The following is a 55985-nucleotide window of genomic DNA, read 5'->3' as shown; positions in this document are numbered from 1 at the left end:
ATGCTCGCCAGCCTCGACTCGGTTGCCAGCATCGCCGGCATCGTGCTGCTGGCTCTGTGGGCCATCGCCGTGGCCACCGACTACGACACCGGGCTGATCCGGATCCTCGTCCAGGCCCAACCCTCACGAACCAAACTGCTGGGGGGCAAGATCATCGCCCTCACCCTCTTCACGCTGCTCGCGACCACCGTCACCACCCTCGTGACCGCCATGGCCGCTCGGCCCCTCGCTCGGCTCTACGACGTCGACACCGAGCCATGGCGAACCGACTTCGGCCTCGAACTGCTCACCGGCTGGTTCAACTTCACCGTCCCGGCCCTGGTCTGGGGCCTGATTGGCCTGACCATTGCCATGCTCACCCGCAGCTCTGGCATCGCCATAGCGGCGGGCATCGGCTATCTCCTCGTTGTCGAGAACCTGATCGCCATCGCAGCTCCCGACATCACCGACTACCTCCCCGGTGGGACACTCGCCGCCCTGGCCTCCGGCGGTACGACAGATCTCACCTGGGCCGCCGCCTTCGGACTTACGACCGCCTATGGCCTCGCCGCCGTAGCGCTCGCCACCTTGGCGTTCCGGAACAGAGACGTCACCAGTTGAACACTGAAGCCGATCGGGTCAGTTGTTGGGGGCGATGATTCCGTTCATGTCGATGGCGCCGCTTCTGATTGAGAATCGGGAGAGGCGGAATGTGGTGGACGAGAGGCGGGGTGTTGGCTGGAATGTGCCGCTGCGTAGGAACGCGCCGCGTTGGTTGCCGTTGTTGTCGACCACCCACGCGGCCCAGATTCCGTCGGCGGCGGCGTCTGGGTCGTCGATCTCGTAGAGACCGGCGTCACCGGTCGCTTCCTCGGTTTCGAAGGCGTGTGTGGATCCGGTTGCGTCGGTGAACTCGCCGGTGAAGGCCCCGTCGACTGTGGTGACAGTCACTGTCGCGCCGGTGTCGTTGGTCAACGCGAAGGTGGTGGGGTCATCCACCGGGCCGCGGAACCACTCTCGAAGTTCGGCGTCGCCGTCGCAGATGTACACGATGGCTTCGTCGGTTTCGGTGTCACTGTCGGCGACCATGATCGACACGAACGCGTTGGTGCCTTCGACTGTGCCCACGAACCCGAGTGATTCGTCGTCTGTTTGTGCTGTGTTGTCGTCGTCGCTGCTGCAGCCGGCCAGCAGCAGCAGTGTGGTGAGCCCGGCCAAAGCCAGGAACATCTTTCGGTTGCGAAACATCGGGGTGCCCTCTCCGGGACGCCCAAGCGAACCGTGTTGTCGGAACAGACCCCATCACGATCGACGTAGCCCGCGGGCGCATCCTCCCACACCCAACCCACCAAACCACCACCCACTCGATCCCGCAACGACCACCCGACCGTTCACCACCGACCGCAAGGCCGAAGGGTTGGGCCGACGGTCAGCTGGTCGCCGTGAGCCGAGCCTCCAGCTTGTCGAGCGCCATCGTCCAACCTTGGGCTCCTGGCGAGTCAGCCGGGACGCCGATGTGCGTCATCGTCATTTTCGTACGGGGTCCGAGGTCTTCGAGTTCGACCACGATCGATGTCATGACGGGTGTTCCAGCGGGCATGCCCATCTGCTCGGCGGTCAAGGCATTGCCATCGGCATCAGCCATGCTCTCGGTGTAGACGAGACGGGTCTTCGGGTCGACCTCGCTGTACTCGCCGATGAAGAACATCTGCATCGGACCGTTCGGCGTCTCCATTTCCATCGCGATATGTCGACGACCGCCGACTCGGACGTCCATCTCGGCGGTAGGGATCTTTGCTCCCATTGGGCCATACCAACTGGCGAAGTGTTCGGCTTCGGTCCACATCGCCCAGATCAGATCGATCGGAGCATCGAACGTGCGCTCGATCTGGATGTCTTGATTCGCGATCATCGGTGATCGTCCTCCCCTTCGGAGTCGCGGTTGTGTTCTTCGAGCTGGATGCTGCGGACGTATTCGTCCATGCGGTCGAATCGGTCGTCCCAGATGTGGCGGTACTGCTCGGCCCATCCTGCGATCTCGGCCAACGGGGCAGCATCGATTGCACATGGGCGGAACTGGGCCCGCCTGGTCCGCTTGATGAGTCCTGCCTGCTCGAGCACCTTTATGTGCTTTGACACCGCCGGGAGCGTCAGGTCAAACGGTTCTGCGAGCTCGTTGACGTTCGCTTCGCCCTCGGCCAGGCGCGCGAGAATCGCTCGCCTTGTGGAGTTAGCGAGCGCTGCGAATGTCTCATCGAGCCGGTTGTCGTCGAGAGTTGCACTTGGTGGTGCCACCATCGCCTGTACTTTCCATTGAGGTTAAATAACTAGATTGGAAAGTAGTCGGGAGGATGCCTGCGGTCAAGGAGGCCAGCCGATAAGGCGTCGTCCTCTGTGAACTTGTCGTGGCTGGTGTTGACGGAGACGGCGAGGCGACGCACGCCGCAGCAATCGAGGCAACATGGGGAATGGCTCTTCCGGATGACATTCGTCTCTCGTTCAACGAGGCCGCCGAGACATACGACCGTGTGCGGCCCTCGTATCCGCCCGAGATGTTCGATGACTTGTTCGGTCTCCTCCCCGACGCTCCAGAGGTCATCGAGGTCGGGCCCGGAACCGGCCAGGCCACGAGGGATCTCCTCGGATGTGGGGCGTCCGTGCACGCCATCGAGATCGGTCCGGCGATGGCTGCCCGGCTGGCGGCGAACCTGGGGTCTGATCGGTTGCGAATCTCGGTCGGCGACTTCGAGACGATTCCGCTTGCACCTGCCAGCGCGGACGCCGTGTTTTCCGCCACGGCGTATCACTGGATCACATCGGCAGCACAGACCGATCGGCCGGCCGTCGCACTGCGGCCCAGTGGCGTGTTGGCCGTCGTGGACCTCATACAAGTTCGGTCTGGTGTTGATCGGGGATTCTTCGCCGCGTGTGATCCGATCTACAGGAGGTTCGGGCAGGGCCATGTCGGACCACCGGCCCCGACCCGAAATCAGGTCGATCCGCCGATCCGAGGTGTTCTGGAGGGCGACGAGCGGTATGGGTCGGTCACGGTTCGGACCTACGACTGGGACCAGACCTACACGGCCGCCGAGTACCGGGACCTGATGCTTTCCTATTCGGGCACCCAGATGATGGAGGTGTCAGCGAGGAGCGGTCTGTTGGATGCCATCGGAACTCTCATCGTCGACGAGTTCGATGGCGTCGTGACTCGCCCACTCGTGGCGACACTCGCCACGGCCGTGATGCGCTGACGCCAGTGCTGCGAAGTCGCCAAACGGCAGAGTTGATCGGCGATGCGGGCTACCTGAGTTCAACCGACAGGAGTTCGTGTCGGCCGGTGAGCACGAACGCGGTGGCCTCGTGTCCATCTACCCCGAGGTTCTTGAGGGTGATGTAGTCGCGATGGCGCTGGACCTGGAAGCGGTGGGCGCCGACGCAGAAGTATCGGATCATCAGTTTTTCGCCGCGAACGGTGATCACACGGATCTTTCCTTCGACGACGCCTACCACGTCGGCCTCGAGTGCCCGCCTCATCTTCATACGGACACGCCCGATCGTCGCCCTGACGACGGCGATGATCGCGACGTTTACTACCGCATATACGGCGAGCGCCTGACCGTCTGCGTCCCCGGAACGAATGACCTCCACCGACATCCCGAACAATCCGATGCCGAGCAGCAATGCCGTAGCGATCCAGGCGAAGCGCGAGTTTTTGTTGTTCTTGGCGATGATGCGGTCGCGCTGATCCGCTGAGAGGCCACCTGACCGATTGCTCTCGAGGTCTTCTTGGGAAAAGCCGAGCGTGTCAGCCAGCGTCGACTGCCTGCCCCTCCGAGGGTCGTCAACGCTCACCCGGCTTCCTTCGCTCCGCACGTGCCTGACCGATCCAGTCTGGCTCGTGCAACCGAGTGTCTGGATCAACCCCCGGCGGCTACTGCTTTGCCAGAGCCGAGGAGCGTGTAGGGATCGTTCCGTCCCACTCGCTGAGCGGGGCGCAATGCCAGGCCCAGTCGTCGAGGCGTTTCCGGTCACCCAGATCGATTCGCCCGTTCGCCCACCGCAACAGTTCCCACGGGTCGTCGTCGACGTCGTCCAGCCACGGGAACAGGCGTGCCAGCACCGCAATCGAGACATCGTCACCGGGCCGAAAGCTCAACCCCAACCCTCGCGCCGCATCGTCGGTGTGAATGAGCAGTTCGTCGCAGGTCATGGCAGCGAACCCCGACCGGTCTGCCGCACCCATTGGGTGGAAGCCCCGCGTCTCATCTGAGCTGGAGCCGATGACGGAGGCAACCACGGCCGCGTAGGCCTCCATCGTGTCGATCAACGCCTCGTTGGCAACGTCGTACTTGACGCGGTGCTCGACAGGTTCGAGGTCTTTGCCGCCCGCGGCGAGATCGATGGCGTACCAGAGACAACCCTCGGCGGCGTGCGCCACCACCCCCGCCACGGTCATCTCGAGATCCGGAACTGCGACGGTCCAGTCGGCATCGATCGCCGAGCGAAGAAACCGGCAGCACTCGATGACGGTCCGCTGTATGTGATCAGCGCTCACGATCATCGCCAGATACTAGGCACGTGCCGACGATTGAACCCTGCGCTGCTGGTCGGCCACTGAGTCAGACGAACAGCAAGTGCTAGTTTGAGGCGCACTATGCGTAGGGCCCGAGTTGTGGGCACTTGCGGGACGAGCCCAGAGAGAAGGGTCTCATGAGGCCAGTGACTTTGAAGGGGGCATTCAGCTCGCCCTACACCTTGAAGATGCGCGCGGTGCTGCGCTATCGCCGAATCCCGTATCGGTGGGTTCTGCGCGGTTCGGAGTGGGACGACTTGCCGGAAGCCAAGGTGCCCGTGATTCCCGTCATCGGCTTCCACAACGACGACGGCAGCGTCGAGGTGATGACCGATTCCAGCCCACAGATCACGCGGCTCGAAAGCGAATACGAAGGCCGCAGCCTCGTGCCGTCAGATGCGGCCCTGGCCTTCATCGACTTCCTCCTCGAGGACTACGCCGACGAGTGGGTGACGAAGGCGATGTACCACTACCGGTGGACGTACGAGCCCGATATCGAGAAGTCGGGCAGGCTGTTGCCGCTGGACCGTGATCTTCATGCGAGTGACGAAAACCTTCGACGGTCGCACGACTTCATCATCGATCGACAGGTCGGTCGCCGGGCGCTGGTCGGTTCGACCGAGGCGAACCTGCCGATCATCGAAGGCAGCTACGAGCGGCTCCTCGATCTGCTCCAGCGACTGCTGTCGGAAAGGCCGTTCCTCCTCGGCGCTCGGCCCGGTCGGGCCGATTTTGCCCTGTTCGGTCAGCTAGTACCGATGACCTGGTGGGATCCGACGCCCATGGCGATCGCAGTCGAACGTGCGCCGCGCGTTGTGAACTGGATCCAGCGGGTGGACGACCTGAGCTGGTGGCCCCTCGACGAACATGACGACGGCGATGGCGGGTGGGTCGACGTTGCGGCGCTGCCCGAGATAGTCCACGAGATCTTGTGCGAAGCGGGCTCGACGTATGCCCCGTTCATGATCGCGAACGCCGCCGCACTAGAGGCTGGCGCCGACGAGGTCGCCTGCGAGATCAGCGGTCTCGAGTACCGTCAGGCGCCCTTCAGGTATCAGCCCAAGTGCCTGCAGTGGTTGCGTCAGGAATACGGTGCGCTCGACGACGCCTCGCGGGCAGTCGTTGACAGCATCTTGTCGGGAACCGGCTGCGACCGGCTGGTGGCCTGAGCCGTCGGCCATGAGCGAGGCCGGTGCGGTGGAACCTGAGTATGACCGGTTCGGTGATGAGCGAGCCGACGGGCGCAGGCTGCGTCGCGAGCGCAACATAGCGGCGGTAATCGACGCCGTGCTCGAGATGTTCGAGGAGGAGACGTTGGCGCCGACGATCGAGCGAGCCGCCGAACGGTCGGGCCTGTCGCTGCGGTCGGTTTACCGCTACTTCCCTGATCCCGACTCCTTGACCCAGGCCGCGATGGACGAGATGTGGCGGCGCGGCCAGAAGGAGGCCCACCTCACCTCCATCGGCCAAGGGCCTTTCGAGGAGCGAGTGCTCGACTTCGCCCGGATGCGGGTACGCCTGTACGAGCGGGTTGGACCCAGCTACCGGGCGGGTCGGTTGCGCGCTCCGGGTTGTGTGCAGATCCGAGACAACATCGAACGGACCCGCCACACACTCACGGACCAGTTCGACCTCCAGTTTCGCCGTGAGCTCGCCGCTCTGCCGGCCGGGGTGCGAATCGTTCGTCGCACCACCGCCGACGTCATGAGTCAGCTCGAAGTGATCGACCAGCTGCGCAGGGCGCGCCGCTTGACGGTGGAGGAGTCGATCGAGGTCGTCGCCGACGCGATCCGCACGGCGCTGACGCCCTGAGCTGCGGGCCCATCCGCTGCGGTGTGGTCGAGCGCCCGAGTCCGCCGTTTGGGAAAAGTGCGCTTTGGCCTGGCAGAATCGTTGCAGCGGCGTCGTCTATGCGAGTGCGACGAAGCAGACTCACGAGGAGGAACCCGCATGAGCGGCGACGAAGCGATGCGCGAGCTCGGCCAGAAGATGCCGGTCCCCGAGTTCGAGACGACGGCCTTCACCGTCCCAGCCAAGCCGCTATCGGAGTCGACGGTCGCCATCGTCACCTCGGCCGCGCTGCACCGACAGGGCGACGAGGGTTTCAGCCCGGCCGACACCCGCTTCAAGACCATCGACCGCGCCGACCGCGACCTCGTGCTCGGGCACTGGAGCCCGAACTTCGACCGCAGCGGGTTTCAACTCGACCTCAACGTCGTATACCCGATCGACCGCCTCGAAGAGCTGGCTGTCGACGGCGTGATCGGCCAGGTTGCGCAGACCCACTACGCCTTCGCCGGAAATCAACCCGACACCGTGTCTGAGATTCGCCTCGACACCGGGCCCGCCTGCGCCCAGCGACTGCTGGCGGCTGGTGTCGACGTGGTCGTGTTGACCCCGGTCTGACCGCTCTGCACGCGTACCGTGAGTACGCTCGCCCACGTCCTCGAAGCCGCAGGCCTGTCGACGATCGTCCTCGGGTCGAACCTGTCGGTCGTCGAACGCATGAAGCCTCCCCGGGTGCTGCACTGCGAGTTCCCACTCGGGCGGCCCCTCGGCAAGCCCGGTGACGCCGGCTACCAGCGCGACGTTCTCGAGCGGGCGTTTGGCCTGCTCGATGCTTCCGAGCCCGTGCTCGAGATCCACCCGGACGTCATCGAGGCCGACGAGACCCCGATGGCGTGCGCGTTGCCACCACGCCATGACCCGAACCTGCCGGCTGCGGTCGACGAGGCGATGGGGATTCGGGCCGCCTATGACCGGGCGGTCGCCAAGCGTGGCGCCACCTCGGTGGGGCGCACGATCTCGGCCGACCGGATCGTCGAGGCGCTCGGCGTTCTGCATCAGTGGGCCCAGGGTGCGCCGTGGAAGGAGACTCCTCTGCCCGACCGCAACGTCATCGGGGTCTGCCTCGACATCCGCACGTACTACGAGGAGGCCGCGCTCGAACTGGCTGACGGTCCGCCGCCCGATGGTCGTGCCACCGAGGCGTGGTTCTACGAGAGCACCCAGGCCGGCAAGACATTGATGGCAGCCAGGGCCGCCATCAAGGAGCAAGAGGCACCTTTCCCGCTGTGGTTCTACATGGCGCCAGCGCACCGCTGATCGGTCGAGGTCGCCCGTGTCAACGATTGACTCGGCCACGTTGTACGGCCACTGGATCTGCCCGTTCTCGACCCGCGTCGAGTTTGCGCTGCATCAACGCTCGATAGCGCACGAGTTCGTCGAGGTGCCTCCCTCGGCGGTGCGCGGCCCAGACTTCGTCATGCCGGCAGAGTTCGTGGAGCACAGCCCTCGGCTCGAGATACCCATGGTGCGGCTGGGCGACGAGTACCTGGCCGACTCGATCCCAATCCTCGAGTTGGTCGAGGCTCGCCACCACGACAGGCCATTGTTGCCCGACTCCGATCTCGGGCGGACCGTGGTTCGCGAACGCATGGCCTGGATCGACCGCCACGCTTTCCGGCCGATGGTCGGCGTCTATTACGGGGTCGATGCTGACCGAATCGCGTCTGCGAGCGAGGCGCTCGGCGAGGCACTGGCAGTGATGGGTGCGTGGGCCTCAGATGAGGGGTGGTTGGGAGGAGATCGGGTGACCCTCGCAGACGCTGTGGCCATTCCTATCCATGTGCGGACCGCGGGCCTCCGGCAACTGGGCTTCGAGGCCGAGCTTCCGGCCGGCTGGGCCGAGCACGGTGAACGATGTCGAGCGCTGGCCGGATGGTCGGCGGTCGAGTGGAGCGACGCACAGACGGACGAGTTCGTGGCGCGGTTCCGGGCGTTCAGGCGCCGCCGCAGTCGAGGCTGATCCTCAACCCGGACGACCGTGATGAGCAACACACGAGAGGTCAGAGACGTCGCGGTCACCTACGTCTAGGGTTCAGGCGTGGAGCTGGCCGCCTTCCTCATGACCACCGCCGATGGCTATCACCAGGGCGCTGGTGGTAACTGGGTGTCGGCGAACTCTTCGAACTCGGGGTTGCTGACATCCCAGAAGTCGAATGCTGGCAGCATGCTCGTCGCGTCGTTCGAATCGGGCAACATCATGCTGACCTGTCGGCTTCCAGGGGTGCGACCCCACGCCGAAGATGCTCTTGGCGAGACGGGATGAAGCCCGCCACCGAGAAGCTGTGGGCCAAACAGAACCAAATCGACGGGGATCGGCTCCGCCTGTTCGGCGCGGTCGCCGGCTACCTCGAGGTGTCACGGGTGTTGTATCCGGGCTCGTATGTAGACGTGGCGGCCTCGTTCGTGTTCCCAACAGTCACCTACCTCGACATGGATCGTCGGGCGGCGAGGTTCTTCGCCGATGTCGAGGGGGTTGGCGAGATCATCGCGGCCAACCAGACCGACGCGGGGCTGAGGGCGTTCGAGTTCATCGCTGCGGACTACAGCGACCACCTCGGCCTCGCCGACGCGTCCTTTGATCTGCTCGTCTCGCTTTATGCCGGGTTCGTGTCAGAGCACTGCACCCGCTATTTGCGTGTCGGGGGTTTCCTGCTGGTCAACCCGAGCCACGGCGACGCAGCCATGGCCTCGATCGATGACCGGTACCGACTTGCGGCGGTCGTCCATCCCGACAGCACGCTCGGCTATCGGATCGACGACAGCGACCTGGACGCATATCTCGTCCCCAAGAAGCCCCTTCCGATCACGGTCAAGAGTCTCCACGACCTCGGCCGAGGTATCCCCTACACCCGCTCGTCGTTCGCGTACCTGTTCGAACGAATCGCCTGAGCGGCCGAACGTTGGCCTGCATCGATCGAGGATCGTGCGGAGCCGCAGTCCGCGAGTGCCGTCAGGGGAGGTATCTGCCGACGATGACGGCAAGGTCGGGAGCGACTTGGACTTCGGTGGCATGTAGATCGGGGTGGGTGAGCCAATGGATGCGGCTGGTGTCCGGCTGGTTGCCGAAGGTTGGTGGCCAACTCGTGGCCGGGGTGTAGTCGTCAACCGTGACGGTGCCACCAGGCCTCAGCACCTTGGACGGTTCGACAGGCGGGTCGTCGGGGGTCTTTCCACTGCCCGGCCCGCCGTCGAGGACGAGCAGGTCGAACGGCCCATCGGCGAACAGGCCGGCTGCGTCGCCGGTGACGATGGTGACGTTGTCGTGGTCGGCGAACAGTCGGCGGGCCGCGGCGGCGCGGTCGGGGTCGATCTCGTAGCTCAGGAACCTGCAGCCGCTCGGGGCGTGTGCGAAAAGCCAGGCGAGCCCGGCGCCGGTGCCGGTTCCGGTCTCACCGATGAGCGCACCCGAACCCAGCCCGGCGGCCAAGACGCCCAGAAGGCGACCGATCTCGGGTCGCACGCACAGGCCGAAATCGAGGCGCTCGGCTGCCGATACGGCATCGCGGACCAGCTGAGGCACGGTGAAGTTCGCAGGGAGGTCGCGATACGAGCTGGTGCCACCCATCGACATCACCCAATTGTCGCAGCCGCACTGTCCATGGATCGCCATGCCGGCCGTCGGCTCTGTCCTACCAGACCGATTCCAGAGGTTTCATGAACGACCAGAGCTCACCCTCGAGGTCGCGGGCGCTATCGAAGTCAGATTCCTGTCGGGGTCGTTCAGTGCGGCGCCAACCTCGTCGAGAGAAAGGCCGAGCTGGCGCAACAACTGGATGCGATAGAGGACCGCGATGTCGCCGTCGCTGTAGACCCGGTGCCCGGCGTATGTGCGTCCCGCGGCGGTCAGCAAGCCGATCTCGTCGTAGTAGTGGAGCGTGCGTACGGTGACTCCGGCCGCGGCAGCGACCTGCCCTATCCGGTGGCCGCGTGCGTCTTCGTCGGTTGCCATGAGGTCAAGGTACGACCTGACGTCGCGTCAGGATCAAGACCCCAATCAGGGATTGTTCGACCTGACCTGGGTGTCAGGTGAGGCTGCGGGCGATGCCGCGTAGGAACGCCACGTTCTCGGCGTCGCGGTTCGTTGCCTCGTCGGTCGTGGTGCCATAGGTGCGATTGGCCGAGAGCTTGACGATGACCGAGCCCGATTGTGGATGCACGTAGACGAGCTGGTTGTACACACCGATGGCACTGAACTCGCCAGGGTCGCCGTCTGGCAGCCACCACTGGTAGCCATAGCCCAGTTCGAACTCGTGACCTGACACCTGGACATTGCCGGGTTGGGTATGCGGGTGATGAGCCCTGATCGAGTCGGCGACGTAGCCGGCCGGAACCACCTGGTGTTCACCGCACCGACCGCCGTTGCGGTACAGCTCGCCGAGCCGAGCGAAGTCGCGTGCCGTCATCGCAAGCCCAAAGTAGGCGGCTTCTCTGCCTGTGGAGTCCACGAGCCAGTGGCTGGGGCTGGTCATGCCCAGCGGCTCGCAGAGGTGTTCGGTCATGAAGTCGGTTATCGAGCGCCCCGTGGCTGCCACCAGCAGGGCGCCCAACGCCTGGGTGTCGGTGGAGTTGTAGAGGCACACGGTTCCCGGCTCGGTAGCCCGGGTCGCGGCGGCCACGAACCCGTCGAGAGAACCGACGCCGGAGAACGCTGCGCTCAACGCGAAGATGTCGGACTGAGGGTTGCTGTAGTCCTCATCCCATCGCGCTCCTGACGACATCTGGAGAACGTCGCGGATGGCCACTCCGTCGTAGGCACTGCCTGGCCGTGTGGCGATGTAGTCGCTGATCGCATCATCGAGACTGCTGATCACGCCCTGGCCCACGGCGATGCCGACCAGGGCGGAGATGAAGCTCTTGGCGACCGACATCGACAGCCAGCGCACATGCGGCCCTCCGGTGTGCCAGTAGTTCTCGTAGCGGATCGCGCCGTCGTGGATGACCAGCAGCGCAGCGGTGTCGGTCTCGGTGACGAACCTTTCGACAGGCCGCTCGGTGCCGTGAAATTCATACGTTCGCGGCAGATCGATGGGCTCGGCGGTGGGCCACTCGATTGGGTGCGACGAAGCGGGCATGGTCGTCGAGGGGAGCAACTCGGCTGGCCGACAGAACACCTCGAACACCGGCTCTCCGCTGAAGAACCGAGGGCGTCCGGACGCCGGCCCGGGTGTTTCGTCGGTCATGCCATATCTCCTGGGTTTGCGGAACCACCATCAGGGCCCCGCATCGCGCCGAGCGTACGATTGGCCGATGAGGATTGCACGGCGAAGCCGAGTCGCAACCGCCCGGCTAGTGTCCGCACATGGGCTCGCATCTGCTGGCGGTGACGTTCGATGCCGGCGATGTCGGTCGGCTCGCAGGCTTCTGGGCCGGGTTGCTTGGCAGGGAAACCGGTCCGACACGGAGCCGGCCTGCTGCTGCCTGGCGACGAGTCGAAGCTCGGCCTTCGCTTCGTGCCTGACCCGGCGACAAAGACGAGACCCAACCTGGCACACCTTCATCTGACCAGTCGCACCGCAGCCGACCAGGAGGCGACGGTCGCAAGGGCGCTGGAGCTGGGCGCCAGCCACGTCGATTTCGGCCAGACCCCCGAAGATGGTCACATCGTGCTGGAAGACCCCGACGGCAACGAGTTCTGTGTAATAGAAGCCGGTAATCGCTTTCTTGCCGGATGTGGCTTTCTGGGCGAACTCGCGTGTGACGGACCCCGAGAGGTGGGTGTCTTCTGGAGTCAAGCTCTCGGTTGGCCCCTCGTGTGGGATCAAGATGAAGAGACAGCTGTGCAGTCTCCCGCAGGCGGCACAAAGGTCTCGTGGGGAGGCGAGCCGCCGGCGCCGCCAACGGTTCGCAGGCGACTTCGGCTCTTCGTTGTCGCAAGCGGCGATCTCGATGGCGAGATCGCTCGACTGGTGTCGTTGGGGGCCTCTCGAGCCGATCCGCACAGCGACGGCGTCCAGTGTCTGATCGACCCGGGCGGAAACCAGTTCGAGATAGCCCTCGGCTGAACCAGCAACGTCAAGCGTAAGCGTGAGACGTGTACATGTCCTTGGCTCGGTCGTAGTCAAAGCGCCTTACGAGCCCGAGCGACTCGATGGTGGCGATCTGGTGGTCGAGGCTCTCGTTGGTGACGAACACCGGCCGTTCCAGACTCCAATCACTGCCGAACCAGTCGAGCAGTGCCTCGAGAAGTGTGCGCTCGAATCCATCGGCCCAGGTCGATGGCCGGACCCAGAACACGACGGTGGCGTCGACCGAGGACAGGTCGGTCCCGTCGTGGGAGGTCACGGTTGCCGTCTGATACATCCGGTCGTCGTTGGCCAGCACGTAGACACATCCAAGCGTCTCAGTCTCGTCGGCGTTCATCACCGTGTAGGTGTAGCGAGAACCGGCGCTGTGCTCGGACGCCATCTGCTCGAGGTCGGCCAGATTGTCTTCGAGCGAGAAGTCCTCGGCCGGATACGGCGGATCTTGTTCCCAGTGGTAGAGAAACTCGCGGCTGGCCATCACGGCCTCATAGTCGAGTTCGACGTCAGACGGCAGCAGCGGCCTCACCACAAAGCCGTCGCCTGCGAATCCCCGCGGCGGGTCTATTCCGCGACCGGCAAAGCTCATGCTCAGCATGATCGCAGAAGCCCCCCACGACTTCGGATCAATTTCCGAACCCTCTGCCCGCTTACGGTTCGGACGATCGACCACTCATGCGGAGGTGATTCCCAGTTCGACGAGGTGTCGGCGGAAGGTCTCGACCCCGACGAAACGTCTGGCGGTCATGCCAAGCTCGACCGCTCCAGACAGCTTCGATTCGCTGTCGTCGGTGAAGAACACCGTGGTCGGGTCGACGTCGAGCATGGAGGCGACAAGCTGGAAAGCCCGCAGATCGGGCTTTGCAACACCGAGTTCGGCGCTGTTGAAGACCGCGTCGAGCCGGTCATCGAGACCCAGTTCACGCATCTCTTCGGCGATCGTGTCGGTGCCGTTCGTCAGCACGGCTACCACGTGGCCCCCAGACCGCAGCCGGTCGACCTCGCGCATCATCGCATCGTCAACCCAGCCTCGATCTGCCATCCACTGCTCGGCGGCCGCGAGGTTGCCGATCCTGCGCCCCACCTCCGTCACCCAGTCGCTGCGGCTGATTCGTCCTGTGATGACCCGATCGAGGAGCGCGGATTCGAACGCGGTCGCGGGCAGGCTTCCTGGCTGCAGCCCGTGACGTTGTTCGACGCCTGCAACGTGCGCAGGGTCGAAGTGCCTGATAACACCATCCAGGTCCAGGAGAACGGTTCGCAACCGCATCGCCCTAGTATCGCCGCGCGTCAAAGCGGCGGGGCGAGTTGCCCCAGATGGTTCTTTGGTGCCGCAGGTTTGGCTTTGATGCTTCTGGGTAGCGATGCGACGTGATTAGTGCGCGGTGTGAGGCCGATCGCTCATGCGTTCCAAGAGCGTTCTTGCGGAGAATCAACCCATCCAGGAGGGCGGCGGCTCCGAACCGGGGGCATGATTCTGATCGGCCGATGTGGCCTGAGGATGTGGCCGGGCGATGCGTGAGCCGTACCGTCGAGGGCGACTTCGCATGGTGAACGATCGCCCCTCCACCGACCCATTCAACGAACGCGATGCCGCTTCGGCAGCGCTGGCCGCAGCAGGGCGCGGTGACCAGCAGGCCTTCGTCCACTTCTACGACGCAACGTCGAGCATGGTCTATGGCCTGGTGCTGCGCGTCCTGCGTGACCCGTCACATGCCGAGGAGGTCACCCAAGAGGTGTTCGTCGAGGCTTGGCGTCTGGCGGCCCGGTACGACCCCGATCGTGGTGCCGCGTCGTCGTGGATCGCTACGATCGCCCATCGTCGAGCCGTGGACAGGGCTCGCTCCGAGCAATCCCATCGCAACCGCAACGACCTGATCGGCCGCCAGGCCGAAACCGATCACGACCAGGTCAGCGAGGTGGTGATCGACAGGTTCGAGCGCACCCGCGTGATGGCCGCGCTGGACCATCTGACCAAGGATCAAAGGGCAGCTGTCGAGCTCGCCTATTTCGACGGCCACACTTATAGAGAGGTGGCAGCGTTGCTCGGTGCCGCCGAAGGGACCGTCAAAGGCCGCATACGTGACGGCCTCATCAAGCTGAGAGATCACCTGGGGGTGAACCGATGACCGCCGACTTTCATCACCTCGCCGCGGCATACGCCCTCGATGCCCTGGACGAAGAAGAGGCTCGTGCATTCGAGGCGTTCCTGCCGACCTGCTCGATCTGCTCGGCCGATGTGGCCGAGTTCAGAGAGGCAGCAGCAAAGCTCGCCTCGTCTACGGCCACCGATGCGCCATCGGCTGTACGAGAACGAGTGTTTGCAGAGATCAGCCAGGTCAGACAGATCGCTCCCTCGCTTCCCGACAGCGTCGTCGATCTGGCCGAACGCAAGCGGCGAGACCTTCCCAGAAGGCGCGTTCTGGCCTTTGCCGCCGCGGCCGTAGTCGCAGTGGCCGGGTTCCTCGCTGGAATGCAGGTGGCAGCAACAACCAGGGACGAGTCGACCGAGCTTCTGTTTGCCTACGACGCCCGCTCCACCGAGCTGGTTGGCGATGCAGGCGAGGCCAGCGTCGTCTGGTCGGCGTCGCAGGACCGGGCTGTCTTGGTTGCCAACGGGTTGGCCGAACCCGGCGAAGGCAACGCCTACGAGCTGTGGCTGATAGATGCCGAGGGCCCGAACCCTACGGGCCTGTTCTCACCACAGGACGGGTCGATTCGTCTTGCGCTTGAACTCCAAGGGCGGGCCCCGGCGGCTTGGGGCATCACCATCGAACCCGACACCGGCTCAGATGTGCCGACCGGGGAGATCCTGCTGGTCGGCGAGACGAGCTAGCCCATCCACCAGGCCGAGGGCTCCGAACCTGGTTCATGAAGACCAGCGAGGAACCCGAAGCCAACTCTCGAGACGACACAGCCCGCCCTGGTATCGCAGGCGCGGCGGCTGCGGGGATCGCTTCGGCCGGCCTGGGCTTGGGCATCGCCGAGATGGTCGGCGCGGCAAGTCGCTCGCTGCGTTCGCCCGTTGTGTCGGTGGGCGATCGGGTGGTCGATCTGGCGCCGGCCCCCCTGAAGGAGCGGGCAATCGACTGGTTTGGCACCAACGACAAGCTTGCTCTGCTTGCCGGAATTGCCGTGGTGTTGGTCGCCTACTCCGCCGCCGTTGGAGTGGTCTCACTTCGGCACCGGCTTCGGGTTGGCCTGGCGGGCATAGCGCTGTTTGCATTGGTGGGTTCTGCTGCAGCCTGGACCAGTCGGTCGGGTGGTGCCTGGTGGCAGGCGCTTCCGACGATTGTGGGCTCGGTCGCCGCTGGGCTGGCTCTGGTGGGCTTCGCAAACCTGGCCGAGCCTCGGCACGTGGGGATGGAACACCCCAACGAGCGCCGCCGGTTCCTTGCCGCTGTGGGCGTGGTCGCTGCCGGGGCCGGGGTTGCCGGCATCGCGGGCCGCAAGCTGAACGGCCGCTTCGGAGTCGCCGATTCGAGGGCGGCGGTTCAGCTGCCACCTCCGGCCAACGATCTGAGCCCCATCCCTGCGGGTGCCCAAGCCCAGAACGCCGCCCCATTCGTAACCCCCAACGCCGACTTCTACCGCATAGACACTGCGCTGGTGGTTCCCCAGGTGCCCGTCGATACCTGGTCGCTGAGGGTCACAGGAATGGTCGACAACGAGCTGCGGCTCAGCTACGCGGAACTGCTCGACCGGCAACTGGTGGAGAAGGACATAACGCTGGCGTGCGTCTCCAACACCGTGGGCGGAAACCTCATCGGCAACGCCCGCTGGCTGGGCGCCCGTCTGGATGACCTGCTCGACGAGGCGGGCATAGACCCGTCCGCAAACCAGATCGTGGGGCGCTCGGTCGACGGCTACACCTGCGGGTTCCCGGTGGCGGCATTGGACGGCCGCGACGCCCTGATAGCCGTTGGTATGAACGGCGAGCCGCTGCCGCTGACCCACGGCTTCCCGGCGCGGCTCATCGTCCCCGGACTGTACGGCTATGTGTCGGCAACCAAGTGGCTCAGCGAGATCGAGCTGACGACATTCGACGCCTTCGATCACTACTGGGTACCGCGCGGCTATTCGGTCGAGGCACCCATCAAGCTCCAGAGCCGCATCGACACCCCAAGGGGCCTGGCCCGCATCGCTGCAGGACCGTTCGTGATCGGCGGGGTGGCGTGGGCCCAGACCGTGGGCATCGAGCGAGTTGAACTGTCGATAGACGACGGCCCGTGGATGCCGGCCGATCTGGCTGACGTCGTGAGCGACGACACGTGGCGCCAGTGGTCGATGCCTTGGGACGCCACGCCTGGCCGGCACTCCGTCACCGTTCGTGCAACAGATCGAAACGGATCCATCCAGACCGCCGACCGCTCCGAACCACTTCCAAACGGAGCGACCGGTCACCACACGGTCGTGGTCCTCGTAGACGAGGCCTGAGGCCGGTGACCAACGCTCCAGATGATCGCAACTGCAAGAAAGGCAAGATCATGAACAACAACAGACTCGACCACCACAAGCGCCCGGCCCGCTCGAGGTTGCGGCTCGCGGCAGTGGTGGCGGCAGGCGCCCTGGTTTTCGCTTCGTGTGCAAGTGACGACGGCGATGCCGCGGCAGATGCCGACCAGACCACCACGACTCAGGCTTCGACAACCACCGAAGCCATGGTCGATGACGGCGCAATGGGCGACATGATGGGAGCCTTCGGCCCTGCGTGTGGTGCTGTTCCTGCCGATGGTGAGGGTTCGTTTGCCGGCATGGCCGACGACACTGCGGCCACTGCTGCTTCGAACAATCCGCTGTTGAGCACGCTGGTCGATGCGGTTGTGGCGGCCGATCTGGTCGACACGTTGAACAGCGATGGGCCGTTCACGATCTTCGCCCCGACCAACGATGCGTTCGCAGCCATCGATCCCGAGATCCTCGACGCCGTGCTGGCCGACAAGGACTTGCTGACGGCGGTGCTGACCTATCACGTCGTGCCAGGTGACAACGACGCAGCCGCACTGAGCGGTGGAACGTTTGCCACCGTAGAGGGCGGCGAGGTCAGCCTGGGCGCCGACGGTACGACCGTCAACGATTCCCACGTCATCTGCTCTGATGTGCCGGTTGCCAACGGCACTGTGCACATCATCGATTCGGTTCTGCTGCCCCAGGTGGCTCTCGACGCCATTGCAGCGATGACCGATGACTCGATGGGTGGCGACTCGATGGGTGGCGACTCGATGGGCGAGTCGGCGATGATGCCCTCGGGCCCTGCGTGTGGTGCTGTTCCTGCCGATGGTGAGGGTTCGTTTGCCGGCATGGCAGACGACACTGCGGCCACTGCTGCTTCGAACAATCCGCTGTTGAGCACGCTTGTCGATGCGGTTGTGGCGGCCGATCTGGTCGACACATTGAACAGCGATGGACCGTTCACGATCTTCGCACCTGTCAACGATGCGTTCGCTGCGCTGCCCGAAGACCAGCTGGCTGCGGTGTTGGCCGATCAGGACCTGCTGACCAGCGTCTTGACCCTGCACGTGCTCGCCGGTGAGCGACTCAGCTCGGCCGAGCTCATCGAGGCCGGTTCGGCGCAGACCGTGAACGGCGAGACCATCACCTTCACGGCCGACGGCGACTCGGTTCTGGTCAACGGCACCGCCACCACGCTGTGCATGGACGTCCAGACCGCCAACGCAACCGTGCACATCATCGACTCGGTTCTGCTTCCCTCTAGCTGATCCTTAGACACCAGCGAATCCCAGTGGCGTGACCGCCGAAATCGCGGTCACGCCATTGGCGCGTCTGCAGTCGGTGTGACTTCGGTCTCGTGGTCTGCGCACGCGTAGGGTTCGCATATGGACGCACATTTTGGAGCCATCTGGGAAGCCGTGGCCGATGCCGTGCCCGACCAGGCCGCCGTCGTGCAGGGGAATCGCACCATCAGCTGGGGTGAGTACGAGAGACGGGCCGCTCGCTTGGCCCAAGCCCTCCTGGATGCAGGTCTCGGACCGCAGTCGAAGGTGGGGATGTACTTGTACAACTCTCCCGAGTATTGCGAGACGAACTTCGCCGCAATGAAGATCGGTGGCGTACCGATCAACGTCAACTATCGGTATCTCGATGACGAGCTGGTCTACCTGCTGGACAACGCCGACATCGAGGCCCTCGTCTACCACCGCTCGCTCGCCGATCGGGTACAGAGGTTGCAGGGTCGGCTCGGCAAGGTGAAGGTGCTGGTCGAGGTCGACGACGAGGGTGCCGGTCCTGGCACCGCAGTGGACGGTGCAAGCGCGTACGACAACATTCAGGCCAGCCTCCAACCCGCTGCCCGCCGACCTCCCGGTGTCGACGACATCTACATGCTGTACACCGGTGGCACCACCGGAATGCCCAAGGGCGTCATGTACGGGCTGGGCGACTTCACATCGTTCTTCCTGCAGTCGTACCCGCCGATGATCGGCCAACCACCCATCGAGCGGGTCGCCGATGTGATCGACTCCGCCCGCGCTGCCTATGAGTCGGGCCGGCCGCTGGTGGCGATGTCCGGGCCTCCGCTGATGCACGGCACCGGCTGCTGGCTGGGAATGATGACCCCGCACATGTTCGGTGGCACCGCCGTGCTGTTGGAAAGCAGGCACCTCGATGCAGTCGAGGTATGGGACACGGTCGAACGCAACGGCGTACAGCACCTGATCATCGTGGGTGACGCCTTCGCGAAACCGTTGTTGAGAGCCCTCGAAGATGCGCCCGGTCGCTGGGACCTGTCGTCACTGCAGCTGCTGATCTCGTCGGGCGCAATGTTCTCGACTCCGGTGAAGCTCGGGCTCATCAAGCACATCCCGCAAGTCGCCATCGCCGACGTTCTCGGCTCGACCGAGGGCGGAATGGGAACATCGATCACCACCAAGGACACACCTGCCGGGGAAACGGCCCAGTTCGCCCTGAATCCGACTTCGAAGGTGTTCCTCGACGACGGAACCGAGGTCGAGCCCGGCTCGGGTCAGGTGGGAATGGTTGCCAATGGTGGCCTGGTGCCGCTCGGCTACTACAAAGACCCCGAGAAGTCGGCCAGAACGTTCCGCGAGGTCAACGGCCAACGGTTCTCGTTCCCGGGTGACATGGCCACAATCGCCGCCGACGGCACCCTGGTTCTGTTCGGGCGCGGCTCGAACTGCATCAACACCGGGGGCGAGAAGGTCTATCCAGAAGAGGTCGAGGAGGCCGTCAAGGCCCATCCGGCCGTCGAGGACGCTCTGGTTTTCGGAGTTCCAGACGACCGGTTTGGTGAGCGGGTCGTCGGAGTCGTGTCGCTATCGCCTGGTGCCGCCGCCGAGCCCGACCAGATCATCGAGGACACCAAGACCCGCGTCGCCGGCTACAAGGTGCCGAAGCAACTGAGCGTCGTGGAACGGGTTCCGCGGGCTCCCAACGGCAAGGCCGACTATCCCGCCGCCAAGGCGCTGTTCGCCTGACGCTTCGTTTCGAGCTCGGCGGCGCTGCTCGTCAATCGAACATGTCGACGTCGTCGTCGAAATCCTCGATCGTGTGGTCGTCGAGTAGATCGTGCAAACGGTCGTCGTCGAAGTTCAGGCCAGAACCAGTGCCATCAGGTCCCACAGGGTCGTGGCCCGGGCCCCCGTAAGGGTCCATCTTGAAAATCGAGCTGGATTCCTGCTCCTCTGCCTGCTGTGGGTCCGACCCCTCACCATCCTCGCCCTTTTTCTCGGGCTCTTCGGAGGAGTGAGGCGTAGCCATGGACAACGCAGGGTCTTTGCCTTCGTATTTGACGTCGAAGGCGTAGGTCAGGAATTCCGATGGGCCCGCATTGGTCTGCGTGCCCACGCCCTTGTTGACACCCGCATCGTCGCCAGCGCTGCTAGACGATCCCGAGTCGAACTCGAGATCCACTTCCTTGGTGTCGCCGCCGCCGTCACCGCCAACGTCGGGATAGGGGACAGGGTCCGTGCCGCCGCTGCCCCCTCCGTCGTAGTGACCGTTGGGGTTAACGCCCCCATCGCCGTTTGGTGCGCCGAAGTTGCCGGCCATTGCAGTCCCCTGTGCTCGTCGGCAGGATGCGGCAACTGTAGCCATCAAGCCAGAACGATCTAGCGCCTGGCTGCCAGAGGCGGGCGGGACCCTGGGAGGAACACCCGCCCGCCTCGGCGAACGCGCTATGGAAGGCCGATCGAGGGATCGATGAACTCGTTGGTGGCGAGTTGTTCGGCCGTGAGGTCTGCCGGCATCTCGATGCCCACCTCGATCATCTGATCGATGCCCCGCTGAACTCGTTCGAGATCGAAGTTGCCCAGGGTGGCGTCGGGACCGTTCGAGATGAGCTCGAGTTCCAGGATTTGACCTGCGGCCCAGTCGGCCTCGTCGGCCGTGTAGATCACCTCATCGAGGGCATCGATCATCTCGATGATGATCGCGTTGGCCCGATTCGGCCCGGTTATGTAGTCGACGGTCGACTGCTGCACCATCGGAACGAACAGCTCAAGGCAGGGCCTGAGGGTCTCGAGGTCGTCGGTGCGGATGCCCAGTGGCTGCGAGTAGAACTGCACACCGGTGTCGTGAACCAGTTGGAAGGCGACCGGACGGCCCCACTGCTCGAGGGTCTCGTACTCGTAGGGTTCGGCCGAGGCAAAGCCCTGCTGGGCGATTTCGCCACCGGCAGCCACGAATCTGGCTGGTGTTCCGTCAAAAGACGGATCCCATGAGCCGGAGGGCACGACTCCCTCGCGGGTCAAGATCTCCTGCCAAGGTCCGCCGGGGAACACGTTGATGGTGACTCCCAACTCCCCCAGATCGGCGATGGTCTCGACTTCCGGATAAGTCTGGGGATCCCACATCACGATCTGAGGGTTCTTGTCGAATGGAGCCACGACCGACAATGTGGGTGCGTCGTCGTATGCCGCTGCTGCCTGATCGTGGCTAGTGAAGCCCATGGTTATCGACTGGTCCACGTACATGTGGCTGGTGACGGGCGAGAAGCCGATGGCGGGTCCGCCTGAACGGATCTCGAGACCGACTCCGGTGTCAAGACCGTTGTGGTCGATGAGAGATCCGGTGATGGTCTTGTTCTCGACGCTGATCTGGTAGTCGTCGCCGAGCATCTGGAAGAGCGGGCCGCGTTCCGCCGACGGATACCAGTCGGTTTGGATCACGATCGTGTCGGGGCAGACTCCGGAGAGTTGAACTCCGGAGGCCGAATCGCCGTCGCCCTCGGTGCCTGGGTCGGAGGTGGGCGCCTGAGTAGTCGCCGAGGTGTCGTTGTCGGCATCGCCGCAGGCCGTCACCACGGAACCGATCATGATCAGGAGCACTAGCGCACTCGCCATTCGACGACTCGAGTTCGAACGATGCACGGGGTCCCCCTTGAAGCATGAGATATTCCTGATAGGAATACACCCGTAGGATCAGGAGTTCAAGACCCAACGTGCCTAAATTGCCGAGTCGCCTCGGACTACTTCGGCATCCTCGCTAACCAGGATCAGCAGCAACCGGGCTGGTTGCTCCAGCGCCCGATAGCGCTGGCGGACTCCTCCGCTGGCCGAAATGCTGTCCCCCTCAGTGAGGATGACTCGGGTGTCGTCGAATTCGAACTCGTAGCTACCCGAGATCACAACGCAAACCGAGTCGTTTCGGTGGACATACGGCTCGTCAAGGAAGTTCACCGGGCCGCTGTCGAACTCGATCACACGAAGCTGGCCGGATCGCCTCGTGAGGGCTTCGCCGAAGCCGGCTTGTCCTTCGTACGCGGGCAGGCGATGTCGGTCGGATTTTCGGACGATGTCGATCGATGTCGGAGCCGTAGGCCCTCCCAGTAGGCCCACTGCGCTGGTGCCGAGGGCCCGCGCCACCCTGTCGAGTGAAGCCATACTCAGGGTCCCCAGCCCGCGCTCGACCTTGCTGAGGAACGGCTGCGAGAGTTCTGAGGCCTCAGCGAGTTGCGCCATCGTGAGCCCTCGTTCAAGCCGTCGCGTACGGATCTCGGCGCCAAGGCTCTGCGCTAGTTCAACATTCGGGTCTGAAGGCATCGAGCGGGCTCCGATATTCCTCTGTGGCATACTTGCCTATCGTTACGCAACGAGTCCGGTCGAAGGTATCGGATCGTCAGTTCTGACGGAGGATGTCATGCGCCTGGTTCTTGTTGGCGGCCGTCTCGGCGACGGGACGCTCGCGGACGTGTCACTAGATCCGGCGTCGGGAACGATTCTGGAGGTTGGCAGAGTCGATCTCGCCGAGAGCGACGTCGTTGAAGATGTGAGCGGAATGGTCATCTTGCCCGCCGGTGTCGAGGCTCACGCACATCTGGACAAGGCGTTCTTCTGGACAGGAACCATCGCCCCTGATCTCGACACCGGCGTCTCGGAGTGGAAGGGACGACTTGGCGAGATCTCACACCAGAGCTTCGTTGACCGGGCAACGGCGTGTGTCGAGCGGCTTGTCGCCCACGGCACTACAACAATTCGCAGTCATGTCGACGTGACGACGATCCACGGACTGCGCGGGGTGCACGCGCTGATAGAGGTTCGCGACCAGATGACGAGGCGCGGCATCGCAGACCTCGAGCTGGTTGCGCTTGCCGGGCCGTTGGGTGGAGCTGACAGCGGCGCTATCCGGCGGTTGCTCGACGAGGCGATCGAGGCGGGTGTGGACGTCGTCGGTGCCAGCCCCGACATCGACCCAGATCCGATCGGGGCGACGACCGCAGCTGTGGATGCGGCCGTCCGGGCAGGCCGGCCCCTCGACCTTCACACCGACCAGACTGTTGACCCCGGGCTGTTCTACCTACCGGAGCTGATTCGTCAGGTGCGCAGACACGATTTGCCCGGAGTCGTCGCAAGTCACTGCGTCAGCCTTGCCACCCAAGACATCGATACTCAGAAGCGGACAGCTGATGCTCTGGCCGAGGCCGGGATCGCCGTCTTCACCATGCCCCTTACGAGCCTGTACTTGTTTGGTTGGGAGCAGCAGGTTGGGCCGCCTCGTGGGGTTACCGCCATCAACGTCTTGCGTGACGCTGGAGTGGTCGTGGCGGCCGGATCGGACAACGTCCAGGACACCTTCTTCCCGTTTGGTCGCTGCGACCCTTTCGAGACTGCGAATGTCTTGGCGCTGGTTGCTCACCTCGACCCTGCTGATGCGTGGGACATGTGCTCGACAGCACCCCGCATTGCGATGGGGCGCCCGCCGGTCGAAGTGACTCCAGGCTCGCGGGCCGATCTTGTCGCCATCGAGGGTGCGAACATCATCTCGGCTTTGGCCGACGCCAGCCCCAACAGAATCGTGGTGCATCGAGGCTCTGTTGTTTCGCGCACCCGGGCGTCGGCCCACCTACTTGCGTAGGGCGCAGTCTTCTCGGCTGAGTTGCTGAAGCGGCTGGGTTGTACGTTGGCCAAATGAAGGCCTCGGAAGTTCTTGCTCGCAGCCTCGTCGATCAGGGGGTCGACACGGTGTTCGGCGTCCTCGGCGACGCCAACCTGTTCATGGGGCACCACCTGATCCGCGATCTGGGGGTCACCTATGTGGGAGCCACCCACGAGGCCATAGCGGTCAGCATGGCTTTGGGTTTCGCTCGAAGCTCGGGCCGCCTGGGCGTCGCAACTGTCACCCACGGACCTGGCATGACCAACACCATCACGGCGCTGGTCGATGGGGTCAGGTCTCGCACCCCCATGCTGCTGGTTGCCGGAGACACGCCCGCCGACGAGCTGGATCATCCCCAGCAGATCGACCAGGCCGCCCTGGTGGCCACCACTGGTGCCGGCTGGGCTCCTGTCTGGTCTGCGTCGACGCTGGCCGCCGACCTGGCCAAGGCCATCCGCAGGGCATGGGCCGAACACAGGCCAATTGTCCTGAACGTGCCCGTAGACATCTCTCGCCAGGAAGCCGACTACACGCCTGTTCCGGCAGCTGGTCGCTTCGACCTATCGGTCGGGGCCGACCCCGACGCCCTCGACAGGGCCGTGGGTCTGCTGGCTTCGGCCAACCGACCCCTGATTCTCGCCGGCAGAGGGGCTGTGTTGTCCGGGGCTCGTGACGACATAGTCGCCCTCGGCAACGAACTCGGAGCGCCGCTTTGCACCACCGTGTTGGGCTCGGGATACTTCGGTGGCGAAGAGTTCAACCTCGGTATCCACGGAACGCTGGCTCACGACGCGGCGCTCGACGCCATCGGGCAAGCCGACTGCGTGCTGGTGCTCGGTGCGGCCCTCAATCGCCACACCACAGATCGAGGTGCACTGCTTCGCGACAAGAGGGTGGTGCAGGTCGATATCGACCCGGCCCAGATCGGTGTGCGAGTAGACGTGGACGTGGCCGTGGTCGGCGATGTGCGCAGGGTTGTTAAGGACATGACCGAGATGCTGCGCTCCGTCGACCACCAGCCGTCGGCGTTTCGTTCGTCCGATCTGGAGCGCAAGCTCATGGATGAACCCGCTGCCGACGATCTCAGCACCGACACACACCTGGACCCCCGAACTGCGCTGCGGCATCTGGACCGGATCATCCCCAGCGACCGCACAGTTGCGGTGGACACGGGCCGGTTCATGCGTCAAGCCCTGACGATGCCGGTGCCAGAGCCGACAGCGTTGGTGACCAGCCACGCCTTCGGCTCGATCGGCCTCGGGATGGGTAATGCCGTGGGCGCTGCTGTGGCCAAACCCGACAGGCCCACGGTGCTGCTGACCGGCGACGGCGGCTTCATGATGGGCGGCATCGCCGAACTGCACACGGCGGTCGAACACCAGCTCGACCTGATCGTGGTGGTGTTCAACGACGGCAGCTACGGCGCCGAACACATCCAGCTCTTCCGATTGGGCATCGACCCGTCTGTGTCGCAGCATGAGTGGCCCGACTTCTGCACGGTGGCCGAGGCCATGGGCTACGACACGGTCAGGGTCGAGAACGTGGCGGGTTTCGACATCGCGGAAAAGCACATCGCCCAACGTCAGCCCGGAACACCCCTGCTGATCGATGTGGCCATAGACCCGATGGTGGCCTCACAGCTTCAGCTCTAGCACCAGCGGCGTCCAACGCCGTCGCTAGTTGTGACTCGATCTCCACAGGTGGGTAATGCCGACCACCTCTGATCGCTCGAAGCCCATCGATTCCCAGAACAAGGGGGCGGCCGCAGAAGCCGCTGCGTTGCAGGTGACGGTATCGGTGTGTTGGGCCGCCAGGGCGAGTAACCGTCGGGCGAGGGTTCTTGCCACACCGTGGCGTCTCCAGGCCGGCTCGACGTAGAACCGCCGCATGCGAAAGGCGCCATCGACATGGGGGCACAGCGTCAGGCCCCCCACTCCCACGGCCTCACCCGATTCGTCCCGGGCTATCAGCAGCGACTCGCCCGGGAGCTCAAAGCGCTGCGTGCCCTCGGTCCAGCCTCGAATTGTCGCGGAGACGTTGGCAACACCCTCAGCCTGAGCCGATCGGGCCAGGCCAACCAGCGCATCGGGCATCAGCGGCCCAGCACCGTGGATGGCGAACGACTGCATGAATGGCGACGCTAATCGGTGGTGAGCCGGCGCATGAGACAGAATCGGCCCATGGCTCCATACATCGTCCACGGGCTCACCAGGTCGTACTTCACTCGCAAGGTGACCGGATACCTCGACTACACCGACCGGCCCTGGCGGCTCGAGCCGTGTCCGCCCAGCCTTCACCCGGCGGCTACTGAGGCGGGTTGGACGGGCGGCATCCCTGTCGTAACCGCCCCCGACGGCGAGCTGATGTGGGACTCGACGGCCATCATCGAATATCTCGATCACTCCGTCGACGAGGACAAGCGCGTTTTGCCAGAAGACCCAGTGCTTCGGTTTGTCGCCTACTTGTTGGACGACTTCTCCGACGAGTGGTTCTATCGGCCCGCGGTCGGAAGCCGCTGGAGCTACCCGGCCAACACCGAGCCCGCCGGTTGGCAGATCGCGGAGGAGTTGTCGGCTGCCATCGGATTGCCCGGAGCGCTGGTCAGGACCAACGTCGTGGCGAACATGACGGCCAGCCTGCCCGACCTGGGGGTGATGGCTGACAACATCGACGTTTGGATGTCTGCGGTGCTGGTGCCGTGGTTCGAGGCGCTCGAAGTCCACCTCGGCGATGGTGGCTATCTGCTCGGCCGTAGGCCGTCGTTGGCCGACTTCGCCGTTTTCGGCGCCAACGTCGCCCACTTCGTGGGTGACCCGTACTGTCGCGAAATCGCCGATCAGCATGGCCCGGCCGTGGTCGGCCATACGCATCGGCTGATGATGCCCCAGCGTCAACAGTTCGGCGGTTGGTTCGACGCCGACGACATCGCTCAGTCGCTGGTCGACGTCATAGCGCAAGCGGGTCGCCACTATTTGCCCTGGGTTGCCCAAGCCACCGTTGCCGGTTCGGCATCTGTGGAGCTTGCCGACGGCGTATTCGCCGAGATTGCGACCACCCCGTTCCTGGACCAGGCCAGAGGTGTCATGTTGGCCCGCTACGTTGAGGCCAGGTCGCCTCGCTTGGACGATCTGCTGGAGCGAGCCGGCGTGTTGCGGTGGTTTGCCGATCACGTCGACCGGGCGACCGCGGTGCCCGACCCCAGCACAGGTGCGCGTCCCGTCCAGAACCGCCCTTACCCGGTCGGTCGAGCCTCGTAGTCGTCGAGACCCAGACTCTTGACCAGGACCTCGACGCGAGAGCGGATCTGGTCGCGGACCTGCCTGACGACCTCCAGGGGCTGGCCCGCAGGGTCGGTCAGGTCCCAGTCCTCGTAGCGCTTCCCGGGAAACACTGGGCATGCATCGCCACAACCCATGCTGACGATCACGTCCGCGGCCCGGGCGATTTCGTCGGTCCACGGTTTGGGGTACTCGTGCGAGATGTCGATGCCCACCTCTTGCATGGCCTCGATGGCGACATCGTTGACCGAGTGCTCGGGTTCGGAGCCGCCTGAGAACACATCGACTCGATCGCCCGCCATGTGGCGCAGCCAACCGGCAGCGATCTGTGAACGCCCGGCATTGTGAACACACAAGAACAGCACGGCCGGCCTGCCGAGGCTGCCGACCTCTAGCCGTGCCAGCGCCTTGAGACGATCGCGGGTGAAGCGTTCGACCAGCACCGGCAGCCAGTTGGCGATTCGAGCGGTTGAGCTCAGCTTCGTCTGCGAATCGATGATGAAGCGCTCGATGGTCTCGACGTTGAACACGCCTTCGAACTCTTCACTCAGACGCTGCGAGGACCTCCTTATCAGCAGGATCTCTTCGGCAGAGAGACGCAGCGGTCCTTCGTCGGGCTGATCATCTGGCATGTCGTGTGGCCTCCAGCGGTCGCGGCGGGAACTCCGGTATCACTCAGCCTATATTGACTCAAACATGATTGAGCAACTACAGGCCTGGTGTTTGGATCCGACCACTGGCGGGAATGACTCGGGTGGAGGCATCCGATGGCCGACACAGGCGAACACAGCACCCAGCACGCCCAGATGTTTCGTCGCCTCTTCTGGTGGAACCTGGCCTTGTCGGTTCCGGTTCTGATCTTCTCCGCACAGATCCAGGAGTGGTTCGGCTATTCGATCGATCTGCGCTGGGACAGTTGGGTCGCCCCGGTCTTCGGAACGCTGATCTACGTCTGGGGCGGTCGTCCATTCTTGACCGGTGGGTACGACGAAGCCAAGCAGCGTCAGCCTGCAATGATGCTGCTGATCGCCCTGGCTGTGTCGGTGGCCTACGGAGCATCCCTGGCCTCCTCGCTGGGCTGGGGTGACCTCGACTTCTGGTGGGAACTGGCCGGGTTGATCGTTGTGATGCTGCTGGGTCACTGGCAAGAGATGAAGGCAATTGGCGATGCCCGAGGCGCGCTGCATGCTCTGGCCGAGATGTTGCCAGACACGGCAGAACGTCTCGAAGGCGACGACGCCGTAGAGGTCGACATCGGATCGCTTGCAGTCGGTGACCTCGTACTTGTGCGCCCCGGAGGGCGAGTACCGGCTGACGGTTCGGTACAGCAGGGTTCTGCATCATTCGACGAATCGATGATCACGGGCGAGTCGAGGCCGGTTCAGCGTGCTGAGGGGGATCACGTCGTGGCCGGGACGGTCTCGACCGATTCGTCCGTGCAGGTTCGCATCGAAGCGGTCGGCGAAGACACGACGCTGGCGGGAATAGAAAGAATGGTTTCTGACGCTCAGTCGTCGAACTCGCGCGCTCAAGCCCTGGCCGACAAAGCCGCAGCGGCATTGTTTTACGTCGCCGTGAGCTCCGCGGCAGTGACGATGGTCATCTGGGCCATCGTTGGCAACGCCGGTGAGGGGGTTATCCGTACTGTGACGGTGCTGGTCATCGCATGCCCCCATGCGCTGGGATTGGCGATTCCGCTGGTGATCTCGATATCGACTGCGACCGCCGCGCAGGCCGGCGTACTGGTGAAGAACCGTCTTGCCCTCGAGCGCATGCGCACAGTCGACGCAGTCTTGTTCGACAAGACCGGAACCTTGACCAAGGGCAATCACGCAGTGGTCGAATGCGTGTCCGCAGACGGATGGGACGAAGACCGCGTGCTGGCTCTGGCCGCCGCCGCCGAACGCCAAAGCGAGCATCCGATAGCCCTAGCGATCAGCGACGCGGCCCACGATCTTGGCGATATCCCCGACGCTCGCCAGTTCGAAGCCATGGCTGGGCGGGGCGTCAGCGCAATGGTGGAGGGTGAACAGGTGTACGTCGGCGGGCCTGCGCTGATGGACGAACTCGACATCGAACAGCCCTCGGAGTTTGAGGACGCAACCCGGCGATGGTCAGATGGTGGCGCAGCCGTGTTGTGGGTGATAGTTGCCGGAGCAGCGGTCGGCGCGCTTTCGCTGGCAGACGAGATCAGGCCCGAATCGCATCAGGCAGTGCAGGCGCTCCACGACCTCGGTATCCAGGTGCTGCTGATCACCGGAGATGCCGAGCAGGTCGCCCGTAGCGTTGCAGACGATCTAGGCATCGACGAGGTCTTTGCTGGGGTACTTCCCGACCAAAAGGATGCCAAGGTCGACGAGCTGCAACAAAGAGGTCTTCGCGTCGCGATGGTGGGTGATGGCGTCAACGACGCCCCTGCGTTGGCCCGAGCCGAGTTGGGAATTGCCATCGGCGCCGGAACGGACGTGGCGATCGAGTCGGCCGGCGTGGTACTGGCATCCAATGATCCCAGAGGGGTCTTGAGCGTCATCATGCTGTCGAGAGCGACCTATCGAAAGATGGTTCAGAACCTGGTGTGGGCCAGCGCCTACAACACGATTGCCATTCCGGTCGCAGCTGGCGCCTTCGCGTTTGCGGGTCTCGCGATGCCGCCCGCTCTGGCCGCAGTGGTGATGAGCCTGTCGACCATCATCGTCGCCGCCAACGCCCAACTGTTGCGACGCATCGACCTTGGCGGCGACAGCGCTTGAGCCTGGGTGCGAGCGGTCTTGCTGCCGCCAGACTGTAGGAGCGGCCACGGGTCGCAGCAGATAGTCGGAGATCGAATGTCGGGGTTGTGGTTCCAGGTAGGGCTTGTCGCTGTGTTGGTGGTAGTCAACGCGGCGTTTGCGGGCACCGAGATGGCGCTGGTGTCTCTTCGCGAAGGCCAACTCCAGCGCCTCGAGAAGCACTCGACCACCGGCGAGCTATTGGTGCGATTGGCGCGCGAGCCCAACCAGTTTCTGGCGACCATTCAGGTAGGCATCACACTTGCCGGATTTCTTGCGTCGGCGACAGCTGCGGTGTCGCTAGCCGAGCCGCTGGAAGAACCGCTGGCGTTTCTGGGCCGCGGTGCCGGGCCGGCGGCGATCGTGTTGGTCACTCTGGCGCTGTCGTATTTGACGCTGGTGCTGGGCGAGCTGGCACCAAAGCGTCTCGCAATGCAGATGGCCGAGCGATGGGGCCTCATCATGGCCCGCCCTTTGGCGGCTATGTCGAAGGTGTCGCGGCCTTTGGTGTGGCTGCTTTCGCACTCGACCGATGTCGTGGTGCGCCTGGTGGGCGGCGACCCCGACAGAAGGCGCGAGGAGGTTACCGAAGAAGAGCTTCGTGACATGGTGGCTGTGCAGCCGACATTCACACCGGAACAACGCCAGATCATCGACGGAGCATTCGAGATCGCCGACCGGTCGCTAGTCGAGATCCTGGTTCCCCGAAGCCATGTCTTTGTGGTCGACATGGGGTGGTCCAGCACCGAGGCGCTGGACCGGTTGGCAGCGTCCGGGCACAGCCGGGCGCCGGTTGCCGATGGAGGTCGGTTGGATCAGGTTGTGGGGGTGGTCCACCTTCGACAGTTGCTCGACGCCGGCGACCGACCTATCTCGTCTGTGGTGATGGATCTGCCCATGTTTCCCGAGTCGGCCCGGGTGCTCGACACGCTGCGTGAGCTGCAGGCCCAGCGCGCCCAAATGGCGTTGGTGGTCGACGAACACGGCGGGGCCGAGGGCATCGTGACAGTCGAGGACCTGGTCGAGGAGTTGGTCGGCGAGATCTATGACGAGACCGATCGCGACCTGGCATCGGTTGTCCATCACGCCGACGGTTCCATCTCGCTGCCTGGCCGGTTTCCGATCCACGACCTGCCCGACATCGACGTCGATCTGCCCAGGGGCGACTACGCCACGGTGGCCGGGCTGGTGTTGTCGGCCTTGGGGCGCATTCCGGCCGCCGGCGATGGGGTCACGGTCGGGTCGTGGCAACTGATGGTGACATCGATGTGGGGCCGGGCAATCACAGAGGTGTCGCTGCGACCCGTCGAGCCTCTCGATGATGTCGAGGGGTCGCAGGCAGATGGTGTCTGACGCCGGGTCGGTACTGCGACCGACCCGATTCGGCAGCCTTACCTGAACAGCACCTCGCAGCCGGTGCCTTCCAGGAAGGCGTCTACCCGCTGGCGGTTCACGTCGCTGAGGGCGCGGTACTGCTCGCGCAGCCACTGAAGGCACTTGGCCTGGTAAGCGAACGGTGCCTGGCGATAGGTGTGCCCTGCTATGTCGCACGCAACCTCGTTGGCGCCCGCCATCAAGGCTTGGGCGTTGGCGATCATGAACGGGGCATACGTCTTGCCGATCTCGCGCAGCAGGTCGGTGGTGGCCTTAGGTAGGGCATCGAGTGTTCGCCACCCTTGGTCGCCCTCGACCGGCAGCCACGAAAGGTCGTCCATCATGTCGACCCAGCAGATGACCTTCGGAGCCCTGGTGGTGGTGAGCGCCATCGGCGTTGGATCGAACTTGGCCAGCTGGGTGAGCTGGCCGAAGATCCCGAAGTCGCCACGGCCCGGTCGGTCGCCGAGGAAGAACGTGTCTTTGGCGAAGAGGGCGTTGAAGATGTCGAGCAGGCGTTCGTACGAGCTCTCGATGATGGGCTGGTTCAGCTCGGTCGAGCCGACCAGTTCGCGTCGACCGATCTGACGGTTGGTGATGTAGTCGTACATCTTCTGGGCGCCGTCGCTGTCGAGCTGCATGTTGCGCATGACCGGCAGGAGGTGTCCGGCCTTGTCGATATCGGTCTGGTAGGTCCAGCGATAGTGGTACATGGCCTTGGTGACCCACTCGTCGCCGTAGTCCTCGATCAGCCAGTCGATGAACGCCAGTGCGGGGTCTGTGGGCACCACGCTGCGACCGGTGTACTCGCCCTCCAGACGCATGATCTGTGGCGACGAGTCGATGGTGGCCTCGCCGTGAGTGCCATCTGCGTTCGGATAGACGATGACTGGGATAAGCATCACCGGCGGGTCGGGAAGGTCGTCCCACTTCGAGTTGCGGGGAACCCACCGAAACGGGATGTGCCTGTAGCGAAGCACCGCTCGCATCTTCATCGAATATGGCGAGCCGTACTGGCCTGACAAAACCAACGGGTGATCTGACACCGGGCCTCCTCGTCGCGGATGATCTGACCGAACCCTACGCGCCGGCAAGCCGAGGTCTTCAGTCGAAGGCGCTCGCCGGGTGGTCGCCGATCGGTTGGTGCTAGCGTCCGCGGCCGACCGAAGACGCGACAGGGGGTCGTCATGTCGTCTCAGCTCTGGAACATGACCGCTATCGAGTTGGCTCGTGCCATCGCCTCGAGGGAGGTCAGCTCGGGCGAGGTCATCGACGCCCACCTCGCCCGCATCGAGGAGGTCAACCCCAAGCTCAATGCGGTCGTGCGCGTGCTGGGGGACGATGCGCGAAACGCAGCAGACCGCGCAGACCAGGCGGTGCGCAACGGAGACGTATTGGGACCACTGCACGGGGTCCCCATCACCATCAAGGAGAACATCGACCTGGCCGGAACCCCGACGACCAGCGCAGTTGCAGCGATGGCCGAAGCCGTGGCTCCGATGGACGCACCGGTGGTCGAGCGGATGAAGGCTGCCGGCGCTATCCCGATGGCCAGGACGAACCTGCCGGACATGGGTCTGCGGGTCACCACCGAGTCGTCGCTGTACGGAATCACCCGCAACCCGCATCATCCCGATCGCACGGTTGGGGGGTCCAGCGGAGGCGAGGCGTCGGCGATTGCGTCGGGGATGAGCCCCCTGGGTCTGGGCAACGATGTGGGCGGCTCGTTGCGCAATCCCGCTCACGCTTGTGGCATCTCGTCGATCCGCCCTACCGGTGGCGTTGTCCCGATGGCCAACGCCATTCCGCCTGAGGATCACCCGATCTCGTACCAGCTGATGCTGACGGAAGGTGTCATGGCCCGCGCTGTCGCCGATGTGGCGCTGGGCTTCGGAGTGGTTCGCGGGGCCCACCCGCGAGACCCCGTTTCGTTCGACGCGGTCTTGCCCGACCTAGATGACTCCGAGCGTGTCACCATCGCAGTGATGGCCGAACCGCCCGGGACGCCCACCCACCCCGAGGTCGCCGCAGGTGTTCGCAGGGTTGCCGACGTGCTGGCCGCACAGGGCCACGATGTGGTCGAGGCAACGCCGCCCGACTTCGAACTCGTGTGCGAACTGTGGTTGGCCGTCTTGAACTCGGACATCGAGGTGATGCTGCCCTTGCTCGAAGCGGTGATGGGCGATGATGCCGTTCGCTTCCTGACCCTGGCCAGGTCGCAGACACCACACCCCACGGTCGAGTCGATCGCGATGACCCACATAGAGCGCAACCGGGTCATGCGGGCTTGGAGCATGTGGCACCAAAGCCACGAGTTCTTGCTGGCCCCCGTGTGGACCCAACCTCCGTTCGAGCACTCGGCCGACATTGCCGACGAGGCGTCGGCCCTGGCAACCCTCGACATGTTGCGGCCCGTGATGCCGTCGAACCTGATGGGCACACCTGCTGTTGTGATTCCAGGTGGCGTCGCCGACGGCTCGCCGACCGGAGTTCAGATCATCGGGTGGCGCAACAGCGATGTCCGCTGCCTGGCGCTGGGCGCTCAAGCCCAGAGCGTCCTGGGCGTGCCGGCGGCCATCGACCCCAAGTGGTGACGTAGCAGGTCAGCCAAGCGGGCCGAGGTAGTAGCGATACTGGTGTGAGCGGCGCAGCCCGACACCTGTACACAAGGCCAGCGACGCATCGTTGTCGACCATGACCGCCGCGAACAGTCCTCGAGCACCCAACTCCGCGGCCTGGGCCACCAATTCGTTCAGCACCGCCCTGCCGGCACCTTGATGCCTGGCCGTGGTGGAGGTGGCCAAGCACTGGACGCAACCCCAACCGCCGACCACCACGACCTGACCCACCGCCACCGGCTGCCCCGATCTGGTGACCGTGACGAACCGGGCCGGGGCGTCGGGTTTCAACAGCTGGTTTCGGTAGACCTCGATCGCAGTGGGCTGGTGGCGTCCCGACTCGACCGCCCAATAGCAGTCGAACCAGCTATCGCTCGCCGCCTGGGCGACCTCTGCCACCCAGTTCGACGATGGCTGGGGCGAGGCCAGGTCGATCTCGTCGGCATCGGCGGCCAGTATCCAGGTCGGCGACTGCGCGACGTAGCCCGCTGATTCGAGACCAACAACCACCTCGGGCGGGCACGATGCATCGCTGGCCATGAAGGTTGAGGAGGCTCCGCGCCGTCGGTAGAAGTCTTCGGCCGCTGCGATGGCCTCGTCGATGTCTGGCACTTCGCCCGAGATCAGCACCGAGTTGGCGCGTCGCGTCACCCCGGCGGTGTGGCGAAAGGCCCATCCGCCGTGAGCCTCGACGGTGGCCGCAGGCCACGAGGCTGCCATCAACTGGTCCAGCAGGGCGCCCCGCGTGTTCAAGCCGACGGCCTCGTCGGCCACGCGATGTCGACCACCACGCCTCGGTGATCACTGGCAGCGATGCCGGTGCGCGGCTCGTGGAAGCCAAGCCGTGCCGACAGCACCCGCCCGGCGTTCCCCTCGCGCAGGAACGGATCGCCGACGAACACGTAGTCGATGCGCTTGCGGTGAACGTTGAGCCCCGCCGCTATGTAGTTGTCTCGCCAGTCCTGGGTGAGGCCGGGGCCCTCGCCCGCAACACGCCACGCATCCTGGTGAAACGTGGTGTCGCCCTCGAACGAGGTCAATCCGCAGAGCCAGCGGATCTCGTCGCTGTCGGGTTCGGCGTTGAAGTCACCGCACAAGATCGACGGCATCGTCGTGCGTGGCATGCCGAAGCCGCGCAGGTCGTCGGCCGAACCTCGGATGCGGCGGATGTGCGCGTCTATCGCCCGAACTTGGGCCACTCGATACACCCCGTGGCTGGGTGCCGGTGCCAGATGCGTCGAGAACACGTCGAGGCCGGCTGTGTGTGCGTGCAGCAGCTCCCAGCCGATGCTTCGTACTATCGGGTCGGCAGCGTCGGCCGGCCCCAGATCGAACAGGGTGTGCGATTCGATCTCGAACCGCGACAACACCGCAGAGCCGAACCTGAGCGTCGGATCTGACGAGAACCCCTTGGCCGGGTGGCCGCCGAACACCCACGCCATTGGCTCGGCGAGGCTATCGGCGATAGAGCCGGCGGTATTGGCTGAACCGTCCGACTGCCAGATCTCCTGAAGGCACACGACGTCGGGACGGAGGTGGTCGATCCAGCTGACTATCTCGTGGCGCCGTTCTTCCCAATCGGGCTCGAGGAACGATCCGGCGTTGAGCTGGGCCACACGCAGCACACCATCTGGCATCGGGCGAGTCTGGCACAGCCGCCCGACGCCGCGCTGGGTGCCTATGCCTGGCAGGATGCAAGCTGCGGCCACCCGTGAAAGGACCAGGAGCCATGAGCGACTTCACCGAGATCCGGTATGAGGAGCTGGGACGAGTGGGGGTGATCACGATCGACAGGCCACACGCGCGAAACGCGTTGACCTTCACCACCTACGACGAGATCCAGCGTGCCGTTGAACAAACCGAGGCGTGGTGTTTGGTCATCACGGGCACCGATCCGGCGTTCTGTTCTGGCGACGACGTGAAACAGGTGATGACCAAGGTTGCCGATAGGCCCGTGCCCGCCGACAGCAGCCCGCGAATCACCCCGCTCGCCGGGGCTCTACTGAAGACCGATGTGCCGATCATCGCAGCGGTCAACGGCGCAGCCGTCGGCTGGGGAATGGAGCTGGCCTTGTTCGCAGACATCCGCATAGCGTCGGCCAAGGCCAGGTTCGGTGAGCTGTTCGTCAAGCGCGGTCTGTGCTGTGACGTCGCCGGTATTGGTCTGCTGGCCGACATCGTCGGCCGCGAGGCGGCCGCCGAGTTGCTTTTCACCGGCCGCCTCATCGACGCATCGATGGCCAGCGAGGTGGGTCTGGTGTCGAAGGTCGTTCCTCACGTCGATCTCATGGCGACCGCCTTGCACTTGGCCGCCGAAATCGCGGCCAACCCACCCCTGGCCGTTCAGCGCATAAAGGCCGGCCTGCGCAAGGCCAACGGAATCGACTGGGAAGAATTGGGTGCCTGGGTCACCGCAAGCCTCTGCGAGCTGTTCCAGACCGAAGATCACAAAGAGGGCGTCACCTCTTTCCTCGAGAAGCGCCCGGCCACCTTCGTCGGCCGCTGACCATGGGGCCAGCTCAAGCACCAGAGGGTCATATACGGATCGGCCGCTGCGAGTGCTGTTTCGCTCAGTCCGACAGTGCGCCGTAGACCAAGGCCCTGAGCTGACCGGGGAAGTTGAACGTGCCCGAGGGCATCAGCTGGGTCATGAACACCACCGACAGCTCTTCGGCGGGGTCGACCCAGAAGGTCGTCGAAGCGGCGCCACCCCAGCTGAAGTCGCCGACCGACCCCGCCACGCCCGTCGCCCGTGGGCCTTTCGAAACCGCGACCGTCAGCCCAAAACCCGAGCCGGCCGAGGCGACCTCGCCATAGGCCATCGGCAGTGCCATGTCGGTCATCGAGCGATCACCTTCCAGATGGTTGCAGGTCATCAGTTCAACCGTCTTACGCGACAGGATCCGCCGGCCTCCCAGCTGGCCTCCGTTGGCCAACATCGTGCAGAACTGCACATAGTCGGCGGTCGTCGAAACCAGACCGCCACCGCCGTTGAACAGCTTGGGTTTGGTCAGGTATGCGCTCTGCGAGGGGTCGTCGATCAGCACCAGTTCCTTGCGCGAGTTGCGCCCGTAGGAGGCGGCGAACCTGTCGGCCTGCTCTGGCTTGACCCAGAATCCGGTGTCGGTCATTCCCAACGGATCGAAGATCGCACCCTGCAAGTACTGGTCGTAGGGCAGGCCAGACATGATCTCGACCAACCGGGCGGCGATGTCCATGCCGTGTGAATACAGCCACCTGGTACCGGGCTGGAAGCGAAGCGGCCACCGGCCGAACTCCTTTGACATCGATTCGAGATCGTGTCCGTCGAGCCAGTTGCGGTCGCCGACCACGATGTCGCGATTGTCGGGTCCGTATCCAATGCCCGACGTGTGGCTCAGAATGTGGCGGATGGTGGGTGGCCGCTCGGCTGGAACGAGCTGGGTGCCGCCGTGGCCGTCGGGTTGAGCGACCTGGAGGTCGCGCCACTCGGGTATCCATCGATCGACCGGATCGTCGAGCTGGAAGTGCCCCTGCTCGTACAAGGTCATCATCGCCACACCGGTGATCGGCTTGGTCATCGAGTAAATACGCCAGATGGTGTCGTCGACGACAGGCAGATCGCGTTCGCGGTCGCGGCGCCCGAAGCTGGCGAAATAGCCGACCACGCCGTTGCGCACGATCGCCATCTGGGCTCCTGCGATCTTGCCCGGCTCGAGATATCTCGAGTTGAGGTGGCTGGCGATGTTCTCGAGGCGCTGTGGGTCGAGGCCGGCTTCCTTCGGGTTGGCGATCATGGGTTGTTCTCCAAATCGGGTTGGGCAGATGCTCCGGACGAGATGAGGTCGTCGATCTCGGCGGGTTCGAAGCCGAAATCGGCAAGGATCTGGCGGCTGTGCTGTCCCGCCACAGGGCTGGCGCTACGAATCGCGTCGTCGACACCTTCGATGTTGGTGGCGTTCTTGATGATGTCGATATCGCCAACCGACGGGTGCTGTGTTCGTGCTGCTACGCCCAGGTGCGCCACCTGCTGGTCGGCGAAGGCCTGTTGCATGTCGTTCACCGGGCCTGCCGGCACCCCGGCGTCGTTCAGCGCGTCTACCCACTCCGAGGTCGACCGGTGGCTGAGCGCCTCGGTGATGATCGCCGTGAGTTCGTCATGGTTGGCCAGGCGCTCGGACGGACCCTTGAAGCGGGGAACATCTGGCAGGTCCGGCCGACCGATCACCTCACAGAACGAGATCCACATCTGGCCCCATGCTGCGGCGACGTTCATGTGGCCGTCGGCGGTGGCATAGAGGCCCATCGGTCGCATGGTCGGGTGGTCGTTGCCTGCCTGGGGCGGGACCTCGTGGTCGACCGTCCAGCGGGCCGCCTGGAAGTCGAGCACACCCAGCATCGATTCGAGCAGCGATGTGTGAACCCAGCGGCCTACGCCGGTTCGTTGGCGCTCGTGAAGTGCCACCATCAACCCGACGGCCAGCTGTAGACCTGCCGCGATGTCGGACACCGCAGCGCCGGCCCGCACGGGCCCCTGGCCCTCGATGCCCGTAACGCTCATCATCCCGGCCAGACCTTGGGCTATCTGGTCGACACCGCCACGCTCGGCATATGGTCCGGTTTGGCCAAAGCCCGAGATCGACCCCATGACCAGGCGCGGGTTGATGGCCGACACCGTGTTCCAGTCGAAGCCCAACGCGTACTTGACCCGAGGCCGCATGTTCTCGACCAAGACGTCGGCCTTGGCGACCAATCGGTGCAGCACCGCCCGCCCCGCGTCGGACTTCAGGTCGAGCGCCAGGCTTCGCTTGTTGCGATGGAGGTTGAGATAGTCGGGGCTCAGTTGGCCCCTCACCGATGTGTTCGGGGGTTCGAGGCGAATGACGTCTGCCCCCCAATCCGCCAACTGGCGCACGGCGGTGGGCCCAGCACGAGCAACGGTCAGATCGATCACCACCAGGTCGGATAGGGGCAAGTCCGTCGGCACGTGTCATTGGCTATCAGTTCTATGCCCGTCGGTTCAAAGACCGGATCCACCGGGCGCTAGTCGACAGCATCGGTGTTCAGCCGGGCGGACAGCTGGGCCCCCACCAGCGAAGCCGTCAGCGCGCTCGCAACCACTACGTAGCCCCAGACGTCCAGCGTCTCCAGCCCCAGCAGGGAGCGAAGGCCAGGAATCGACACGGTGGCCGCCTGCAGCAGGACGCTGGCCGCCACTATCCAGTTGAGCGTGCGGTTGCGCGGCGGGGTCCCAGAGACGGCGCGTGCCGGGTAGACGAAGGCCAGTTGGGCCAGAGACTCATAAAGGAACACAGCGGTGCGGGTCTGCTCGCCCGTGTAGCCGAACTCGGGAAGAGCGAAGAACAGCCCGAGGCCCAGCGCTGCCTTCAACACGCCGGTGGTGAAGATGAACGACAGGCCAGACGATGTCAGCAACGGTGAGTCTGGGGCCCGTGGACGGCGCCGCAAGACACCCGGATTGCGGTCGAGGCCCAGCGCAAGCGCTGGCGGTCCATCGGCGATGACGTTTATCCACAAGAGCTGCGCCGCCGTAAGCGGAACCAGCAGGTCGCCCAGGCTGTCGCGCATGTCGAGCACCGCAGCGCCGACCACCCCGATGGCGACCAGCAGCACCAGCGCCACGTTGGTCGAGAACAAGAAGCGCAGGAACTTCTGGATGTTGTCGTAGATACCCCGACCCTCTTCGACGGCGGCCGTAATCGTTGCGAAGTTGTCGTCGAGCAACACCAGGTCGGCGACCTCACGAGTGACGTCGCTACCCCGATCACCCATGGCGATGCCGATGTCCGCGCGCTTCAGTGCCGGAGCGTCGTTGACACCGTCGCCCGTCATCGCGACCACCTGGCCGTCCTCGCGAAGCGCCTCGACCAGCGCCAGCTTGTGTTCGGGACTCACGCGGGCGAACACACTGGTCCGGCCGACCTCGAACCGCAGCTCTTCTGGTGTCAGCTGGTCTAGCTCCTGGCCAGTCAGCACCCGATCGCCGGTGATCCCGATTGCCCTGGCGATCGAGGCGGCGGTGGCCGGGTGATCGCCGGTGATCATCACCACCCGGATTCCTGCAGCCTCGGTATCGGCGATGGCCCGCTCGACCTCTGGCCTTGGAGGATCCCACAGCCATGCGATGCCCAGCCAGGTGAGGCCCCGGTCGTGCTCGGCCTGAGAGTAAGCGAAGCCGATTACTCGGTATCCCTGACCCGCCGCAGCATCGACTTGGGCTTGCCAACCCGCTCGCGCGTCCGGGTCGAGATCACACATTTCGAGCAGGACTTCGGCCGCTCCCTTCAGGTAGGTGACAGGGCGCTGATCCTCGACCACGGTCACTTGCATGAAACGCCAGGCCGAATCGAAGGGCCTGACCGCCTGGCGCACACTCGAACGCCGGGTAGCGGCTGGGTCGCAACCGTGTTTGGCAGCGAATGCGTACAACCCGAGTTCCAGCGGATCACCGCTGGACCCGTCGGGTTCCGCATCGGCGGCTAGAACCATGGCCCTGAGGGCCCGCTGGGTGTCGGGCGAGTCGAGCCGTTGAACGGTCATCGTATTTTCGGTCAAGGTCCCTGTCTTGTCGGTGGCGATCACCGTGACCGACCCCAGGGCCTCTACAGCCGACAGCCGCCTTACGACCGCCTTGCGGTTGCTCATGCGCTCGGTTCCGAGTGCAAGGGTCAGGGTCAGCACGGCGGGCAGACCCTCGGGCACCGCAGCTACCGCTACGGCGACAGCGAACAGCAACGCCTCGTCGAACTGGTCGATTCCTTCGACACCCACTCCCGCAACCGTCAGCACAACTGCCAAGGCCGCGATCCATCGTGCAATCCGATGGCCGAAGCTCTCCATCCTTCGTTCCAGCGGGGTTCGCTCGGCTGCAACCGAGCCGATCAACTCGGCAATGCGGCCCATGGCCGAGTTCGGACCGGTGCGGGTCAGTTCGGCCCACCCGAGACCGCGTACGGCCAGGGTTCCCGAGAAGACCTCCTCTTGTGTCTCGCGTTCGACCGGCACGGACTCGCCGGTGAGGATCGACTCGTCTACCAGGAAGGCCTGTGCTTCGACCATGACCCCATCGGCGGGGATGCGGTCGCCGGCTTCTATCCGCACCAGGTCACCAGGCACCAGGAGCGACGTGTCCAGGTGAGACAACGAACCGTCTCTCATGACCCACACGTGCGGTGCGGACAGTGCCTTGAGTCGCTCGAGTGCGTCTTCGGCCCGGTATTCCTGCCACACACCCATCGCCGTGTTGAAGACGAGGATCGCGGCGATGGCGATCGACTCGAACGGCCACTCGTGGGCTCCTTCGAAGACCCACACGGTCAGGTCGAACGCCAGTGCGAACAACAAGATGTAGATGATCGAGCTGCGCAGTTGGCCGGTGATGCGTCTCCAAAGTGCAACTGGTTGTGACGCGGGCAGTTCGTTGCGCCCGTGCTCGATCAGGAGCTCCTGGGCGCGGGCCGACGACAGCCCCTGAGACGGCTTGGATGTGGTCATCGTCTACCCGTCGTTGGGATGGGCGATGGGCGACACGAAGCCGTCGGGTTTCAGCGCCAGCACCGAGCAGGTCACCTTGTCCAGAATGGTCTCAGCGGTGTTGCCCATGACCAGGCCCGGGATCCCACCCCTGGCCACACTGCCAAGCACCAGGAGGTTGATCTTCTGGTCGGCAACAGCGTCTACCACCGCTACGGCCGGCCTTCCCTTGCGAAGGTGTTTGCGCCAGGGCCAGCGGGCGATCGATGGGCTCGCGACCAATTCGTCCAGCGCCTGCGTGCGACCTTCGAGCTCTTGGGCGAGCATCTTCTCGACGTCGTCTTCCGGCAGGTGCATGAAGGCCGAATAGCGCAATGAGTCTTCGCCGTACAGCTCCCATGCGTGAACCACGTGCAGCTCGCCGCCGGCCAGTTCGTGCATTGTCGCTGCGGTTGCCATGATGTCGAGGTTCAGGTCGAGTTCGGCGGGCTCGGGGTTGACCGCAGCCATGACCCTCGGCTTGCGGGCCCTGCTTGGGCGGATCACCCACACAGGTGCAGGGCATTTGCGCAACAGACGCTTGATGGTGGCCTTGTGCGGGGTTTCCACGCCTGCGCCGACTACGACGAGGTCGTGTTCAGCGCGAAGAACCTGGTGGATGATGGCGATGGCAGCGGTGCCCGAGTCGACCCTGACGTCGGCGTCGTCCAGATGGACCCGCTTTGCGAATCGCTCGAGCCGCTCGCGCTCGGCCCCGCGGGCTGCCTCGACGATCTGGTCGACCTGACCCGAGCGCTTGAACATGCGCTGAAGCCCCGAAGGTTCCTCGACGCACCCCATTATGGTCAGCTCGGCGCCGGTGGCCTCCAGGATCGGCCTCAGCTGTCTGAGCGCCGCGGCGTCCTGCTCGGGTTCCAACGAGCAATAGAGGGCGCTGCTGAACGCAGACATCTGAGTTCCCTTCGTGCGGGTCTTTCGATGTCTTGATCCTTGTTGCTCAATAGAGGTTCCGGACAGGGTCTTTTGGCTCAACCGGTGTCGGTTTCGGAGGCCTTTCGCGAGCGACGGCTCAGGGCGATCCTTCGAGCGGCTTGATCGGACACCCGCGCCAGAAGAGGCCCCAGAACCGCCAGCAACAGCACATAGGCCGCTGCAAGTGGGCCCAGGTCGTCCTCGATTCCTTCGGCGACAGCGATGCCGGCGATGACGATCGAGAACTCGCCACGCGCTATCAGTGTGGTGCCGGCGCGCAGCCTGCCCGGAAGGTCGATTCCGGCTCGTTTGGCGCTCCACCACCCTGTAGCCAGCTTGGTGAGGCTGGTGACGACGGCCAGGCCGATCGCCAGCGGCAAGGCGGCGGGCAGCTGCGAAGGGTCTATCTGCAGACCGAAGAACGCGAAGAACAAGGCGGCGAACAGATCGCGCAGAGGCGCCAGGATGGTTCGTGCGGCCCTTTCGGCGGGCCCGCTGATGGCGATGCCGACCAAGAACGCGCCCACGGCGGCCGATGCCTGGACCTGCTCGGCGAGGCCGGCGACCAACAGGGCCAAACCCAACAGGCTCAGCAGCAGGTTCTCGTCTGAGCGGTCGAACAACAGGGCGCTGAGCTTTGAGCCGTGTTTGACCGCGATCACCAGCGTGACGACCACTGCGGTTACCGCAAGCACGACCTCGAAGGTGATAGCCAGAGCGTTGCCGCCGATCAGCAACCCGGCCATGAGGGGCAGGTACAGCGCCATCACCAGGTCTTCGGTGACCAGGATGGCAAGCACCACCGGTGTCTCGCGGTTGCCGGTCCGCCCCAGATCGGCCAGGACCTTGGCGATGATTCCCGACGATGAGATGTAGGTGATGCCGCCTAGCAACAGCGCGGCCCGATAGTCCCACCCGAGGGTCAGACCCAGAATCACCCCCGGCGAGGCGTTCAACACCAGGTCGACCGCTCCGGCCGGCGCCTGCTCTCGCAAGGCCGATGTCAGCTCGTCGCCCGTGTATTCGAGGCCGAGAAGCAGCAGCAACAAGATCACGCCGATCTGGGCGCCACTTTCTATGAAGTCTCGTGCAGTGACCAGCTCGACGAAGCCGCCCTCGCCGACCGCCAGGCCGGCGATGAGGTACAGCGGAATCGAAGGGATACCCCAGCGAGCCGCGAGCCGGCCAAGCACGGCGAGCGCGACCAGAATCCCGCCCAGCTCGACGAGAAGTGCAGCTGTGCCCGGTGCCCCCGCAGCGATCATCGGCGCCTCAGCTCAGGAGTTCGATGGCCATGTTTATGCCCTGGGGTGTGCCCACGACCACGGCGGTGTCGCCCGCCCTGAGCCCCTGGTCCGGTTCGGGCGCCGGAATGGGACGCTCGTTGCGAACCAGGGCAACGATCGACACGCCGGTACGCCGTCGCATCTCGGTATCGCCGATCGTCTTGCCGGCATAGGGACTGTCGTCTCGAATCGGCAGCCAGTCGATGGCCAGGCCTGCGATGTCTTGTCGAAGATCGTCGAGGCGCTGCGAAACCGTCGTGCCACCGAGAAGATCGGCCAGGATGCGAGCTTCCTCGGGCGACAGGTTGGCGGATTCGCTGACGCAATCGGGGTCGTCGCGGTGGTAGATCGCGACCTCGCGGCGTCCGCCGTGGTGAGAAATCACCCCAACTCGAGTGCCCGACTCGGCCTCGAACGTGTGAATGGTGCCGACTCCGGGGAGCTTGGTCTCGATCAGCTCGGTCATACTTGGATTATGGAGGAGCCGAAGGCCGATCGGTCATGGGTTGTCGGGGTCGATGGATCGCCCAACTCGCTGGCGGCTCTGCGCTGGGCGCTCATCAACAGCGCGGGCCGGGCCGACCGGATCGTCGCGGTCGCCGCATGGCAACACACTCAAGGCGACCCAGACCCGCCGACTCCGGTGGTCGAGCGAACGATGCAGCACCGCCTCGAGCTTCAGGAACTGCTGGTGGCGGTGGGCGCGGACGAGCGGGCGGTGGCGGTTTCGCGATTCGGTTCGCCGGTCGACGCGTTGCTGGAGGTGTCTCGCTCGGGCGATCTGATCGTGGTGGGCAGTCGCGAGCGAGGCCGGGTTCGACGCACCCTGGCGGGCTCGGTCAGCCACGAGTGTGCTGTGCGCGCCCGCGTGCCGGTGGTGGTGGTTCCGCCGACTCTGAGGCCGTTCTCGCCCATCGAGCGCATCGTCGTGGGTTTCGACGGGTCTGCCAACGCTCGCCAGGCGCTTGCCTGGACGCTCGATTTCTCGGGCCCCGACGCGGAGGTGGTGGTCGTGGTGGCCACCGGATCCAGGCGTTCGGGTCGTGCGTTTCAGCGGGGGACTGGCACCGTCACCCCTGACTTCGAAGCACTTGTCGGCGAGATTTCTGGCGAGGCGGGCCCGGCGGGGCGTGTGCGGTTGGCGGTGGAGGCCACCGAACCGATCGCAGCCTTGGCCACCCATTCTCGAACTGCCTCGCTGCTGGTTCTGGGAGCCAGGGGCAAGGGAGCGGTGGCGGCCGCCCTCCTGGGGTCGGTTTCCAGCAGGTACGTGTCCAAGCCTCCGTGCCCTCTGGCCTTGGTGCCGGCCCTGCTGCAACCGTCGGGTCGACACACCCGAGGCGACGATCAGATCCTCTAGGCCAGAGCAGGCGCTACGGTTTGCGGATCCGCTCTCAGCACCCGGAGGCACAGAATGGCTGGTGGCCTGGTCGGCCTTCTAGATGACATCGCATCGCTGGCGAAGCTCGCTGCGGCGTCGGTGGACGACGTCGGCGCTGCTGCCAGCCGGGCCAGCATGAAGGCCGCAGGAGTTGTGGTCGACGACACCGCCGTCACCCCTACGTACGTTCATGGCCTTGCGGCCGAGCGCGAGCTTCCGATAATCGGGCGCATCGCCAAGGGCTCGCTCAAGAACAAGCTGCTGTTCATACTGCCCGCGGCGTTGATCCTCAGCGAGTTCGTGCCGATCCTGGTCGAGATCATCTTGATGTGTGGCGGGGCGTTCCTGAGCTTCGAGGGCGCAGAGAAGATCCACCACAAGCTGGCACACAGAGATGCCCACGCCCCCGAGGACGATCTTCCGGCGGTGGCTCTGGGCGCCGACGCCGAGCAAAGGACCGTAGCCGGGGCCATCAGAACCGACTTCATCTTGTCCGGCGAGATCATGGTGATCGCCCTGAAAGAGGTCATCGACGAGGGGTTCGTGTCGCGAGCGGTGATCCTGGCCATCGTTGCGGTTGTCATCACCATCATCGTCTATGGGCTGGTAGCGGTCATCGTGAAGATGGACGATGTGGGCCTGAAGTTGGTCGAGCGTGGAGGCTCGACAGATCGACTCGGTCGCCTGTTGGTGCTGGGTATGCCCAAGGTGCTGACGTTCCTGTCGGTAGTAGGCACCGCGGCGATGCTGTGGGTCGGCGGGCACATCTTGCTGGTCGGCACCGACGAACTCGGCTGGCACGGCCCATACGAGTGGGTCCACCACCTCGAGGAACAGGTTCACGACGTGGGCGGTGTGGGCGGGTTCCTGGCCTGGCTGATCAACACCGCGATATCGGCGGTGGTGGGGCTGGTTGTGGGGTTCGTCCTGGTGTTCGTCATCGGTCGGTTGCCGCTGGCGAAGAAGGCTGCTCACTGACCGCGGGGCTCAGCCGCATCGACAGCAACCAGGTCGAAATCACGAACGATGTGGATCCCCAAAGCGCCGCATCGAGACCGCCCCACAGATAGAGCGCTCCAGACAGCAGGGTGCCGACGAGACGACCCGCTGCATTGGCCGAGTAGTAGAACCCGACGTCGAGGCTGACGTCATCGCCCTTGCTGTAGGCCAGGATCAGATACGAGTGCAGCGACGAGTTGACGGCGAAGACGACGCCGAACACGACCAAACCGCCCACGATGGCGAGCGTGGTCGCGATGTCGAGTGCCACCATCACCGCAATGGCGGCTGACACCGCCGCCAACGCCAAGGCCCACGTCCGTGCGGCCGATATCTCGGCGTCGAGGTCGCCACGAGTCGAGCCGAGGATCCTGGGGGCGACCGATTGCACCATCCCGTAGCCGATCACCCAGGCGGCCAGGAAGGCGCCGATTCCGTAGAACGACCAGCCGAGCGTGTCGTCCAGAAACACCGGAAGAGCTACGACGAACCAGATGTCGCGCGATCCGAACAGGAAGAACCTGGCCGCAGACAGCCGGTTGATGGCAGGCGACTTCGACAGGATCGACTTCACGGCCGGCTTGTTCTTGGCCTTTCCGATGTCTTCGTTCAGCAGCGCGCCCACCAGAACCAGGGCGACCGCAATCAGGGCAGCCATGGTCCACAGAGAGGCGTCGTATCCGATCCACTGGAGCAGGGCCGCACCCAGGAAGAAGCCGACACCCTTCAGAGCGTTCTTCGAACCGGTCAGGACTGCGACCAGGCGAAACAGCGCACCCTCACCTGCGATGAACTTGACCGCGCTCTTGGAGCTCATCTTTGTGAGGTCTTTGGCGACACCCGAAAGTGCCTGGAAACCCATCACGTAGGCCACCGACGCCAGCTCTTGCCAGCCGGCTTCGTGGAACGTCAGTGCGACGAGGGCCACTATCTGCAGCCCCAGACCGAACAACAGTGTGCGGTTCAGGCCCGAGCGTGCGCCCACCCAGCCGCCGATCAGGTTGGTGACTATGCCCATGAATTCATAGAGCAGGAACAAGAATGCAATCGACACCGGCGAGTAGCCGAGGTCGTGGAAGTGCAATAGCACCAACATGCGCAGCGCGCCGTCGGTGAGGGTGAACGCCCAATAGCCGGCGGTCACCAGCGCGTAGTTGCGAAGCTGCACTGTTCAGCTCACCAGCGATGCGGCGACCTTGGCCGCCAGGTCAGCCATCCGAAATGCGTAGCCGTATTCGTTGTCGTACCAGGCGAGCACCTTGACCATCCGGTTGTCGACCACCATCGTCGAGGGCCCATCGACGATGCCAGAGCGGGTGTCGTTGACGTAGTCGGCCGACACCAGCGGCCGGTCTTCGAAGCCCAGGATGCCCTGTAGCTCACCTTGCGCCGCGGTTCGGAAGAGGTCGTTGACCTCGTCTGCGGTCACGTCGCGTGCAACGGTGAACACCGCGTCGGTCAGCGATGCGTTCAGCAGTGGGACACGCACCGCCACCCCGTCGAGCTTTCCGGACAACTCGGGGTAGATCATCGTGATAGCTGTCGCCGAGCCGGTCGATGTGGGAATCAGCGAGTTGAGGGCCGATCGGGCCCGGCGCAGGTCCTTGTGCGGGGCGTCGACGACCACCTGGGTGTTGGTGACGTCGTGGATGGTGGTGATGACGCCCCGTTCGATACCCACCGATTCGTGGATCACCTTCACCACCGGGGCGAGGCAATTGGTGGTGCAGGAGGCCGCTGTGACTATGTGGTCGGCCGCCGGGTCGTATAGGTGGTCGTTGCAGCCCATCACGATGTTGAGAACACCCTCGCTCTTCACCGGCGCGGCGACGATCACCTTGCGTACGCCGGCCTGCAGGTATGGGTCGAGCAGCTCGGTGGTGCGGAACTTGCCAGAGCACTCGAGCACCATGTCGACCCCGCTTCGGGTCCAGGGCACCGAGCCGGGTTCTGCGATCGATGTATGGGCGACCGGCGCGCCGTTCAGGCTGAACCCCTCGTCGTCGGATGAGATCTGTGCGTCGAACCGCCCGTGAACGGTGTCGAACTCGAGCAGGTGGGCCGACGTGCGCGGGTCGCCGGCGATCTCGTTGACGTGGGCCAGTTGCAGTTCGGGGTGGTGGGCCAGGGCCCTCACCACCAGGCGCCCGATGCGCCCGAAGCCGTTGATTCCTATGCGTGTCGTCACGGCTCGACAAGCTAACAGCAGTGAGTATTGAGTCAATAGATGTTGATTGAAAATCGGGATCTGGTCGAGGGCTAAATTCCTCTGCGAAGGGGGATGACATGAGCGACAGCGAACCCGGCGACGTGCCCAGGCCTTGGCTCGCTACTTACCCGGCCGAGATCCCATCGACGATCAAGCCGAGACACACATCGGTCCTCGGCTACTGGGACGAGCTGGTCGATTCGAGCCCCGACTCGCCGATCATCCACTACTTCGATGACACCCTGACAGTCGCTCGGTTGGACGACGACGTGAACGCGCTCGCCGCGTGGCTTTCCGACGTCGGGGTTGCTGCCGGTGATCGGGTGGCCGTTTACCTGCAGAACGACCCGCATTGGCTGACCTCGATGCTGGCGTGCTGGCGTATCGGAGCTATCGCCGTTGCCGTGAACCCCATGTTGAAGTCTCGTGAGCTTGCCAAACAGTTGGCCGACTGCTCTCCCGAGGTAGTGGTGTGTCTCGACGAACTGCTGCCCACCGTCGAGGGGGCCGTCGACGAGGCGGGCCTGTCGCCCAGTGTGTTGGTGGTGGCGAGCCCGGGTGCGGTCGGCGGCACAACCGAACACACGCGTTTCGCCGACGTCCTCGCAGATCGAGACGGGGCTCGGGTGCCCAGGCGAACACCGCCGCCCGACGAGCCGGCGATGCTTACCTACACGTCTGGCACAACCGGAGCCTCGAAGGGCGCCGTCAACACGCACGGCAACATCGTGCACAGCACCGTCGTCTACGAGCGGTGGCTCGATGTCACAGCCGACGACGTCATCTTGGGTGTGGCGCCACTGTTCCACGTCACCGGGTTGGTGGCCCACATGGCCATAGCGGCGGTGGCGGGCGCGCCGCTGGTGCTCTTCCATCGATTCGAGCCAGCCGAGGCGCTCCGTTTGATCGAGCGCTGGCGCGTCACCTTCACCATGGGTTCGATCACGGTGTTCGTCGCGCTGATGTCACATCCGAACTTCGACGAGACCGACCTGTCGTCCCTGCGATGTGTTGCATCGGGTGGTGCGCCAATAAGCCCAGCCATTGTTCAGCGCTTCGAGGATGCCACCGGCGCATACATCCTCAGCGTGTACGGGCTCACCGAGACGACATCGCCCAGCCACCTCACACCGCCCGGGCTGCGTGCCCCTATCGACCCCGGCACCGGTGCCCTCAGCGTCGGGTTGCCGGTGTCGGATGCCGACGTTTGGGTGGTCGACCCGCAGACACGGGAGCCGATGCCCATCGGCGAGCCGGGCGAGATCGTCATCGCAGGGCCCATGATCGTGCCCGAGTACTGGGGAAAGCCGGCCGAGACCCAACACGCCATTCCGGCCGGCAGATTGCATACCGGCGACATCGGCTTCATGAACAGTGAGGGGTGGTTCTGGCTGATCGACCGGTCGAAAGATCAGATCAACGCCGCCGGATACAAGGTGTGGCCTCGCGAGGTCGAGGACGTTCTGTACGAACACGAGGCGGTTCGGGAGGCAGCGGTAGTGGGCATGGCCGACGGCTACAGAGGCGAGACGGTCGTGGCCTTCGTGTCGTTGCGACCTGGAATGTCGGCCGATCCTGAAGAATTGGTCGACCACTGTCGCCAGAGGTTGGCTGCCTACAAATATCCGAGGCGCATCGACATCCTCGAAGAGTTGCCCAAGACGGCGTCGGGGAAGATCATGCGCAGAGTGCTTCGCGATGGGGGAGATGTTTCATGACCGATTCGAGTACCAGCGGCTTCACGGATGCCGAATTGGAGACCATGATCCAGGCTGCGCACCGCGAGTATGCGGCCGCGCGTCCTCGCAGCCGTGCTGCCCACGAGCGGGCCCGCAAGGTGCTGGCGGGCGGCAACACCAGGTCGGTGCTGCACTTCGATCCGTTCCCGTTTCGTGTGGCCAACGGCGAAGGGATCGTGCTCGAAGACATCGACGGCCATCGCTATGTCGACTTCTGCGGCAACTACAGCGCAGCCCTTCTGGGCCATCGGCCCGATTCGATTCGCAAGGCCATCGACCAGGCTCTGGATCGCGGCTGGGCGCTGGGAGCCGTGCAAGAGCCCGAGATCGAACTCGGCGAGTTGTTCTGCGCCCGATTTGCCTCGGTCGAGCGGGTTCGTTTCGCCAACTCGGGCACAGAGGCCAACCTGATGGCCGTCGGCACGGCGCTGCATCACACGGGCCGCTCGGGAGTGGGGGTGTTCGACCACGGCTATCACGGCGGTGTGATGGCCTTCGGCGACTTGGCCGGACCGCACCATCCTCTGAACGTTCCACACCGGTTCCACGTTTCGCCCTTCGACGACATCGCCGCCCTAGATGCCCTGTTCGCCCTTCCAGACCTCGGGTGTGTTCTGGTCGAGCCGGTGCAGGGCTCGGGGGGCTGCAGACCTGCATCGAATGAGTTCTTGTCCGAGTTGCGCAGGCGCTGCGACGACACAGGGGTGGTGCTCATCTTCGACGAGGTGATGACCTCGCGCCTGGCGCCAGGCGGGGCACAGGAGCGATACGGAGTTACTCCCGACCTGACGACGTTCGGCAAATACCTGGCCGGTGGTCTCAGCTTCGGTGCCTTCGGAGGCCGAGCCGACATCATGGACGCCTTCGATCCGGCCGTGGGCGGGCGCCTGTCCCAGGCCGGAACCTTCAACAACAACGCCCTTTCCCTCGCTGCTTCGGTGGCGGTGATGCGCCACGAACTCGACGACGAACGCATCGTGGCCGTAAACGCAAGCGGCGATCGTCTGCGCGAGCAACTGTCGCAGGCCTTCGAGCGCTCGGGTGCTCCGCTGTGGGTCACCGGTATGGGGTCGATGTTGTGCGTCCACGCCGACGACCCCCGGCTCGTCGAGTTGTTCTTCCATGCGATGTTGGCTCGGGGCCACTATGTGGCCCGCAGGGGGTACATGGCCCTGTCGATGCTGATCACCAGCGAACACATCGCAGAACTGGTCGACGATGCGTCGGCGTGGGCCTCAGGTCTCGTCGGGCGTTGAGTGCGGCACCACGACCTGGTCGGCATAGTCGCCGATGTTGGGGTAGATGGCTCGCACGAGCCACACGGCCAACACGGTGGCGACCAACTGGGCTGCGATGAACGCGGGGGCCGACGACGGCCTGATGCCGGCAAACGTGTCGCTGAAGGTGCGAGCCACGGTGACGGCCGGGTTGGCGAAGCTGGTCGAAGACGTGAAGTAATACGCCCCTGCGATGTAGCCGCCGACAGCGAATGCCGCCGCCGAACTGCGACCCGAGCGCACCACGCCGAAGATCACCAGTAGCAGGCCAACGGTAGCTATCGCCTCGGCAAACACCAGATTGCCCGCAGAGCGGTCCTTGGTCGACCACTCGATCGCGCCCAGGTCGAACATGAGGTTGGCGCAGATCACTCCCACGATTCCGCCGCCGGTCTGGGCCAGCACATAGGCGACCGCTGTTGGTGTGTCGATACCGCCGAGCAAGCGATCGGCCAGCGTCACCGCAGGGTTGAAGTGGGCGCCGGACGCAGGGCCGAGGGCCAGTATCAGGGCGACCAACACCCCGGCCGTGGCGAAGGCGTTCTGAAGCAGCTGCAGCCCGACATCGTCGGTGAGTGTCTCGGCCATGACCCCCGAACCGACCACCGCAGCCAGCAAGAACGCGGTGCCGACGAACTCGGCCACCAGCTTCGACGCGCTCGGCCAGTTGGCTCTGCTGGATTCGTTGCCGGTCATTGGGTCAAGAAACGAGGTCGTCGATGCGTCGACCGAGGTCGGCTATCACCTGGTCGAAGGCGCTCCTGGAGCCCGAGGCAGCCGGGTCGGGGATCGACCAATGCAGCCAGTCGGGCAATGGCGAAAGCTCTTCGTGGGCTCGGTCGCAAACAGTGACAACCAGGTCTGTGCCATCTGTGCTGTCGAGCCGCCGCGGTGCTGCGTCGCCGAGGTCCAGCCCGATTCGTTTGGCGGCGGCGACGGCACCAGGGTGAACGTGGTCGGCTGGATGTGTGCCCGCCGAGGTGGCCGAACGACCTGTGCGGTGGGTCCACATCGCGGCGGCCAACTGCGACCTCGCCGAGTTGTGTGTGCATACGAATAGCACCGTGCCCGCGGGTGCAGTCGTGGGCAGGTCCAGCGACTCGAGCGGCTGGCGTTCCAGCCGTACATAGCGCCGGCGCCTGTCTCCAGAAGACACGAAGCGACGAACCAGGCCCGCCGACTCGAGGGTTTCGAGGTGATGCGCCAGCAGGTTGGTGGCGATTCCCAGCCGCTCGGCCAGCTCCTTGGGGGACCGGTCGGAGTGGGCCAACTCATCGATGATGGCCAGCCGGTGCGGCTCGGCCAGGGCGCCATGCAACCTGGCCCGGGCTTCGAGAGCTTCGTTCATCGCGAACGAGTAAATCACTCAGCGGTTGCTGAATCAACGGCAACGTCGGTCGGGGGGCTGATCGCCGAGCTGAGTTGTCGCAGGCGGTCGTGGCGAATGCTGAACCATGCCCACTTGCCCCTTTGCTCGCGATCGACGATGCCGGCTCGCGTCAATATCCCCAGGTGGTGGCTGACCGTCGGCTGGCTTCGCTGCAGCAGGTCTGGGAGGTCGCACGCACAGACCTCGCCGGTGTCCGAGTTGGCCATCAGCGACACGAGCCTCAAACGCACGGGGTCGGCCAGTGCCTTCAGCATCTCGGCCAGGTCGTTGGCCTCGGCGTCGTCGAGGGTGTCGCCGGAAAGCGACGCGCAGCACTGCGTTGTGAGGGTGCTGGGCGAATTCACAGCTTCATATTGACATCTTTCGATACGACTCGCTAACGTATTGAAGGTCGTCGATATGACGATCAACACCAGCTCCACTCACGAACCCGACATCAGGAACCGTCATGCGCCTCCAACTAGCCCTCAACGTCGACGATCTCGACTCGGCCATCGCCTTCTACTCGACCATGTTCGACGCCGAGCCCGCCAAGGTCCGCCCCGGCTATGCCAACTTCGCCATCGCCGATCCGCCACTCAAGCTGGTGCTGTTCGAAGGGGCCGGCCCGGACGGATCCATCAATCATCTGGGGGTCGAGGCCCAAACAGCGGCCGAGGTCACCGCCGCCGAAGGCCGGCTCAGCGGCGGCGGGCTCCAAACAACCGGTGTCGAAGAAGCGGTGTGTTGTTACGCCGACAAGGTCGAGACCTGGCTCGAGGCACCAGACGGCAATCGCTGGGAGTGGTACGTCAAGACCGGCGATGCCGAACAGCTCGAGCGAACCACAAACACCTGCTGCGGTTGACGTCAGGGGGTGTCTGCTGGGGTAGTCGCGGCTCTAGTGTGTCGAGGTCTCAACACATCAGCCAGCGAGCGACGAGCCCAGATGTCATCTCGATACGACACCGACACCGCAATCATCCCCACGGGCGAGGGCGCCTTCGACGTCCGCATAGACGGCGGTTGGTGGATACAGCGTGGCCCGAATGGCGGATATGTCGCCGCCCTTCTCGCCAGGGCCATCGGCCAGTACGTCGGCGAGGGTGACAAACACGCGAGGTCGCTCACCGTCCACTACCAGGCGCCCGCGACCGAGGGCCCTGCGCAAATCAGCGTCTGCACAGAACGGGTCGGCCGCACCGTCCACTTCACGGCCGCTCGCCTGGTTCAGGGCGATCGACTCATCGCAACCGCCAGCGCAGCACATGCCCGGCTCAACGCCAACAGTCCGGCATTCGCCGATCCGAGCTTCCCCGACTATCCCGACCCAGACTCGATAGCGGTTCCGAAGGCACTTCCCGTGACCATTCCGTTGCGCGAGCGCTACCAGTACCGCCACGTCACCGGCCGGCCATGGGACGGCCCCAGAGAAACGGCCGAAACCGGCGGCTGGATCCGTCTCGCAGAGCCCCGCCCTTATGACGCTGCCGTCGTGGCAGCACTCAGCGATGCCTGGTACCCGGCTGTGTTCACGCGTCTCGCAACGCCTCTGGGAGTCCCCACCGTCGACCTGACGGTCCACATCCGATCGGTCGAGGCGCTGGCGCGGATGAAACCAGACGACTGGATGGCCGTTCGGTTCCGCACCACGGTCGCGGCCGAGGGTTTTCTCGAAGAAGACGGCGAGCTCTGGGCACCCGACGGAACGCTGGTGGCCCACTCCCGCCAGCTCGGGCTGTTGCTGGCCGAGTGAAGGAGGCCTGATGGGTACCGGCAGAGCGTTTGTGGTTGGTTCGGGCCCCAATGGGCTGGCCGGGGCCATCGTGCTGGCGCGCGCTGGCCTCGATGTCACCGTCTTCGAAAGGTCGGCCCACGTCGGCGGAGCCACACGTTCTTCTGAGGCCATGCGCGATGGCTTGTTGCACGATCATTGTTCGGCGGTGCACCCCCTGGCGGCCGGTTCGCCCTTCTTTGACGACTTCGGTCTCGAGTCGCACGGGCTCAAATGGAGGTTGCCCGCGGTCGATTGTGCCCACCCGCTCGACGACGGTTCGGCCGGCGCCTTGTACAGATCGATCGACGAGACGGCCGCGCAGCTCGGATCTGACGGCCGGATGTGGAGGCGGCTGCTTGCCGCTCCTTCGGAGGCGTTCGACCAGCTTCGCAACGACCTGTTGCGTCCGCTTGTGGCCTTTCCCGACCACCCCGTTCGCTTGGCTCGTTTCGGAGCCGGCGCCCTCATGCCCGCATCGGTGTTGGCTCGGCTGTTCGACTCACCCCGAACCAAGGCGCTGTGGGGAGGCGTCGCCGCCCACGCCTATACGCGGCTCGACAGACCGCTGACGTCGAGTGTCGGACTGGGCATCCTGGCGGCGGGTCATCGCCATGGCTGGCCGGTTGCTGAAGGAGGGTCGCAGAGGATCGCCGATGCCATGGTCGCCGCTCTGGCGGCCGAAGGAGGAACGGTCGAGACAGGCATCGACATCAGGTCCTTCGATCAGGTGCACGGTGCCGACATCGTGCTATGGGACACCTCACCCACAGCCGTGCTTGCGATCATGGCCGATCGCCTTCCGTCGCGGGTCCGCCGATCGTACGAACGATTCCGATACGGACCCGCCGCCTTCAAGGTCGACTTCGCCGTCGAGGAAGGCGTTCCATGGCGCAGCGAAGCAGCCCGCAACGCCGGCACCGTCCACGTCGGTGGAACCTTCGACGAAATCGCCCAGGCCGAAGCGTTGGTCAACGCGGGGCGAATGCCCGAGCGGCCGTTCGTTCTGGTGGGTCAGCAGTACCTTGCTGACCCCGGGCGGTCGGTGGGGACATTGAAGCCCGTCTGGTCTTACGCTCACGTGCCCAACGGCTACGGCGGAGACGCAACCGAGGCCGTCATCGCGCAGATCGAACGCTTCGCTCCCGGGTTCAGGGAGCGCATCATCGATTTCGTCGTTCGTCGACCGGGCGACCTTTCAGCCGAGAACGCCAACTTCGTGGGCGGCAATATCTTGACCGGCGCCAAAGACCCCAAGCAGCTGGTGTTGGGTCCACGGGCAAACATCCGTCCCTACGACACGGGGGTCGATGGCCATTACCTGTGTTCGGCGGCGACGCCCCCAGGCCCTGGTGCGCACGGCATGTGTGGCTACCACGCTGCTTCCCGCGCGCTTTCGCGGCTGTGACTCTCAGGAGATCTTCGGACCGTCCTCGCCTACGAACTCGGTGCGCAACTCGCGCTTGAGCACCTTACCGGTGGCGTTGCGCGGCAGGGCCTCCACGATCGCGATGTCGTTTGGCACCTTGAACTTGGCCAGCTTCGCGACACAATGCTCGATGACCCTCGAACGGTCCAAGCTGGTCCCAGGCTTCAGCGCCAGCACGGCGAGCCCGACCTCGCCCCACCGGTCGTTCGGGACGCCGATGACGGCCGCCTCGGCGACCTCGGGCAACTGATACAGCACGTTCTCGAC

Annotated in this window: 59 protein-coding genes (2 of these 59 running past the window's edge); 29 read left to right on the top strand and 30 right to left on the bottom strand. The window is 64.6% G+C overall.

Annotated elements, in window-relative coordinates:
* Window positions 1-600: the 3' portion of a hypothetical protein gene (locus R2770_17860; protein MEZ5282332.1), read on the top strand. 204 nt of this gene lie to the left of the window's left edge; the window shows 600 of its 804 coding nt (coding positions 205-804); its start codon lies off the left edge, out of view; it ends in the stop codon at window positions 598-600.
* Between the two features lie 18 nt (window positions 601-618).
* Here the strand turns inward: R2770_17860 and R2770_17855 are convergent, their stop codons facing one another.
* From R2770_17855 to R2770_17845, 3 genes are all read right to left on the bottom strand, one after another.
* A complete protein-coding gene (locus R2770_17855; GenBank protein MEZ5282331.1) occupies window positions 619-1227 on the bottom strand; it encodes a hypothetical protein in 609 nt (202 codons plus the stop codon).
* 181 nt (window positions 1228-1408) lie between these two features.
* Window positions 1409-1891, bottom strand: a complete 483-nt coding sequence (locus R2770_17850; protein ID MEZ5282330.1) for an SRPBCC domain-containing protein — start codon at window positions 1889-1891, stop codon at window positions 1409-1411.
* On the bottom strand, window positions 1888-2277 hold the full coding sequence (locus R2770_17845; protein ID MEZ5282329.1) for a metalloregulator ArsR/SmtB family transcription factor: 390 nt from the start codon (window positions 2275-2277) through the stop codon (window positions 1888-1890). Before R2770_17845 ends, R2770_17850 begins: the two co-directional genes overlap by 4 nt.
* A 170-nt stretch (window positions 2278-2447) precedes the next feature.
* On the opposite strand from R2770_17845, the gene R2770_17840 reads away from it, so the two are divergent.
* Complete coding sequence (locus R2770_17840) at window positions 2448-3230, top strand: class I SAM-dependent methyltransferase (GenBank protein MEZ5282328.1); 783 nt, start codon at window positions 2448-2450, stop codon at window positions 3228-3230.
* 49 nt (window positions 3231-3279) lie between these two features.
* Here R2770_17840 and R2770_17835 read toward each other — a convergent pair whose 3' ends face one another.
* Both R2770_17835 and R2770_17830 read right to left on the bottom strand, forming a co-directional pair.
* A complete protein-coding gene (locus R2770_17835) occupies window positions 3280-3831 on the bottom strand; it encodes a hypothetical protein (protein MEZ5282327.1) in 552 nt (183 codons plus the stop codon).
* 79 nt (window positions 3832-3910) lie between these two features.
* Window positions 3911-4540, bottom strand: coding sequence for a hypothetical protein (locus tag R2770_17830; GenBank protein ID MEZ5282326.1), 630 nt, complete (start codon window positions 4538-4540; stop codon window positions 3911-3913).
* 149 nt (window positions 4541-4689) lie between these two features.
* Here R2770_17830 and R2770_17825 point away from each other — a divergent pair, with 149 nt between their 5' ends.
* From R2770_17825 to R2770_17795, 7 genes are all read left to right on the top strand, one after another.
* Complete coding sequence (locus tag R2770_17825; GenBank protein ID MEZ5282325.1) at window positions 4690-5721, top strand: glutathione S-transferase C-terminal domain-containing protein; 1032 nt, start codon at window positions 4690-4692, stop codon at window positions 5719-5721.
* A 28-nt stretch (window positions 5722-5749) separates the two neighbouring features.
* Complete coding sequence (locus R2770_17820; GenBank protein ID MEZ5282324.1) at window positions 5750-6364, top strand: TetR/AcrR family transcriptional regulator; 615 nt, start codon at window positions 5750-5752, stop codon at window positions 6362-6364.
* 138 nt (window positions 6365-6502) lie between these two features.
* On the top strand, window positions 6503-6958 hold the full coding sequence (locus R2770_17815) for a glycine/sarcosine/betaine reductase selenoprotein B family protein (GenBank protein MEZ5282323.1): 456 nt from the start codon (window positions 6503-6505) through the stop codon (window positions 6956-6958).
* 18 nt (window positions 6959-6976) lie between these two features.
* On the top strand, window positions 6977-7657 hold the full coding sequence (locus tag R2770_17810; protein MEZ5282322.1) for a hypothetical protein: 681 nt from the start codon (window positions 6977-6979) through the stop codon (window positions 7655-7657).
* 16 nt (window positions 7658-7673) lie between these two features.
* Complete coding sequence (locus R2770_17805; protein MEZ5282321.1) at window positions 7674-8360, top strand: glutathione S-transferase family protein; 687 nt, start codon at window positions 7674-7676, stop codon at window positions 8358-8360.
* 78 nt (window positions 8361-8438) lie between these two features.
* Window positions 8439-8663, top strand: coding sequence for a hypothetical protein (locus tag R2770_17800; GenBank protein MEZ5282320.1), 225 nt, complete (start codon window positions 8439-8441; stop codon window positions 8661-8663).
* Window positions 8660-9289: a hypothetical protein gene (locus R2770_17795; GenBank protein ID MEZ5282319.1), complete on the top strand. Its 630-nt coding sequence runs from the start codon at window positions 8660-8662 to the stop codon at window positions 9287-9289. Before R2770_17800 ends, R2770_17795 begins: the two co-directional genes overlap by 4 nt.
* Before the next feature lie 61 nt (window positions 9290-9350).
* Here the strand turns inward: R2770_17795 and R2770_17790 are convergent, their stop codons facing one another.
* The 3 genes from R2770_17790 to R2770_17780 all read right to left on the bottom strand — a co-directional run bounded on the left by R2770_17790 (window position 9351) and on the right by R2770_17780 (window position 11580).
* Complete coding sequence (locus tag R2770_17790; protein MEZ5282318.1) at window positions 9351-9965, bottom strand: class I SAM-dependent methyltransferase; 615 nt, start codon at window positions 9963-9965, stop codon at window positions 9351-9353.
* A gap of 87 nt (window positions 9966-10052) precedes the next feature.
* Complete coding sequence (locus R2770_17785; protein ID MEZ5282317.1) at window positions 10053-10349, bottom strand: MerR family transcriptional regulator; 297 nt, start codon at window positions 10347-10349, stop codon at window positions 10053-10055.
* Between the two features lie 73 nt (window positions 10350-10422).
* A complete protein-coding gene (locus R2770_17780; GenBank protein MEZ5282316.1) occupies window positions 10423-11580 on the bottom strand; it encodes a serine hydrolase in 1158 nt (385 codons plus the stop codon).
* A gap of 159 nt (window positions 11581-11739) precedes the next feature.
* Between R2770_17780 and R2770_17775 the strand changes: the two genes are divergently transcribed.
* Complete coding sequence (locus R2770_17775; protein ID MEZ5282315.1) at window positions 11740-12402, top strand: VOC family protein; 663 nt, start codon at window positions 11740-11742, stop codon at window positions 12400-12402.
* 10 nt (window positions 12403-12412) lie between these two features.
* Here the strand turns inward: R2770_17775 and R2770_17770 are convergent, their stop codons facing one another.
* The gene (locus R2770_17770; GenBank protein MEZ5282314.1) at window positions 12413-13009 is read right to left on the bottom strand and encodes a GNAT family N-acetyltransferase; all 597 of its coding nucleotides are present in this window, start codon (window positions 13007-13009) and stop codon (window positions 12413-12415) included.
* A gap of 84 nt (window positions 13010-13093) precedes the next feature.
* A complete protein-coding gene (locus R2770_17765; protein MEZ5282313.1) occupies window positions 13094-13690 on the bottom strand; it encodes an HAD-IA family hydrolase in 597 nt (198 codons plus the stop codon).
* Window positions 13691-13967: 277 nt separating this feature from the next.
* Here R2770_17765 and sigK point away from each other — a divergent pair, with 277 nt between their 5' ends.
* The 5 genes from sigK (at window position 13968) to R2770_17740 (ending at window position 19874) form a co-directional block, all read left to right on the top strand.
* Window positions 13968-14549, top strand: coding sequence for an ECF RNA polymerase sigma factor SigK (sigK, locus tag R2770_17760; protein MEZ5282312.1), 582 nt, complete (start codon window positions 13968-13970; stop codon window positions 14547-14549).
* Complete coding sequence (locus R2770_17755) at window positions 14546-15256, top strand: anti-sigma factor (GenBank protein MEZ5282311.1); 711 nt, start codon at window positions 14546-14548, stop codon at window positions 15254-15256. The genes sigK and R2770_17755 overlap by 4 nt, the downstream gene beginning before the upstream one ends.
* Window positions 15257-15291: 35 nt before the next feature.
* Entirely contained in the window at window positions 15292-16857 is a 1566-nt protein-coding gene (locus R2770_17750) for a molybdopterin-dependent oxidoreductase (GenBank protein ID MEZ5282310.1), read from the top strand.
* 50 nt (window positions 16858-16907) lie between these two features.
* A complete protein-coding gene (locus R2770_17745) occupies window positions 16908-18140 on the top strand; it encodes a fasciclin domain-containing protein (protein ID MEZ5282309.1) in 1233 nt (410 codons plus the stop codon).
* A 117-nt stretch (window positions 18141-18257) separates the two neighbouring features.
* Window positions 18258-19874: an AMP-binding protein gene (locus R2770_17740; protein ID MEZ5282308.1), complete on the top strand. Its 1617-nt coding sequence runs from the start codon at window positions 18258-18260 to the stop codon at window positions 19872-19874.
* A 31-nt stretch (window positions 19875-19905) separates the two neighbouring features.
* Here the strand turns inward: R2770_17740 and R2770_17735 are convergent, their stop codons facing one another.
* The 3 genes from R2770_17735 to R2770_17725 all read right to left on the bottom strand — a co-directional run bounded on the left by R2770_17735 (window position 19906) and on the right by R2770_17725 (window position 22439).
* The gene (locus R2770_17735; protein ID MEZ5282307.1) at window positions 19906-20448 is read right to left on the bottom strand and encodes a hypothetical protein; all 543 of its coding nucleotides are present in this window, start codon (window positions 20446-20448) and stop codon (window positions 19906-19908) included.
* 125 nt (window positions 20449-20573) lie between these two features.
* A complete protein-coding gene (locus R2770_17730; GenBank protein ID MEZ5282306.1) occupies window positions 20574-21740 on the bottom strand; it encodes a hypothetical protein in 1167 nt (388 codons plus the stop codon).
* A 102-nt stretch (window positions 21741-21842) separates the two neighbouring features.
* Window positions 21843-22439 (bottom strand): helix-turn-helix transcriptional regulator, encoded by a 597-nt coding sequence (locus R2770_17725; GenBank protein ID MEZ5282305.1) that lies wholly within the window; start codon window positions 22437-22439, stop codon window positions 21843-21845.
* 97 nt (window positions 22440-22536) lie between these two features.
* Between R2770_17725 and R2770_17720 the strand changes: the two genes are divergently transcribed.
* Window positions 22537-23751, top strand: a complete 1215-nt coding sequence (locus R2770_17720) for an amidohydrolase family protein (GenBank protein ID MEZ5282304.1) — start codon at window positions 22537-22539, stop codon at window positions 23749-23751.
* A 53-nt stretch (window positions 23752-23804) separates the two neighbouring features.
* On the top strand, window positions 23805-25424 hold the full coding sequence (locus R2770_17715) for a thiamine pyrophosphate-binding protein (protein ID MEZ5282303.1): 1620 nt from the start codon (window positions 23805-23807) through the stop codon (window positions 25422-25424).
* Between the two features lie 24 nt (window positions 25425-25448).
* On the opposite strand, the gene R2770_17710 is transcribed toward R2770_17715, so the two are convergent.
* Window positions 25449-25901, bottom strand: a complete 453-nt coding sequence (locus R2770_17710; protein ID MEZ5282302.1) for a GNAT family N-acetyltransferase — start codon at window positions 25899-25901, stop codon at window positions 25449-25451.
* A gap of 51 nt (window positions 25902-25952) precedes the next feature.
* Here R2770_17710 and R2770_17705 point away from each other — a divergent pair, with 51 nt between their 5' ends.
* Entirely contained in the window at window positions 25953-27029 is a 1077-nt protein-coding gene (locus R2770_17705) for a glutathione S-transferase N-terminal domain-containing protein (GenBank protein ID MEZ5282301.1), read from the top strand.
* Here R2770_17705 and R2770_17700 read toward each other — a convergent pair.
* Complete coding sequence (locus R2770_17700; GenBank protein ID MEZ5282300.1) at window positions 27005-27682, bottom strand: arsenate reductase ArsC; 678 nt, start codon at window positions 27680-27682, stop codon at window positions 27005-27007. The genes R2770_17705 and R2770_17700 overlap by 25 nt on opposite strands.
* Before the next feature lie 135 nt (window positions 27683-27817).
* Between R2770_17700 and R2770_17695 the strand changes: the two genes are divergently transcribed.
* Both R2770_17695 and R2770_17690 read left to right on the top strand, forming a co-directional pair.
* Window positions 27818-29800 carry a copper-translocating P-type ATPase gene (locus tag R2770_17695; protein MEZ5282299.1) on the top strand — a complete coding sequence of 661 codons (1983 nt, stop codon included), beginning with the start codon at window positions 27818-27820 and terminating at the stop codon, window positions 29798-29800.
* Window positions 29801-29875: 75 nt separating this feature from the next.
* A complete protein-coding gene (locus R2770_17690; protein MEZ5282298.1) occupies window positions 29876-31171 on the top strand; it encodes a hemolysin family protein in 1296 nt (431 codons plus the stop codon).
* Window positions 31172-31209: 38 nt separating this feature from the next.
* Here R2770_17690 and R2770_17685 read toward each other — a convergent pair whose 3' ends face one another.
* Complete coding sequence (locus tag R2770_17685) at window positions 31210-32238, bottom strand: glutathione S-transferase N-terminal domain-containing protein (GenBank protein ID MEZ5282297.1); 1029 nt, start codon at window positions 32236-32238, stop codon at window positions 31210-31212.
* A 141-nt stretch (window positions 32239-32379) separates the two neighbouring features.
* Between R2770_17685 and R2770_17680 the strand changes: the two genes are divergently transcribed.
* On the top strand, window positions 32380-33786 hold the full coding sequence (locus R2770_17680; GenBank protein MEZ5282296.1) for an amidase family protein: 1407 nt from the start codon (window positions 32380-32382) through the stop codon (window positions 33784-33786).
* Between the two features lie 9 nt (window positions 33787-33795).
* Here the strand turns inward: R2770_17680 and R2770_17675 are convergent, their stop codons facing one another.
* Window positions 33796-34563, bottom strand: a complete 768-nt coding sequence (locus tag R2770_17675; protein MEZ5282295.1) for a GNAT family N-acetyltransferase — start codon at window positions 34561-34563, stop codon at window positions 33796-33798.
* Window positions 34560-35447, bottom strand: coding sequence for an endonuclease/exonuclease/phosphatase family protein (locus tag R2770_17670; protein ID MEZ5282294.1), 888 nt, complete (start codon window positions 35445-35447; stop codon window positions 34560-34562). The genes R2770_17675 and R2770_17670 overlap by 4 nt, the downstream gene beginning before the upstream one ends.
* A 92-nt stretch (window positions 35448-35539) precedes the next feature.
* On the opposite strand from R2770_17670, the gene R2770_17665 reads away from it, so the two are divergent.
* The gene (locus R2770_17665) at window positions 35540-36316 is read left to right on the top strand and encodes an enoyl-CoA hydratase-related protein (GenBank protein ID MEZ5282293.1); all 777 of its coding nucleotides are present in this window, start codon (window positions 35540-35542) and stop codon (window positions 36314-36316) included.
* Between the two features lie 64 nt (window positions 36317-36380).
* On the opposite strand, the gene R2770_17660 is transcribed toward R2770_17665, so the two are convergent.
* The 6 genes from R2770_17660 to R2770_17635 all read right to left on the bottom strand — a co-directional run bounded on the left by R2770_17660 (window position 36381) and on the right by R2770_17635 (window position 44007).
* Window positions 36381-37586, bottom strand: coding sequence for a serine hydrolase domain-containing protein (locus R2770_17660; GenBank protein MEZ5282292.1), 1206 nt, complete (start codon window positions 37584-37586; stop codon window positions 36381-36383).
* Entirely contained in the window at window positions 37583-38776 is a 1194-nt protein-coding gene (locus tag R2770_17655; protein MEZ5282291.1) for a CoA transferase, read from the bottom strand. Before R2770_17655 ends, R2770_17660 begins: the two co-directional genes overlap by 4 nt.
* Before the next feature lie 56 nt (window positions 38777-38832).
* Window positions 38833-41304, bottom strand: coding sequence for a cation-translocating P-type ATPase (locus R2770_17650; GenBank protein ID MEZ5282290.1), 2472 nt, complete (start codon window positions 41302-41304; stop codon window positions 38833-38835).
* Between the two features lie 3 nt (window positions 41305-41307).
* Window positions 41308-42234, bottom strand: coding sequence for a universal stress protein (locus tag R2770_17645; protein ID MEZ5282289.1), 927 nt, complete (start codon window positions 42232-42234; stop codon window positions 41308-41310).
* 77 nt (window positions 42235-42311) lie between these two features.
* Window positions 42312-43520 (bottom strand): cation:proton antiporter, encoded by a 1209-nt coding sequence (locus R2770_17640; protein MEZ5282288.1) that lies wholly within the window; start codon window positions 43518-43520, stop codon window positions 42312-42314.
* A 7-nt stretch (window positions 43521-43527) separates the two neighbouring features.
* Entirely contained in the window at window positions 43528-44007 is a 480-nt protein-coding gene (locus R2770_17635) for a cation:proton antiporter regulatory subunit (protein ID MEZ5282287.1), read from the bottom strand.
* Window positions 44008-44016: 9 nt separating this feature from the next.
* Here R2770_17635 and R2770_17630 point away from each other — a divergent pair, with 9 nt between their 5' ends.
* Both R2770_17630 and R2770_17625 read left to right on the top strand, forming a co-directional pair.
* Entirely contained in the window at window positions 44017-44901 is an 885-nt protein-coding gene (locus tag R2770_17630; protein MEZ5282286.1) for a universal stress protein, read from the top strand.
* A 54-nt stretch (window positions 44902-44955) separates the two neighbouring features.
* Window positions 44956-45900, top strand: coding sequence for a DUF808 domain-containing protein (locus R2770_17625; GenBank protein ID MEZ5282285.1), 945 nt, complete (start codon window positions 44956-44958; stop codon window positions 45898-45900).
* Here R2770_17625 and arsJ read toward each other — a convergent pair.
* Entirely contained in the window at window positions 45860-47089 is a 1230-nt protein-coding gene (arsJ, locus tag R2770_17620) for an organoarsenical effux MFS transporter ArsJ (protein MEZ5282284.1), read from the bottom strand. The genes R2770_17625 and arsJ overlap by 41 nt on opposite strands.
* Before the next feature lie 3 nt (window positions 47090-47092).
* A complete protein-coding gene (locus R2770_17615; protein MEZ5282283.1) occupies window positions 47093-48109 on the bottom strand; it encodes an ArsJ-associated glyceraldehyde-3-phosphate dehydrogenase in 1017 nt (338 codons plus the stop codon).
* A 98-nt stretch (window positions 48110-48207) separates the two neighbouring features.
* Between R2770_17615 and R2770_17610 the strand changes: the two genes are divergently transcribed.
* Window positions 48208-49848, top strand: coding sequence for an AMP-binding protein (locus R2770_17610; protein MEZ5282282.1), 1641 nt, complete (start codon window positions 48208-48210; stop codon window positions 49846-49848).
* The gene (locus R2770_17605) at window positions 49845-51125 is read left to right on the top strand and encodes an aminotransferase class III-fold pyridoxal phosphate-dependent enzyme (GenBank protein MEZ5282281.1); all 1281 of its coding nucleotides are present in this window, start codon (window positions 49845-49847) and stop codon (window positions 51123-51125) included. The genes R2770_17610 and R2770_17605 overlap by 4 nt, the downstream gene beginning before the upstream one ends.
* Here the strand turns inward: R2770_17605 and R2770_17600 are convergent.
* The 3 genes from R2770_17600 to R2770_17590 are packed head-to-tail and all read right to left on the bottom strand — an operon-like array spanning window position 51105 to window position 52880.
* On the bottom strand, window positions 51105-51842 hold the full coding sequence (locus R2770_17600) for an MIP/aquaporin family protein (GenBank protein ID MEZ5282280.1): 738 nt from the start codon (window positions 51840-51842) through the stop codon (window positions 51105-51107). The genes R2770_17605 and R2770_17600 overlap by 21 nt on opposite strands.
* Window positions 51843-51846: 4 nt before the next feature.
* Window positions 51847-52494 carry a helix-turn-helix domain-containing protein gene (locus R2770_17595; GenBank protein MEZ5282279.1) on the bottom strand — a complete coding sequence of 216 codons (648 nt, stop codon included), beginning with the start codon at window positions 52492-52494 and terminating at the stop codon, window positions 51847-51849.
* Between the two features lie 14 nt (window positions 52495-52508).
* On the bottom strand, window positions 52509-52880 hold the full coding sequence (locus R2770_17590) for a metalloregulator ArsR/SmtB family transcription factor (GenBank protein MEZ5282278.1): 372 nt from the start codon (window positions 52878-52880) through the stop codon (window positions 52509-52511).
* Between the two features lie 104 nt (window positions 52881-52984).
* Between R2770_17590 and R2770_17585 the strand changes: the two genes are divergently transcribed.
* The 3 genes from R2770_17585 (at window position 52985) to R2770_17575 (ending at window position 55697) form a co-directional block, all read left to right on the top strand.
* A complete protein-coding gene (locus R2770_17585; GenBank protein MEZ5282277.1) occupies window positions 52985-53383 on the top strand; it encodes an ArsI/CadI family heavy metal resistance metalloenzyme in 399 nt (132 codons plus the stop codon).
* 81 nt (window positions 53384-53464) lie between these two features.
* Entirely contained in the window at window positions 53465-54271 is an 807-nt protein-coding gene (locus R2770_17580) for a thioesterase family protein (protein ID MEZ5282276.1), read from the top strand.
* 10 nt (window positions 54272-54281) lie between these two features.
* Window positions 54282-55697 (top strand): NAD(P)/FAD-dependent oxidoreductase, encoded by a 1416-nt coding sequence (locus R2770_17575; GenBank protein ID MEZ5282275.1) that lies wholly within the window; start codon window positions 54282-54284, stop codon window positions 55695-55697.
* Window positions 55698-55700: 3 nt separating this feature from the next.
* Here R2770_17575 and R2770_17570 read toward each other — a convergent pair whose 3' ends face one another.
* On the bottom strand, window positions 55701-55985 hold the 3' portion of the coding sequence (locus tag R2770_17570; protein ID MEZ5282274.1) for a long-chain fatty acid--CoA ligase. 1347 nt of this gene lie beyond the right edge of the window; 285 of the gene's 1632 nt are visible here — the last part of the coding sequence; the start codon falls outside the window, past its right edge — the gene reads right to left on this strand; the stop codon is at window positions 55701-55703.

It is taken from the genome of Acidimicrobiales bacterium (genome assembly GCA_041394185.1).
Lineage (GTDB): Bacteria > Actinomycetota > Acidimicrobiia > Acidimicrobiales > Poriferisodalaceae > JAAETH01.
The sequence above is the reverse complement of the archived record's forward strand: the minus strand, read 5'-3'. Positions and strand labels throughout refer to the sequence as shown.

Bases quoted from the DNA above. Each gene is read 5' to 3' on its own strand.
- R2770_17815 (MEZ5282323.1), top strand. From the start codon at position 6,503: ATGAGCGGCGACGAAGCGATGCGCGAGCTCGGCCAGAAGATGCCGGTC.
- R2770_17575 (MEZ5282275.1), top strand. From the start codon at position 54,282: ATGGGTACCGGCAGAGCGTTTGTGGTTGGTTCGGGCCCCAATGGGCTG.
- R2770_17845 (MEZ5282329.1), bottom strand. From the start codon at position 2,277: ATGGTGGCACCACCAAGTGCAACTCTCGACGACAACCGGCTCGATGAG.
- R2770_17690 (MEZ5282298.1), top strand. From the start codon at position 29,876: ATGTCGGGGTTGTGGTTCCAGGTAGGGCTTGTCGCTGTGTTGGTGGTA.
- R2770_17715 (MEZ5282303.1), top strand. From the start codon at position 23,805: ATGAAGGCCTCGGAAGTTCTTGCTCGCAGCCTCGTCGATCAGGGGGTC.
- R2770_17700 (MEZ5282300.1), bottom strand. From the start codon at position 27,682: ATGCCAGATGATCAGCCCGACGAAGGACCGCTGCGTCTCTCTGCCGAA.
- R2770_17600 (MEZ5282280.1), bottom strand. From the start codon at position 51,842: ATGACCGGCAACGAATCCAGCAGAGCCAACTGGCCGAGCGCGTCGAAG.
- R2770_17750 (MEZ5282310.1), top strand. From the start codon at position 15,292: ATGAAGACCAGCGAGGAACCCGAAGCCAACTCTCGAGACGACACAGCC.
- R2770_17730 (MEZ5282306.1), bottom strand. From the start codon at position 21,740: ATGGCGAGTGCGCTAGTGCTCCTGATCATGATCGGTTCCGTGGTGACG.
- R2770_17585 (MEZ5282277.1), top strand. From the start codon at position 52,985: ATGCGCCTCCAACTAGCCCTCAACGTCGACGATCTCGACTCGGCCATC.
- R2770_17670 (MEZ5282294.1), bottom strand. From the start codon at position 35,447: ATGCCAGATGGTGTGCTGCGTGTGGCCCAGCTCAACGCCGGATCGTTC.
- R2770_17640 (MEZ5282288.1), bottom strand. From the start codon at position 43,520: ATGATCGCTGCGGGGGCACCGGGCACAGCTGCACTTCTCGTCGAGCTG.
- R2770_17650 (MEZ5282290.1), bottom strand. From the start codon at position 41,304: ATGACCACATCCAAGCCGTCTCAGGGGCTGTCGTCGGCCCGCGCCCAG.
- R2770_17695 (MEZ5282299.1), top strand. From the start codon at position 27,818: ATGGCCGACACAGGCGAACACAGCACCCAGCACGCCCAGATGTTTCGT.
- R2770_17725 (MEZ5282305.1), bottom strand. From the start codon at position 22,439: ATGCCTTCAGACCCGAATGTTGAACTAGCGCAGAGCCTTGGCGCCGAG.
- R2770_17850 (MEZ5282330.1), bottom strand. From the start codon at position 1,891: ATGATCGCGAATCAAGACATCCAGATCGAGCGCACGTTCGATGCTCCG.
- R2770_17710 (MEZ5282302.1), bottom strand. From the start codon at position 25,901: ATGCAGTCGTTCGCCATCCACGGTGCTGGGCCGCTGATGCCCGATGCG.
- R2770_17660 (MEZ5282292.1), bottom strand. From the start codon at position 37,586: ATGATCGCCAACCCGAAGGAAGCCGGCCTCGACCCACAGCGCCTCGAG.
- R2770_17625 (MEZ5282285.1), top strand. From the start codon at position 44,956: ATGGCTGGTGGCCTGGTCGGCCTTCTAGATGACATCGCATCGCTGGCG.
- R2770_17780 (MEZ5282316.1), bottom strand. From the start codon at position 11,580: ATGACCGACGAAACACCCGGGCCGGCGTCCGGACGCCCTCGGTTCTTC.
- R2770_17740 (MEZ5282308.1), top strand. From the start codon at position 18,258: ATGGACGCACATTTTGGAGCCATCTGGGAAGCCGTGGCCGATGCCGTG.
- R2770_17610 (MEZ5282282.1), top strand. From the start codon at position 48,208: ATGAGCGACAGCGAACCCGGCGACGTGCCCAGGCCTTGGCTCGCTACT.
- R2770_17755 (MEZ5282311.1), top strand. From the start codon at position 14,546: ATGACCGCCGACTTTCATCACCTCGCCGCGGCATACGCCCTCGATGCC.
- R2770_17635 (MEZ5282287.1), bottom strand. From the start codon at position 44,007: ATGACCGAGCTGATCGAGACCAAGCTCCCCGGAGTCGGCACCATTCAC.
- R2770_17735 (MEZ5282307.1), bottom strand. From the start codon at position 20,448: ATGGCCGGCAACTTCGGCGCACCAAACGGCGATGGGGGCGTTAACCCC.
- R2770_17630 (MEZ5282286.1), top strand. From the start codon at position 44,017: ATGGAGGAGCCGAAGGCCGATCGGTCATGGGTTGTCGGGGTCGATGGA.
- sigK (MEZ5282312.1), top strand. From the start codon at position 13,968: ATGGTGAACGATCGCCCCTCCACCGACCCATTCAACGAACGCGATGCC.
- R2770_17745 (MEZ5282309.1), top strand. From the start codon at position 16,908: ATGAACAACAACAGACTCGACCACCACAAGCGCCCGGCCCGCTCGAGG.
- R2770_17720 (MEZ5282304.1), top strand. From the start codon at position 22,537: ATGCGCCTGGTTCTTGTTGGCGGCCGTCTCGGCGACGGGACGCTCGCG.
- R2770_17680 (MEZ5282296.1), top strand. From the start codon at position 32,380: ATGTCGTCTCAGCTCTGGAACATGACCGCTATCGAGTTGGCTCGTGCC.
- R2770_17595 (MEZ5282279.1), bottom strand. From the start codon at position 52,494: ATGAACGAAGCTCTCGAAGCCCGGGCCAGGTTGCATGGCGCCCTGGCC.
- R2770_17580 (MEZ5282276.1), top strand. From the start codon at position 53,465: ATGTCATCTCGATACGACACCGACACCGCAATCATCCCCACGGGCGAG.
- R2770_17840 (MEZ5282328.1), top strand. From the start codon at position 2,448: ATGGCTCTTCCGGATGACATTCGTCTCTCGTTCAACGAGGCCGCCGAG.
- R2770_17855 (MEZ5282331.1), bottom strand. From the start codon at position 1,227: ATGTTTCGCAACCGAAAGATGTTCCTGGCTTTGGCCGGGCTCACCACA.
- R2770_17785 (MEZ5282317.1), bottom strand. From the start codon at position 10,349: ATGGCAACCGACGAAGACGCACGCGGCCACCGGATAGGGCAGGTCGCT.
- R2770_17665 (MEZ5282293.1), top strand. From the start codon at position 35,540: ATGAGCGACTTCACCGAGATCCGGTATGAGGAGCTGGGACGAGTGGGG.
- R2770_17775 (MEZ5282315.1), top strand. From the start codon at position 11,740: ATGTCGGTCGGCTCGCAGGCTTCTGGGCCGGGTTGCTTGGCAGGGAAA.
- R2770_17795 (MEZ5282319.1), top strand. From the start codon at position 8,660: ATGAAGCCCGCCACCGAGAAGCTGTGGGCCAAACAGAACCAAATCGAC.
- R2770_17825 (MEZ5282325.1), top strand. From the start codon at position 4,690: ATGAGGCCAGTGACTTTGAAGGGGGCATTCAGCTCGCCCTACACCTTG.
- R2770_17790 (MEZ5282318.1), bottom strand. From the start codon at position 9,965: ATGGGTGGCACCAGCTCGTATCGCGACCTCCCTGCGAACTTCACCGTG.
- R2770_17605 (MEZ5282281.1), top strand. From the start codon at position 49,845: ATGACCGATTCGAGTACCAGCGGCTTCACGGATGCCGAATTGGAGACC.
- R2770_17645 (MEZ5282289.1), bottom strand. From the start codon at position 42,234: ATGTCTGCGTTCAGCAGCGCCCTCTATTGCTCGTTGGAACCCGAGCAG.
- R2770_17705 (MEZ5282301.1), top strand. From the start codon at position 25,953: ATGGCTCCATACATCGTCCACGGGCTCACCAGGTCGTACTTCACTCGC.
- R2770_17830 (MEZ5282326.1), bottom strand. From the start codon at position 4,540: ATGATCGTGAGCGCTGATCACATACAGCGGACCGTCATCGAGTGCTGC.
- R2770_17770 (MEZ5282314.1), bottom strand. From the start codon at position 13,009: ATGAGCTTTGCCGGTCGCGGAATAGACCCGCCGCGGGGATTCGCAGGC.
- R2770_17765 (MEZ5282313.1), bottom strand. From the start codon at position 13,690: ATGCGGTTGCGAACCGTTCTCCTGGACCTGGATGGTGTTATCAGGCAC.